The organism is Bacillota bacterium (assembly GCA_040757205.1).
Classification (GTDB): Bacteria; Bacillota; Desulfotomaculia; order Desulfotomaculales; family Desulforudaceae; genus Desulforudis.
Genome location: JBFLXL010000010.1, coordinates 1 through 57671, shown reverse-complemented (window position 1 = coordinate 57671; position 57671 = coordinate 1). Strand labels below are relative to the sequence as shown.

Genomic DNA, 57671 nt, shown 5'->3' with positions numbered 1-57671 from the left:
ATCGCCGGGTCGGCCTGCATCATCTGCAGGCCCTGGCTGTTGAGGTGGGTGGCCAGGGCGCCGCCCAGGATGGCCAAAAGCCCCGGAACGGAGGTTAAGTTGTAGATGATGTCGTGCGTACTGATTCTGCCGTTGGCCAGCGGCACCATGATGGTGAGCAGCAGGATCAGGAGGCCTAGTTCCAGCCCCTTTTGTTCCAGGAAGTTGAAAGCCGGGTCGAACCTGGCCAGCTTGATGAACAGCAGTATGCAGGCGGCGGCGGCCAGCAGGTGCGATTTGGCCAGGACACCGGCCACCAACAGCGCCGCCAGAATCAATTCGGAGGTCACGGGCATCGCCTGCCGTTTGGGTGGTCAGCGGTCAGTGGTCGGTGGTCAGTGGACCCACTAACGTGGGTACCCCGTGGTCAGTGGTCGGGCCGGCGAATGAAGACTGACGGCCGCTAACCGACGACCGACGCCTGACGACCGACACCCGACGACCGATGACCTTTTTGCCAGGCTATGCGGCCGCAAACCCCATTATTACCGCATTAGACCGTTTGCTGGTAGCAGTGGCGCAGCGTATCGCCCCTTAAGCCCACGCGCAGCGCTTCCAGCGACAGGAGTTCCTGCGGGGCGATATTGCCCAGGTTCACGTCCGGCCCAAACTTGACGACCAGTTCTTCCTGCTGATCCTTGAGGGGCGCCTCCCAGATAATCAGGTTCCGGTCCTCCACGCATTCCAGGAAAATGGCCAGCAGCTCCTCGCGCACGCGGCCGTTGCCGTCATAGACCGTCACGTCCCGCCCGAATTCCCGGCCCTCCACGATCACCCAACTCGCGCCGGCCTTGAGGTCCAGTTTGGCCTGCCGGGCGAGGTCGAGGCAGTTCGGGTGACCGTGTTTCTTGCCCACCTCGGACAGGACCTTGAAACCGTTTTCCAGCGCCAGGGTGATCGCTTCACGGCGTACGTCCGGATCCAGAAATAGGGTGCCGTCCGACACCTCGACGGCGGTGAACCCCAGCTGCTTAGCGGCGCGCAGGAAGGGGGAAAGCCTCCCCTGGGCAATGGCCACTTCCATGAAGGTGCCCCCGGGATAGATATCGATACCATACCGCCGAACCAGGTTGATCTTTTCCTGGAGAATGCCGTCGCCGTACAGGGCGGAGGTCCCAAACCCCAGTTTCAAAATATCCACGTGGTCCCCGGCGATATCCAGCAGGTCCTTGGTCTCACCGAGCCCCAGGCCCTTGTCCAGCACCATGGTCAGGCCCCTGGTCCTGGGTTTTCTACTCCGGCCCGTGAGCGGAAAAGCGACCATCTCCCGCCAGTTCTCCATTCTGCCAGCTCCTTTCGCCGAATGCGCCAAAACAGTGTATTCCGGCGGCTCTTTTCGATGGTTTGGGTGTAATGTATGCATAATACTGGGAAGTTGTGACCTCGGGAACGGCGCCTCCCTGTGATTCTATGCGCAAGCCGCGGGTAGAACTGAGGAGACAAATGCCCACGCCTTCGGCGGCGGCCCCAGCGGGAGGATGAAAATACCCCTCACCCTGACCCTCTCCCAGAGGGAGAGGGGATTTTCAGAGGAGCGTTCGTCCGGTAACGGTTTTATTCGCCCTCTCTTGTTCTGAATCAGGCGGAGTCGGGGTTCTGCCGGAGCAGCCTGGTGCGGACGAAAATCAGAAAAACGATACCGGCGGCGGCCGCGCCCCCGGCCACGATCCAGCTCATCGGGCGCGTGCCCAGGTCCATCAAGAGGGCGAAGACGGCCGGGCCGGCGGCGACGCCGAAAAACCGCACTCCGCCGTAAAGGGAGGTGATCAGGCCGCGCTTGGTCACATCCACGCTGCTGGTGATCAGGGTGGTCAGGCACGGCAGGATCAGCCCCACCCCGATCCCGATGAACGAGATGGAGGTGAAGAAGAGGTAGGTGTTCTCGGAAAGCGGCATCACCACCAGCGCCGCCGTGATCAGCCCGAGGCCGGTCACGGTCAAAAACTTCATCAGGGTCACCCGGCGTTTGATCACCGTCCCGGTGATGAAGGAGGTCACCGACATGAACAGCACCGGAATGGCCAGGAGCAGGCCCTTGATGATCAGGGACAGCTGGAAACGGTCCTCCAGGTGTTCGGAGAGGAAGAACAGGATCCCGAACAGGACGAACAGGGCCAGCGCCCCGGCGAGGAAACAGGAGAGCAAAAGGGGCGTCTTCTTCGCGAACACCTTCAGGATGTCCTGGAAATACTGACCTGGCGGCTGCGGTTGTTTCTCTTTTTTCGGTTCTTTCACGGCGAGCCAGACGGCCACCGCCGAGAGGGCCGTCAAGCCCGGAAACACGAAAAAGGGCGCGAACCAGATGATCAGCCCCACGGCCGCGCCGAGCACCGGGCTGATCACTTTCCCGAAGCCGTTGGCCGCCTCGATCACCCCCAGAGCCGGACCGCGCTCCTGTCCTTTGAAGATGTCCCCGGTCAGCGCCATGGCGATGGGCGCGGTGCCGGCGGCGCCGATGCCCTGCAGGATCCGGCCCGCGATGATGAGCGCGTACGTCGGGCCGGCGTCGATCAGGGCGGCCGCCCCGGCGACCAGGCCCCCGAGGCCGTACAAGATAAGCGCCGGGATGATGACGACCCGGCGGGTGAAGTAGTCGGAAAGAAAACCGGAAAGCGGAATCATCAGGCCGGCCGGCACCGAGAACATGGTAATCACGAGGCTCGCCTGCAACGAAGTCAGATCGAGCGCCCGCTCCATATCCGGCAGAATCGGAATCAGCATCGAGTTGCCCAGGACCATTACGAAGGGCACGGAACTGAGTCCGGCCAGCATCACTTTCTGTCTGGTGTCCATCGCCCCTCCGCCTGGTAGTTAGTCTCCCACCGACCACCGACCACCGACCACCGACCACCGACCACCGCCGGTTAGTTTATCTCGGCCCCAAAAGCCATATACCCGTCCACGGCGGCATATAAACTCCTAACACGGTAAAATGGGGGTGGGCTCCCAGTGGATAAGATTGTGCTCGGGATGGCGGCGCTCCGGTTTATGTCGGCCACCATTGAGTTCTCGGCGGCCATGCTGATGCTCCACTTCGGCCGGGTGGAGACCGCCTTCAAGATCAACGCCGGCCTCGCGCTGGTCGGCCCCGCCATCATGATCACCGTGACCGCCTTTGGCCTGGCGGGCCTGGCCGGCAAGGTCGCCCCCGGCGGCCTGGTCCTGATCGTGGCCGGGGTCGGGCTGATCTTCCTGGGTCTCAAAAATATCTGAAAAATTGGCCGAAATGGACTTGACAGCCCCCGGAAAACAGGGTACAGTGTTTTAGAACAAGCCGCCTTTAAATCGGTCCAGAGAGACTGGTAAGGTAACATAGGTTTGACCCCGGCCCGCATGATCCGGGTACGGGGGGATTAGGCCTACTTGCCGACAGGTGGCGGGTAGGTTTTTTGCGTCGGGGGAGGACGAACAGTGATGGGGCATCCGGGCTTTCGCGAAAAGGCGACCATCCTCGACCGTGACGGCATCCGCCGCGCGCTGACCAGGATTGCGCACGAGATCATCGAGAAGAACCAGGGCGTGCAAAACCTCGCCCTGATCGGCATCCGGCGCCGCGGCGTGCCGCTGGCCCTCCGGCTGGCCGAAAAGATCGGGCAGATCGAAGGCGCCCAAGTTCCGGTGGGGTTTCTGGACATCACCCTCTACCGTGACGACCTGACCAGGCTCGGTCCGCAGCCGCAGCTCTCCCGGACCGAGGTGCCCTTCCCGGTTACCGACCGCACGGTGATCCTGGTGGACGACGTGCTCTACACCGGGCGGACGGTGCGGGCGGCGCTGGACGCGATTATGGATCTGGGCCGCCCCCGGGCGATACAACTGGCCGCCCTGATCGACCGGGGACACCGGGAGTTGCCCATCAGGGCCGACTACGTGGGCAAGAACGTGCCCACCTCGTCCCGGGAGATCATCTCGGTCCAGCTTGAGGACACCGACGGCCAAGAACAAGTGGTGATCCAGGAGACAGGATGACGACAGCCCCCATAAATGGTTTCCCTTTAAGAACGGTCCGGAGAGGCCGGCAAGGGAAGGAAAGAGGTGCCAACCAAACGTGCCGGCCTCTCCACGCGGAGAGGCCTTTTTAGTTGGACGGCCCGCCGCGCTGCTGCTGCGGCGGAGGTTCAGGAAGAAAGTTTTTAGGTTACTGGTCTTGGCCCTTGACTTAATAAGGAGGGGGGATGCCGGATGCCGGTGCGACACCTGCTCGGGCTGGCGGATATGCCGGCCGCGGCGATCAACGAGTTCCTGGAAAACGCCCTCCCCATGAAGCAGATCATCAGCCGCGACATCAAGAAGGTGCCCACGCTCCGCGGCAAGACGGTGGTCACCCTGTTTTACGAACCGAGCACCCGGACCAGGATGTCGTTCGAGCTGGCCGCCAAGTACTTAAGTGCCGACACCGTCAACGTGTCCGCGTCCGCCTCGAGCATGGCCAAGGGGGAAAGCCTGGCGGACACCGCCCGGACCGTCGCCGCCCTGGGGGCCGACCTGGTGGTGCTCCGGCACCCAAGCGCGGGCGCGCCGCACCTCCTGGCGCGGATGGTCGACGTTCCGGTGGTGAATGCCGGCGACGGCATGCACGAGCACCCGACGCAGGCCCTCTTGGACCTCTTCACGCTCCGCGAGCGCCGGCCTGACCTGGAGGGCCTGAAACTGGTGATCATCGGCGACCTCCTGCACAGCCGCGTGGCGCGCTCCAACATCTGGTGCCTTCCCCGCTTCGGGGTGGACGTCCACCTGGTGGCGCCGCCCACCCTGGTCCCGGCCGGCCTCGCCGCGCTGGGGGTGACGGTGCACGACCGGCCCGAGGACGCCCTCCCGGGCGCGGGCGCGGTGATGGTCTTGCGCCTGCAGCGGGAACGCCAGCAAGAGGGCCTCATCCCGGACGTCCGGGAGTACGCGCGGCTCTACGCCCTAAACGGTGAGCGCATGGCCCTGGCCCGGCCGGACGCTTACGTGATGCACCCCGGCCCGATGAACCGGGGCATCGAAATCGCGCCCGACGTCGCCGACGGCGCGTGCGCCCTGATCACCGACCAGGTGACCAACGGGGTGGCGGTGCGGATGGCGGTGCTATACCTCCTGATGCTGGGGAGGGGTGACTGATGGAACTTCTGATCCGGAACGGCACGGTGGTCGACCCGGCCGCGGGGCGCACCTTTGAGTCCGACGTCCTGATCAAAGACGGCCGGGTGGCGGCGGTGGAGAAGAAGATCACCGCCCGGGGCGCGCGCGTTCTGGACGCCGCCGGAAAGCTGGTGACCCCCGGCCTGATCGATATGCACGTGCACCTGCGGGAGCCTGGCCAGGAGCACAAAGAGACGGTGGCGAGCGGCACGTGTGCGGCGGTGCACGGCGGCTTCACCGCCGTAGCGGCGATGCCCAACACCGACCCGGTGGCCGACCGCCCGGAGGTGATCCGGTATGTGTTGGAAAAGGCCCGGGAGGCCGGGCGGGCGCGGGTCTACCCCGTGGGGGCGCTCACCGTCGGCAGCCGGGGCAAAGAGTTGACCGAAATGGGCGCCCTGCGGGAGGCCGGGGCGGCGGCGTTCTCCGACGACGGCCGGCCGGTGGCCGACGCGCACGTGATGCGCCGGGCGCTGGAGTACGCCCGGATGTTGGGGGTGCCCGTGATCTCCCACTGCGAGGACCTTTCGCTGGCGGCCGGGGTGATGCACGAGGGCCTGGTCTCCACCATGCTCGGACTCAAAGGGACCCCCGCGGCCGCCGAGGACGTGGCGGTGGCGAGAGACCTCATCCTGGCCGAGATGACCGGCGGCCGGCTGCACGTGGCCCACGTGAGCACCGCCGGCGCTGTGCGCCTGATCCGCGAGGCCAAGGCCCGCGGCGTGCGGGTGACAGCCGAGGCCACGCCCCACCACTTCACCCTGACCGACCGGGCGGTGGCCGGGTTCGACACCAACGCCAAAGTGAACCCGCCGCTGCGCGCCGACGCCGACGTGGCCGCGGTGCGGGAAGGGCTGGCCGACGGCACCATCGACGTCATCGCCACCGACCACGCCCCCCACGCGGCACACGAAAAGGAAGTGGAGTTCGACCTGGCGCCGTTCGGGCTGGTGGGACTGGAGACGGCGGTCGGCCTGGTGTTCACCGAACTGGTCGCCGGCGGGGTCCTGGACGTCGTGACGGCGGTGGCCAAGCTCAGCATCAACCCGGCGCGCGTGCTGGGCCTCTCCCGGACGATCGCGCCGGGGGCCGTGGCCGACCTCACCGTCATCGATCCGGACGCGGCCTGGACGGTGAACCGGGCGGAGCTGGTGAGCAAGAGCAAGAACACGCCGTTTCACGGCTTCAAGCTAAAAGGGCTGCCCTGCGCCACCATCGTCGGCGGGGAGGTCCACCTGGCGGCCAGAGGTTAGGGGAGCGTGCTTCGATGGTGTACTCGGGCATTACCGGAGGTCACATTGGGAGCCTATTCAAAGAACGCAGCGAGCCGAGGAAGAGCGGCGGCCGACTGTTCGAGCCCGTGTGAACGGGCGAGTTTCGGCGCCGCCCGAGGCGAGCGAGTTCATTCCTTAGTGCGGACACAGTGACCGGAGGTAATGCCCGAGTACACCAAAACAAATGAATAAGTTTCGACGCGGGCCGCTTTCAAGGGCGGGCGCGAATACCAAGCGGAGGTGTGGCATTTGCAGGCGGTGCTGGCTTTGGAGGACGGAACCTGGTACTACGGCCGGGCGTTCGGTGCCGGCGGCGAGAACTGGGGGGAGGTGGTCTTCAACACCGGAATGACCGGCTACGAGGGAGTCCTCACCGACCCGTCCTACTGCGGGCAGATTGTGGTCATGACCTACCCTCTGGTGGGCAACTACGGCATCAACACCGAGGACTTCGAGTCCAAGGGCAGTTTTGTGCGCGGCTTCGTGGTCCGCGAGGCCTGCGACCGGCCGAGCAACTGGAAATCCGGCGGTACGCTGGCGGAGTTTTTGGCCAACGAGGGGGTCATCGGCCTGGCCGGGGTGGACACCCGCGCCCTGACCCGGCGGCTGCGCGACAAGGGAACGATGCGCGGCATCATCAGCACCGAGACCGCCGAACCGGAGGCCCTAGTCGAGAAAGCCCGTTCCTGCCCTGATTTCAGCGCACAGGACTTCATCCCCACGGTGGCGGCGAAAGAAATCGTGCGCTACGACGGCGGTGACCCGGTGCTGGCCCTCATCGACCTCGGCGCCAAGCAGAACATCGTCCGCTGCCTGCAGCGGCGCGGCTGCACGGTGGTCGTGTTCCCGCCGGATGCGCCGCCCGCGGAGATCCTGGCCCAAAACCCCGCCGGGGTGGTGATCTCCAACGGGCCGGGCGACCCGGTCCGGGCGGTGTCCGCCATCGCCGCCGTGCGCGAGCTGGCCGGCAAAAAGCCGCTTTTCGGGATCTGCCTCGGGCACCAGGTGCTGGCGCTCGCCCTGGGGGCGCGCACCTACAAGCTGAAGTTCGGGCACCGCGGTGCGAACCACCCGGTGAAAGACCTGGCTACCGGCAAGGTGTACATCAGCTCCCACAACCACGGGTTTTCTGTCGCGGAGGAAACGCTCGCGCCCGCGGGCCTGGTGATTACGCACCGCAACCTCAACGACGGCACGGTGGAGGGCTTCCGCCACCGGGAACTGCCGGTGATGTCGGTCCAGTACCACCCGGAGGCCGGGCCGGGCCCCCACGACTCCGAGTATCTTTTTGACGAGTTTCTGAAACTGATCGGCCGGGAGGGGAACTAAATGCCGAAGGACAAAGCGCTCAAGAAAGTAATGGTCATCGGTTCCGGCCCGATCATCATCGGCCAGGCGGCCGAGTTCGACTACGCCGGGACCCAGGCCTGCCGCGCCCTGCGCGAGGAAGACCTGGAAGTGGTGCTCATCAACTCCAACCCGGCCACCATCATGACCGATGCCAACATGGCCGACCGGATCTACATCGAGCCGCTTACCCCGGAATTCGTGGCCAAGGTCATCCGCCAGGAAAGGCCGGACGCGCTGCTGCCCACGCTGGGCGGGCAAACCGGCTTAAACCTGGCCAAACAGGTGGCGGATGCGGGTGTGCTGGACCAGTACGGGGTAAGGCTTTTGGGCACCCCGCTCGAGTCCATCAAGCGCGCCGAGGACCGGGAGCATTTCCGGAACATGTGCCTGGCGATCGGCGAGCCGATCCCGGAAAGCGTCATCGTCTCCGAGGTGGACACCGCCGTGGCCTTCGCCCGGGAGATCGGCTACCCGGTGGTGGTCCGCCCGGCTTACACCCTGGGCGGCACCGGGGGCGGGGTCGCCTTTTCCGAGGATGAACTGCGGGACATCGCCAACCGCGGGCTGACCATGAGCATCATCCACCAGGCCCTGGTGGAGCGGTGCGTGCTCGGCTGGAAAGAGATCGAGTACGAGGTCATGCGCGACGGCGCCGACAACTGCATCACCATCTGCAACATGGAAAACATCGACCCGATGGGCATCCACACCGGGGACAGCATCGTGGTCGCCCCCACCCAGACCTTGAGCGACCGGGAGCACCAGATGTTGCGCAGCGCCTCGCTGAAGATCATCCGCGCCCTCGGGGTGGAAGGCGGCTGCAACGTCCAGTTCGCCCTGGACCCGGAAAGCTACAACTACTACGTGATCGAGGTGAACCCGCGCCTGTCGCGCTCCTCGGCTTTGGCGTCCAAGGCCACCGGCTACCCCATCGCCAAGGTGGCCACCAAGGTGGCGGTCGGCCTGACCCTGGACGAGATCAAAAACGCGGTCACCGGCAAGACCTACGCCTGCTTCGAGCCGGCGCTGGACTACGTGGTCGTGAAGTACCCGCGCTGGCCGTTCGACAAATTTTCCTTCGCCAACCGGAACCTCGGCACCCAGATGAAGTCGACCGGCGAGGTGATGGCCATCGGCCGCACCTTCGAGGAGGCGCTCCTGAAGGCGGCGCGCTCCCTGGAGATCGGCGTTGCCGGCCTGCACATGCCCGAGCTGCAGCACCTCTCTAACGACCAGCTGCGCGCCCGGATGGCCAGGCCCGACGACATGCGCCTGTTCCTGGTGGCCGAGGCCCTGCGCCGGGGCTTCCCGGTGAGCGAGCTTTTTGAGCTTACCCGGATTGACCGGTTCTTCCTGGACAAGATTAAGAACATCACCGCCGCCGAGGACCTGGTGCGCGCCGCCCGACCCGACCCGACCCGACCCGACCCACTGGCGTGGGTGCCCCGTGCGGGTGATCCGGCGGGCGCGGGTGCCCCGGCTGACGCGGGTACCCCGGCGGGCGCGGGTGATCTGGCGGGCGCGGGTGCCCCGACCGGGCTGACGGCCGGGCTGCTGCGGCGCGCCAAGCGGGCCGGCCTCTCGGACAGCACCATCGCCGATTTGGCGGGCACCACCTCCCGGGAGGTCCACCGCCTGCGCCGGGAGCAGGGGGTGGAGCCGGTCTACAAGATGGTGGACACCTGCGCCGGGGAGTTCGAGGCCACCACGCCCTACTACTACTCCACCTACGAGGAGGAGGACGAGGCCGGGGTTCAGGACGTGCGCAAGGTGGTCGTGCTGGGTTCGGGTCCGATCCGGATCGGGCAGGGGATCGAGTTCGACTACTGCTCGGTGCACTCGGTCTGGGCCTTGAAAGAGCAGGGTATTCAGACGATCATCATCAACAATAACCCGGAGACGGTCAGCACCGACTTCGACACCGCCGACCGGCTGTACTTCGAGCCGCTGGTCCCGGAGGACGTGATGAACATCCTGCACAAGGAAAAACCCGAAGGGGTGATCGTACAGTTCGGCGGGCAGACGGCGATCAACCTGGCCCGCCCGGTGGAAAAGGCCGGTTTCAACATCCTGGGCACCGCGGTGGCCGACATCGACCGCGCCGAGGACCGGGAGCGGTTCGACCGGCTCGTGGGCGAACTCGGCATCCCGCGGCCGCCCGGGGGGACCGGCTTCTCGGTCGAGGAAGCGCAGCGGATCGCGGAGCAGGTGGGCTTTCCGGTTCTGGTCCGGCCGTCGTACGTCCTGGGCGGGCGGGCGATGGAGATCGTGTACAACTCGCAGGAGCTTTTGGAGTACATGGCGGACGCGGTGCGGGTGACCCCGAAGCACCCGGTGCTGGTCGACAAGTACCTACTGGGCAAGGAGCTGGAGGTCGACGCCGTCTGCGACGGCGAAACCGTCCTGGTGCCGGGCATCATGGAACACGTGGAGCGGGCCGGGGTGCACTCCGGGGACAGCATCGCGGTGTTCCCGCCGCAGAGCCTCACCCCGGAGATCAAGCAGCAGCTCTTCGACTACACGCAGCAGATCGCCCGGGCCTTGAGGATCCGGGGCCTGGTGAACATCCAGTTCGTCCTGCACAAGGGCCGGGTGTTCGTCCTGGAGGTGAACCCGCGCTCCAGCCGCACCGTGCCCTACCTGAGCAAGGTCACCGGCATCCCGATGGTGAACCTGGCGACCAGGATCTGCCTGGGGGCCACCCTGGCGGAGATGGGGTACCGGGGCGGCCTGTACGAGGAGACGCAGAACATCGCCGTGAAAGCGCCGGTGTTCTCCTTCGCGAAGCTCCTGGACGTGGACGTGTGTCTGGGTCCGGAAATGAAGTCCACCGGAGAAGTAATGGGCGTATCGAAAGACTACGCCCTGGCGCTCTACAAGGCCTGCCTCGCGGCCGGCTACTCGCTGCCCTCGAGCGGCAAAGCGGTGGTGACCATCGCCGACCGCGACAAGGACGAGGCGCTGCCGCTGGTCCGGAGCCTGGTCAACCTGGGGTTTGAGATCGTGGCCACCGAGGGCACGGCGGCCTTTTTGCGCAGCCGGGCGATCACCGTGGAGGTGGCCCGCAAAGTGCACGAAGGCTCCCCGAACCTCGTGGACCTGATCCGCGGGAATAAGATCCACCTGGTGGTGAACACCCTGACCAAGGGCAAGCTGACCACCCGCGACGGCTTCCGGATCCGACGGGCCGCGGTGGAGATGGGCGTCCCCTGCCTGACGTCGCTCGACACGGCCCGGGTGGTCATCGAGGTGATGCGGGCGCGCCAGCGGGGCGAGGCAATGCCCCTGATCCCGCTCCAGGAGTACGTCTCCTAAAAAACGAGATCCCAATCCGGTGCAACCGGCGGTTCGTCATTTTAGATAAGTCAGGGTGCTCCTAAGTAAATACGTATCAGTGACGGTTCAGATGACGGCCTGGGGTTCGGCCGGGGACTGGCTCCATTTTCGGAAGGCAAGCAGAAGCATCCACCGGTAGCCTGCCGTGCCGAAAATGGTGCCTGTCCCCCTCTCCCAGGCCGAGCCCCCGCTCCGCCCGCAGGAGGTGCTTGAACGCGTGACCTACATCACGGACGCCAAAGTGGTTTCCCACCGGCGGGTGGCGGCCGGCTGCCGCCGCCTGGTGCTCGCGGCGCCGGACATCGCCCAAGCTGTCAAGCCCGGCCAGTTCCTGCACGTGCGCTGCGACGGGGGCACCCGCGCGGGGCACCCGCGCGGGGCACCCACGTCAGTGGGTCGGATCGGGTTGGGTTGGGTCGGGTCGGCCGACCCCCTGCTGCGCCGCCCCTTGAGCGTGCACGACGCCGACCGGGAGCGGGGCACAGTTACCATCCTCTACCGGGTGGTCGGCCGCGGCACCGGGCTTTTGGCGGAGAAGAGGACGGGCGAGCGCGTGAACGTCCTTGGCCCGCTGGGACGCGGCTTTGAACCGCCGGGGCACCCACGTCAGTCGGGGCACCCATGTCAGCCGGGGCACCCGCGTCAGTGGGTCGGGCACCGCCGCGTCGCTATTGTCGGCGGGGGCCTCGGCGTCGTCCCACTCTTTTTCCTGGCGCGCGAGCTTTCCGTTGGGGTACCCCCGGGCATCCAACCCGCTAATGCGGGTACCCCTGGGCACTCCGGGGTACCCCGGCGGGCGGTGGCCGTCTTCCAGGGCGCCCGGACCGCCGCCGAACTGGACGTGGTGGACTTCAGCATCCTGCCGGTCGATCTTTTCACGGCCACCGACGACGGCTCCCGCGGGCATGCCGGTTCGGTGGTCGAGCTGTTTCTGGACACGGTTTGCCACGAGCCCGTGGACTGGGTGTCGGCCGCCGGGCCCCCGGGGATGCTCCGCGCCCTGGCGGGCGCGCTGGAGACGCTCGGGCTTTCCGGCGAGTTCTCCCTGGAGGAGCGGATGGGCTGCGGCATCGGGGCCTGCGTGTGCTGCAGCTGCCGGATCGGTACTCCGGAACGGTGGGAGTACCGGCGGGTCTGCGCCGACGGCCCGGTATTCCCCGCCCGGGAGGTGGTCTGGGAATGAAAACGAAAACGGCGGTCGACATCGCCGGGCTCAAGCTCAAAAACCCGGTGCTCACCGCCTCGGGAACGGTGGGCTTCGGCGAGGAGTACGCGCCCTACCTGGACCTCTCCGGGCTCGGCGCGCTGGTGGTTAAAACGATCACGTTAAAACCCCGGGCCGGCAACCCGCCACCCCGGATTACCGAGACCCCGGCCGGGGTGATCAATGCCGTGGGCTTGCAAAACCCCGGCGTGGAAGCCCTGGTGGCGGACATCCTGCCGCGCCTGGCGCGCTTTGGGGTCCCGGTCATCGTCAGCATCGCCGGCGAAACGGCCGGCGAGTACGCCCGCCTGGCCGGGCGGCTGGACGGGGTGCCCGGGATCGCCGCCCTGGAAGTGAACATCTCCTGCCCGAACGTGAAGGCCGGAGGGATCGCGTTCGGCACCGAGCCCGCAATGACGGCCGAGGTGGTCCGGCGGGTCCGGGAGAACACCGCCCTGCCGGTGATCGCCAAGCTCTCGCCCAACGTGACCGACATCAGGACCATCGCCCTGGCCGCCGCCGGGGCGGGGGCCGACGCTCTGTCGCTCATCAACACGCTCTCCGCGATGGTCATCGACGTGGAGCGGCGCCGGCCGCTCCTGGGCAACGTGTTCGGCGGCCTTTCCGGGCCGGCTGTCCGCCCGGTGGCGGTGCGCGCCGTGTGGCAGGTCTACCGGGCGGTGGCGCTGCCGCTGATCGGCATGGGCGGCATCATGACCGCGCGCGACGCCCTGGAGTTCATCCTGGCCGGAGCGCGGGCCGTGGCCGTCGGCACGGCGAACCTGGTCAACCCGGGCGCGGCCGCAGCGGTGGCGGCGGGCCTGGAACAGTACCTGGCCGAGCAGGGGATCGGGGACATAAACGAACTGGTGGGCGCCGCCCACCGGACGGGAGGTTAAATCGCGATGTCGGAGTCGAGGGTACCCGGGGATACCCGGGGGCACCCGGGGGCACCTGCGTCAGCGGGTCGGCGGGTCGGCGGGTTGGCGGGCCGGCGGATTCTGGTGGCGCTGGACGTGGACGAGCGCGAGCGGGCGCTCACTCTGGCCCGGGAACTCCGGGACGAGGTGGGCGGCTTTAAGATCGGCATGCGGCTCTTTTTCCGCCACGGCCCGCGGATCGTGGAGGAGCTGGCCGCCGCCGACGCCCGGCTCTTTCTGGACTTAAAACTGCACGACATTCCAGAAACGGTGGCCCAGGGGGTGCGGGCGCTGGCGGGCCTGGGTGCGCACATCATCAACGTGCACGCCGCCGGGGGCCTCGCCATGATGCGGGCGGCGGCCGAGGCGGCGCATGCGGAGGCGGCGCAGGCCGGGGTCCCGGTTCCGAAGCTCGTGGCCGTCACCGTGCTGACCAGCCTGGAGCAAGAGAACTTAAGCCGGGAACTGGGCTTCGGGAAGAACCTGGAACAAGTGGTTCTGGCCTGGGCCGGGCTGGCCAAGGCCGCCGGCCTGGACGGCGTGGTGTCCTCGCCGCTGGAACTGACCACGCTCCGCACCGCCCTGGGGCCGGACTTCCTGCTGATCACGCCGGGCATCCGCCCGGCAGGCGCCGAATTGCAAGACCAGAAACGGGTGCTGACCCCGGCGCAAGCCGTGCAGGCCGGCGCCGACTACCTGGTGATCGGCCGCCCCATCACCGCGGCCCCCGACCCCGTGGCCGCCGTGCAAGCCATCGCCCGGGAACTGGCGGCGGTATAAGGAGACATTTATGTTCTGGCCGGTTAGGAAGAGCAAGAACGCCCGTTGGGTCGCCGCCGACGCCCTGCGGGAACTGACCGGAGATGCGGTCCAAGAACGGTTCCGGGCCAAAGCAGCCCGCAAGTGCAGATCGGATTAGCGCCGCTGTGTGCTGCTGAATAATTAACAGGGCTTTTCCGACTTCCGGAGACGGTTAACCGGCAACCCGTCGCTGCCAGTCTACAACTGGCGGCGTTTTTATTGCCCCTCCCCCTCCTCCCCCGCAAAAATTATTGACATAGACCTTTAATTCTGTTGCGGATGATTCTCACCCGCAAATCACATTGCTCCAGCCACTTTTTTATTTTAAGGAGGTGCTGTCGGGATGGAACCACGGATCCTTGACGGCAAGGCGGTTGCGGGCCGGGTGAAGGCCGAGGCCGCCCGTGAGGCGGAGGCCTTCAGGGAAAGGTACGGACACCCTCCCGGCCTGGCGGTGGTCCTGGTCGGGGACAACCCGGCGTCGCAGACGTACGTGCGGAACAAGGAAGCCGCCTGCCGGGAGGTGGGTATCGACTCCGAGGTATACCGTCTGGAAGCCTCGGTGCCGGAGGCGGCGGTGCGCCGCCTGCTTGAGCAGCTGAACGAGAGAATCGACATTCACGGCATTCTGGTACAGCTTCCCCTGCCGCCGCACCTCGACGCCCGCATGCTTATGGAAGCCATCCGGCCCGAGAAGGACGCCGACGGGTTTCACCCCCTGAATGTCGGCCGCCTGGTCACCGGCGAGGCCGGCATGATTCCATGCACACCGCGGGGGATCATCACGCTCCTGGAGCGGTCGGGCGTTTCCATTGCCGGAAAGCACGCCGTGGTCGTCGGCCGCAGCAACATCGTCGGCAAACCGGTGGCGCTGTTGCTCCTGGAGCGCCACGCCACGGTGACGGTGTGCCATTCGCGGACGCCGGACCTGGCCGCCGTGACCTTGGGCGGCGACATTCTCGTGGTGGCCGTGGGCCGGCCCCAGATGATCACGGGGAACATGGTCAAGGAGGGGGCGGTGGTGGTCGATGTGGGGATCAATCGGCTGGACGGCCGTTTGGTGGGCGACGTGGACTTTGCCTCGGTGCAGCCCAAGGCCGGATTCATCACCCCGGTGCCCGGGGGTGTCGGACCCATGACGGTGGCCATGCTCCTCGCCAACACCGTCGAAGCGGCCTGGCGTCTCGCCGGTTTGCCGGAGGGGAGTGGAGATGCCACTGGCACCGGCATATGACCTAATTTCGGAAACAAGGAATGCAGACGATTTGTCTTTCGGTGGACGGGAAAAAAATGGCCATACCTGCTGGGGCGACATTCCTGGAAGCGTATCGCGGCTAAGGCGTGGATGTACCAACCTTGTGCCACCATTTGATGGGCCAAGCGGTCGAAAAAACCTCCTGAATTGTTCCTGATCACGCACGGAGGCAGTACCTAATCCGGTTTAACTGCCGTACACCCGGCTTAATAGGCAATTCACAGTCCAACCGGTGTATGGAAACCGGTTCTCCTTTATACTGGGTGACATCCCCCGGTGAAAGAGGTGGTTGGCGAACCGGTACCTTCTGAATACAAACAGGGCGGCGAAAGAAATAAACACAAACAATTATCGGTCGAAAGTAACGGCAAGAAGGGCAATTTTCCTTGCTCCATGCCGTTGGAGACAGTTTTGTGCTTGACCGGAACAACTATTTTCAGGGCAGGAGTAAGCAATGAGCAAAACAGAAAAATTTAGAGAAAAAATCAACGGAATCATCAGGGCCGAAGAACCCTGGGAAGCCGTAGGCCATACACCGCTGCCCCTGGTGACTGACTTGCGCAACTGGGACTTTCGCTTGATGAAAACTTACCGGCCCTTTTATGCACCGTTTTGCGATCTCTGCTGTTTATGCAATTTCGGCAAGTGCGACTTGACGCTGGACCGCAAAGGTGCCTGCGGCATCGACATGGCCACCCAGCAGGCCAGGATGATCTTGATCTCCTGCTTGATGGGCGCCGCCGCCCATGGGGCGCACGGGCGCCACCTGATCGAGCACCTTATTGAAAAGCACGGCGAAAATCATCCGCTTGATTTGGGGGACCAAGTCAATGTGGAAGCGCCGATCATCAGGACCGTGCTCGGTTTAAAGCCGAAAACCCTCGGCGACCTGCGCCGGGCCGTTGAATATGTGGAAAGGGAACTTATCCATCTGGTTGCCGCCACCCATACCGGACAGGAAGGAAGCAATCTGGACTACGAGTCTAAGGCCTTCCACTGCGGAATGCTGGACCACGTCGCCTTGGAGGCCTGCGACATCGCCCAAATCACCGGGTTTAACTACCCGACGTCGGTGGTTGAAACACCGCTGGTCGAGCTGGGGTGGGGCACCATTGACCGCACGAAGCCGGTGATCCTTCTGGTGGGCCACAACGCCGCGGCCGCCAACAGTATGACCGATTACCTGCGGCGAAAAAACCTTTTGGACAAGGTGGAACTGGCCGGAATCTGTTGTACGGCGCTGGACACCACCCGGTACAACGAGGGCGCGAAGGTGGTCGGCCCGCTGGCGCAGCAGCGCTTTTTTCTAAAAACCGGCATCGCCGACGTGATTGTGGCCGATGAGCAATGCGTGCTGACCGATATTCCGGCCCTCGCCAAAGAAACAGGCGCGGCGCTCATCGCCTGGTCGGACAAAATCTGCTACGGTCTGGACAACGTCACCGAAAAAGAGACCGGCGAGATTGTAAAAATGATTGCCGGGGAAAAGAAACAGGTCCTGGTTTTAGACCCCGACAAGGCGGCGCAAGCGGCGGTAGAGGCGGCACTGGCCTTGGCGCCGACGCGCAAAAAAACCATTCTTACCCCCGAGCAGGCCGTCGAGATCGCCGGCAGGTGCCGAAAAAAGTGCGAGAAGTGCAATCAAAACTGCGCCAACCTGCTACCGGTCGGCACGGCGGTCAGCCAGGCCGGCGAAGGGAATCTGGAACCGCTTGCCGATCTGTTCAGGAAGTGCACCGGTTGCGGGAAATGTGAAGCCGCCTGCGATTTTAATCTTCCCATCCTAAAGTTAATGGCGGCGGCGGCTGGAGCGGAGAAATACAAAGTGCGGGTCGGTCGGGGGCCGATCCACGACGTGGAAATAAGAAAAGTGGGTTCCCCCATCGTTTTGGGTACCATCCCGGGGGTGGTGCTGTTTGCCGGGTGTTCCAATTATCCGGACGTTGGCGACGTGGCCTGGATGGCGGAGGAGCTGGCGCGCCGCAAGTACATCGTCTGCCTTTCCGGATGCGCGGCAATGGCGGCGGGAATGTACAAAGACGCCGATGGAAAGACCATTTACGAAAAGTACCCGCCTTCATTCGACGCCGGCGGCGTCCTCAACGTGGGTTCCTGCGTCTCCAACGCGCACGTGGTCGGTGCCGCCATCAAGATCGCCAACATCTTCGCCGCTTTGCCCGGCCGGGCCAATTTTGAATTGATTGCCGACTACATCCTCAACCGGGTGGGTGCCTGTGCCGTGGTTTGGGGTCCCTATTCCCAGAAGGCCCTGGCCATCGGCACGGGCGCCATACGGTGGGGGATTCCCCTTTTGCTTGGTCCCCACGGGGCCAAATACAGAAGGCTCTTTATGAGCAAGAAGGAATACGACGACTGGACGGTTATCGACGGCCGGACCGAGCAGTTGGTCGATACCCGGGAGCCCACCCCGGAGCACATGGCCATCGTCGTGGAAACCAGGGAAAGGGCTCTGCCCACTATGATCAAGCTTTGCATGCGGCGAAACGACACTTCTCCCGGCCGGGCGATCAAACTGCATCAGTATATCTCCGTTTATAAAGAACATTTGGGTACGCTTCCTGACGACCTGCAAAACTTCGTCCGCACCGAACGGGATGTGCCCCTGGTTTACAAAAAAGAGGTGCTGGCTTACTTAAAAGCAGTCGGCTGGCAGCCGAAGCCGGCTTTGTCCCTGCCGACCATCATCGGCACTTACGAAACGAAGGTGCCCGTTTCGGCCACGCTAAGGTAGGCAGCTCCTACTATTTTCCAGCACAAAAAAATTATTTTGTAAAGAGCATCACCTGTGAGGGGAGGGCGCCAAGAATGCCTGAGGGAGAATTTCTATTTGTTCCGTACTACACGGTGAACACGTTAACCGGAACAAAGGCCGCCCGGGTTGTTTCGGACCCGGTTGAGGCGGCCGAGATTATCGACCGGGCCAGGAACCCGTTATACATTCTGGGGCCGGAGACCATCACCTCCGAAGTCGGGGAAAAGCTTTTGCTCGAATACGTGTTAGAAATCGTCAGGGCAAACAACATTCTCACCTGCGCCACGGCACACGTGAAGAAAAAGATGCTGGAGTTCGGGAAAAGACCGGACTGTGTTTACGACATCATCGAAATCATCCACTTTCTGAAAATGCCGGACTGGCAGGGGGTTAGGGGACGCGGTTCGCACGACTTGGTTCTTTTCACCGGCGTCAGATGTGATCTGGCCGAACGCGGCCTGGCCACCTTAAAGCACTTTGCGCCCCATCTGAAAACCTTCGCTGTTTGCCGGCGCGGCCACCCCAATGCGGATTACACCGCGCCGGTAATCCCGAGAATGGAAAAGTGGCGGGAGTACCTTGAGGGGATCATAAGAGGCCTTTATTAAATGAGCCGGGGATTCCCGGCCGACAAGCAGTCAAGAGGTGCGCAAATGAAACTGGCGGTTTCCGGGAAGGGCGGGGTAGGAAAAACGACCATCGCCGCCGCGTTGATAAAATCCTTTGCCCGCACCCACCGGCTGGTCTGGGCGATAGACGGGGACCCGGACGCCTGCCTGGCTGCAGCCATCGGCGTTCCCGGAGAGGTTGCCGCCCGGCTTAAGCCCGTGGCGGAAATGAAGGAATTGATCAGGGCGAGGAGTGGCGGCGGACACGTTTATCGCTTAAACCCCCGGGTGGACGACGTGGTCGAAAACCATGCCATTCGCCTTGGAAACATCCGGTTTCTGCGCATGGGGGAGGTAAAAAAGGGCAACTCTGAATGTTACTGCCGGGAAAATACCTTCTTGCGCGCGCTGGTTTCCTCCCTGCTTTTAGATCAGGGCGAAGTGGTCATTATGGACATGGGAGCGGGCATCGAGCATCTTACCCGCGGCACCGCCGGAGGCGTGGACTTAATGCTGGTGGTGGTGGAACCGAGCCTAAACAGCATCAACACCGCCCGTCACATCCGGAAAATGGCCGAGGATCTAGGGATAAAAAAAATAAGAAGCATCGGCAATAAGATCCGCTCCGAAAGGGAACGCAAATTCATTGACGAGAGCTTCCAAAACGGGGAGTTGTTGGGCTTTGTCGGCTACGACGAAAGCATTTGGGAAAACGCCATGCGAGAAAAGGACATCAAAGCCGGGGAGAAGTTGCAGTCCGAGGTGGAGGCGCTCAAGAAGAAAATTTTAGAAGGCGGGTGCGGAGAAATATGCGAATCTTACTGATCATTCAGGGCGATTACGGCCGCCGGTACGTCGAGGCCATGACCCGATACGCCCCGCGCGGTTGGGAGATAAACCACCACGTCTTCCCGGAAAAGCTCGCCATCGGGATCGACGATGCGCCGGAGGACTTTCTACCTCCCAACCTGCCGGGATGCGATCTCCTGCTGATGCTTCAGGAAGATCCGGTGGTGGCCGAGATGGCTCCCCATTTGGCCGAAATGACGGGGGCCGGGGCGGTGATCGCCCCCATCGACAACAAGGCCTACCTTCCTTCCGGACTGGCCAGGCAGATCAAGAAGAAATTGGCGCAAAAAGAAATTGCCATGGTGCATCCGCTGGTTTTCTGCGCTCTTACCGAGGAGGACAGCACCAGTCCCCAAATCCAGGCCTTCGCCCGCCACTTCGGCCGGCCGAAAGTGGAGATCATCCTGGATAAAGACAAGGTCGCCGCGGTGAAGGTCCTGCGGGATGCTCCCTGCGGCAACACCAGATACGTGGCCGAAAACCTGGTGGGGGCGCACGTCAAGGACGCTTGTGAGCAGGCCGGACTTCTTCACCATGCCCACCCTTGCGTGGCGACCATGGCCCATGATCAGGAGATTGGGGATACCCTGATGCACCAAGCGGGGTTGATGACCAAAACGGCGGTGGAAGAAGCCCTAAAGGAAGATCTCGACGCGGGGCTGAAAAACGCCCTCCTCCGTTACAGAGGGCATGGCTGCGAGCTGGTCCCGATTCTCCAAGATACCCAGGAGGTGTTCGGCTACCTGCCCGAGGCGGCCATGCGGGAGATCGCCCGTTTTGTCCAGTTGCCCGAAAGCCACGTTTACGGGGTGGCGACCTTTTACGACCAGTTTTATTTCCTCCGGCGGGGCAGGAACCAGATCAAGGTGTGCTGCGGTACCGCCTGCCACGTAAAGGGGGCCACCCGGGTGCTGGAAGAGTTTGAACGGCAACTGGGCGTCGGCCACGGGGAAACCACTCCGGATTACGAGTACAGCCTGGAACGAGTGGCTTGTGTCGGCGCGTGCGCCCTGGCGCCCGTGGTTGTTGTGGGTAAGGAAGTATACGGGGAAATGACGCCTGGGAAAGCAAGAAGCACAGTGGGGTAAAAGAGAGAGGGACCGGCTCCATTCCAATTCAACACGGGGGCAGAGGGGACTATAGAGAAATCCTGGTATCCTCCCTGCTCAATCGCATCTTTTGTGTTCTCCGTGTCTCTGTGGTGCATTTTCAGTGTTGTCCGGTGACTTCAAGGAGGCAGAGGATAATGCTACAGGTCCACTCCCCAGCTCAGCTGGCGGAGGTCCGAAAAGTATGTGAAAGCGCTTTTGCGCGACAAAAATACCGGTTTTTGGTGTGTGCCGGCACCGGTTGCGTTCTTGGCGGCGCCCTGGAAGTTTACCGGGAGTTTGGGCGCTTGCTTAGAGAAAGAGGCTCGCCGTCCGACGTGGAGCTGCTTTTTGAAGGCCGGGAAACCGAGGTCGGCACCGCCTACAGCGGCTGCCACGGTTTTTGCCAGTTAGGCCCCCTGGTGCGGTTTGAACCGGAGGGTGTTTTTTACACGAAGGTAACGGCGGCCGACGTCTCGGAAATCATCAGCGCCGCGCTGGATAAGAATACGGTGGTGGAGCGCCTGCTTTACCAGAACCCGGACGGAAGCAAAAGCCTGCGGGAAGAGGACGTGCCTTTTTACCGCCACCAAAAAAGGGTGGTCCTCGCCTACTGCGGCCTGATTAACCCGGAAGACATCCGCGAGTACTTTGCCGTCGGCGGATACCAGGCGCTGGCCGACGTGCTCACCCGGTACACCCCGGAAGAAGTAATTGACGCCGTCACCCGTTCGGGCCTGCGCGGCCGGGGCGGGGCCGGTTTCCCCACCGGAAGAAAGTGGGCGAGCGCCCGCCGGGCCGGCGGGGAACCGAAGTACATAGTCTGCAACGGCGATGAAGGCGACCCGGGGGCCTTTATGGATCGCTCCGTCCTGGAAGGAGATCCCCACTCCGTTCTGGAAGGGATGGCCATTGCCGCCTACGCCGTCGGTGCCAGCCACGGGTATATCTATGTCCGGGCAGAATACCCGCTGGCGGTGGAACGCTTAATTATTGCCATTGCGCAGGCCAAGCAACACCGGGTGCTGGGACCGGACCTCATGGGCACCGGATTCAACTTTGACCTCGAGATCTTCCGGGGTGCCGGCGCCTTTGTCTGCGGCGAATCGACGGCCCTGGTCCGCTCCATCGAAGGCTTCCGGGGAATGCCCAAAGTGATGCCCCGGCCCCGCACAACCGAAGAAGGCATCGGCGGCAGACCCACCCTGTTGAATAACGTCAAATCATTCGCCTATGTGCCCCAGATTATCACCAGGGGTCCGGAGTGGTTTGCTTCCATGGGGACCGAAACCAGCAAGGGAACAGCCGTTTTCGCCCTAACCGGAAAGGCCAAAAACACCGGCCTGATCGAAGTTCCCATGGGAATAACACTGCGGGAGATCATTTTCAACATCGGCGGCGGGACGTCCACCGGCCGGGAGTTCAAGGCCGTGCAAACGGGCGGTCCTTCCGGCGGCTGCCTGCCCAAAGAACTGCTGGATATGCCGGTGGACTTCGACTCCCTGAAGAGCGCGGGATCCATGATGGGTTCCGGCGGCATGGTGGTCTTGGACCAGGATACCTGCATGGTGGATGTGGCCAGGTATTTTCTGGAGTTCACCGTCAACGAATCCTGCGGCCAGTGTGCGCCCTGCCGGGCAGGCACTTATCAGATGCTAAAAATTCTGGAAGATATCACCCGGGGACGCGGCAAACCAACTGACCTGTCTTTGCTGGAAGGCATCGCCAAAGCAATTATGACCGGTTCCATCTGCGGCCTGGGCCAAACCGCTCCCAACCCGGTGCTGAGCACGCTGCGCTACTTCCATTCGGAATACGAAGCACACCTCGCTGAAAAAAGTTGCCCTGCTCTGCAGTGTAAAGAATTAATTGCCTACTGGATTGATCCTGATAAATGCGCCGAACCCTGCCGGCTCTGCCTGGAAAACTGCCCGGTGGAAGCAATCGCCGGCAAATGGCGGGCGGCGCCGGTGATTATCCAGGAAAAGTGCCTCAAGTGCGGCGGGTGTTTTGACATGTGCCCGGATAAATACCGCGCCGTAACAAAGGTCACCGGACCGGAAAAGTTAAACCTCCTGGAGAGGGGCCGGCCGGCAAGGGGGAGGGATTAAAATGGAGGCCGTTAAACTCACCATTAACGGCTTGCCCGTCAGGGTCCCCGGAAAAGGGGTGACCATACTGGAGGCCGCTTTAAGAAACGGCATCTATATTCCGTATCTCTGCCACCACCCCGATCTAAAACCGGCCGGCTTGTGCCGGGTGTGCATGGTCGAGGCCGACGGGAAAATGGTGGCCGCCTGCCGCACGCCGGTTGCCGATGGGATGCGGGTCGCCACCAAAAGCCCGAACCTGGACCAGTACCGCCGGCACATAGTAGGGGTCATCCTGGCCGAACACGAGTCGGACTGCCTTACCTGCGGGAAAAACCTAAACTGCAAGCTTCAGGAGGTAGCCCGCTACTTAGGCCTTGAAGCCACCGAATTCAAGGAGTTAAGGCGCGTCGAGCTTAAAAAGCCCCTGGACGACACGCACCCGTGGATCGTCAGAAACTACAACAAGTGCCTTTTATGCGGGATCTGCGTACGGACGTGCCGCGAGATCGTCCAGGTGAACGCCATCGACTTTGCTTTCCGGGGCCGCGCTACCACCATCGGCACCTTCGGAAACAAGCCTTTGCACGAGTCAAACTGCGTCTCCTGCGGCGAGTGCGTGGCCCGCTGTCCCGTGGGCGCCCTTTTGCCCAAAGTGCCGGCCGAGCCGGTCCGGGAGGGCGTCCTCATTCCACCCCGGGTTGTCGCAAGAGTTGAGCGCCGCCCGGAAACACCCCCTTTTCCGAAAGAAAGGGGACCGGTGGCAGAGGCCGTCAGCCTTACCATTGACGGCCTGGAAGTGAGCGTGGGGAGAGGAGTCACCGTTTTAGAGGCGGCGCAAAAGGTGGGCCTCTACATTCCTTTCCTGTGTTTCCACCCCGAACTCACGGGCTCCGGCGGATGCCGGGTCTGCGCAGTGGAAATCGACGGCAAGGTGGTGCCTTCGTGCACGGCCCGGGCTGGGGAAGGGATGGTCGTGCGGACCAGCTCGCCGCAGGCCCGGGAAGCGCAGGCGGCGGCGGTGAAAGGAATCCTGGCCGGTCACAACGGGGACTGCCTGAACTGCGCGAAAAACGGCCGGTGCAGACTACAAGAAGTGGTCGGCTACACCGGGGTCCGCCAGGAAATGGTGGGTACCCCAACCCCCTTTGCGGAAGTGGACGAGAGCCATCCGTACTTTGTTCTCGACCGCTCCCGCTGCGTCGCCTGCGGCATCTGCCTCCGCACTTGCCGGCAGATCAACGGCGCGGACGCGCTGGAATTTAAACGTGTGGACAACCGGAGGGTGGTGGTCCCCCGGCAGGGAACAAGTCTGGCCGAGTCAACCTGCGAGTCCTGCGGCGAATGCGTGGCTCGCTGCCCGGTGGGGGCCCTTTTGCCCAAGGGGCTGGTGCAGCCCGCCCGGGAAGTGGAAACGGTGTGTGCGGCGTGCGGGATTGGCTGCGGCTTATATTTCGGCACCCGGGGCGGCAGGCCGGTCAGTGTGCGCCGCAACCTCAACCACCAAACGAGCCGAGGGCGCCTCTGCGGGAGGGGCCGGTTCGGCTGGGCGCTACTCAATCACCCCGACCGCCTGAAAACCCCCTTAATCAAAAAAGACGGCCGGTTCGTGGAAGCCGGCTGGGAAGAAGCGCTGGACCTGGTGGCCGGCGAATTTTCCCGGTACAAAGGGAAAGAGGCGGTTGTTTGGTACGGCCCCCGGGTCACCAACGAAGAAATCTACCTGGCCTTGAAGTTCGCCTGGGCGGTGCTGGGAACGAGCAACATCGCCGACATTGAGTCGCTCACCAGCCGGGCCGGATTGTTGGACGGCCTGGGCCAAACCGTGGGCAACACGGCCATGACCGTTCCCGTCGGGCAAATTGAAAGGGCGGCCGCTCATTTGGTGATTGGCGCCAGCCCTACTGAGTCCCACCCGCTCATCGGTTACGAAATCGGCAAATCGGTTAAAAGGGGGACGAAACTGATCATTGCCGACTCCCGGGAAATACCCCTCGGCCGGTTGCCCCACATTCGCCTTGCGTTTCGCCCGGGTACGGAGCTTTTTTTGCTGCTGGGAATGGTCAGGGCTATTTTGGACGAAAAGCTCCACGACGAAGAGTTTATCCGGGATAGGACCACTAATTTTGACGCTTTTCAAAAATCCCTCGCCGATTTCACCATCGAGAAAGCAGTGGAAATCACCGGCGTTCCCGGCGCACAGCTTCGGGAAGCGGCCCGGGTGTACGCCACCAGCAAGCCGGGCCTCCTCTTCTGGTCCGAAGAAATCGCGGAACGCTTAGGCGGTCGGGACAGCATCCGGGCGCTGGCCCAGTTGGCCTTGGTGACCGGCAACTACGGCAAGCCGGGTGCGGGTTTCGTGCCTCTGGTCGGCCGGAGCAACTTCCGGGGCCTCCTTGACCTGGACGTTACCCACCCTTGGTCTTTGGTGAGCAAGGAAAAAGTGGCCGCCGCGTGGGGGTGCACCGTCCCCGAACCCGCTGGGTCGGTGGAAAACGAAAGGAAGGCCTGGTACATTATCGGCGCCGACCCGGTGAATCCAGGAGCGGCGGAGGCGGATAACGTGCGCCAGGTCCTTTCAAAAGCCCCCTTCGTGGTGGTCCAGGACATGTTTTTGACCGAAACGGCAAAGCTGGCGCAGGTCGTGCTTCCCACGGCCGGTTTTGCGGAAAAGGAGGGGACCTTTACGGCGGTGGACCGCCTTGTCCAGCGCGTCCGCCAAGCAGCCGAACCGCCCGGGGCCGCTAAGCCGGACTGGTGGATTATCTGCGAAATCGCCCGCCGCATGAAAGCCGGGGGATTTACCTGCAACCATCCCTCCCAGATCATGGCGGAAATATCGTCCCTCTACCCCACCCATGCGGGGATCAGCTACGACCGGCTCGACCCGGAGGTGGGGGGCTTGCGCTGGCCTTGCCCCGATAAAGAACACCCGGGGACGGACGTGCTGCACGAAAGCGAATTTTTCGGCCTGGGCCGGGCGCAATTTTGGCCGCTGCCATACACGCCGTAAAAAGCGCCGGCGGCCATGTCCACCCCCGTCCACCCCCGCGTGGCGACCATGGCCTTGGAACACTTTGATGCATCAGGTCGGATTGATAACCAAAGAAACCGTTTTCCTTGAAGGAGGAGGAGAAAAATGTTCCCGGTAGACGTGGGACCCCAGTACGAAGGCGAAAGCGTAAGAAAACACGACTTCTACGTTGAATTCGGCGGACCCCGGTGCGAATACAAAGGAGAATTGGTCACCTTAAGATCCACAAATGAAGTCGAGCACGAAAGAGTGGCCGTCATCGGCCCGGACATTAAAGACATGGCGGAGGGCACCACCTCCCCTCTCTTCATCAGCGTGGAAGTGGTCGGAGAACAACTGGAAAGAGATATGGAGCCCGTTTTCGAACGCCGTATCCACCAGTACTGCAATTACATCGAGGGTTTCTGGCACATGGCGCAAAGGGACCATGTTTGGCTGCGGCTGCACAAGGAAAGCCACAAAAAAGGACTGCAGTCTTTACAAGAGATCGGTCAAATAATGATCATGCTTTTTACCAACGAGCTGCCCATCATCGAAAAAATGCAGGTCACCTTTATCACCGACCCTGAAAAGGTAAAAGAGCATGTTTTAAAAGCGCGGCCGGTTTACGACGCCCGGGACGCACGCCTGAAGGGCATGACCGAGGAAGAGGTGGAGGAATTCTACGGCTGTGTTCTCTGCCAGAGCTTCGCGCCCACCCACGTGTGCATCATCACGCCGGAGCGGATGTCCCTGTGCGGCGCCATCAGCTGGTTGGACGGGAGAGCCTCCTCCAAGATCGACCCGGAGGGAGCCATTTTTGCCGTACCGAAAGGCGAACTCTTGGATCCCGAAAAACACATTTACAGCGGGGTCAACGAGGTCGTGACGCAAAGATCCTTGGGCCGGATTTCTGTTTGCTGCCTGCACAGCGCCCTGGAAAACCCCCACACCGCCTGCGGCTGCTTCCAGTCGATCTGCTTCTATATTCCGGAGGTGGACGGCTTCGGCATCATCCACCGCGACTTTGTCGGAGAAGCGGTCATCGGTGCTCCCTTCTCCACCCTGGCCGCTCAGGCCAGCGGCGGCCAACAGCGGGAAGGGTACGTGGGAATGGCCATTTCCTATCTGAAATCCCCCAAGTTCCTGATCACCGACGGCGGATTGCGAAGGGTGGTCTGGATGCCCGGCACGATTAAAGAAATGGTAAAAGAGGCCATCCCCCCCGACCTTTTCGATAAAATCGCTTCTGAAAAGGAGGTCAAAAACGTCGACGACCTGATCGAGTTTCTCCAAAAAGTGGAGCATCCCGTTATGGGTGGTTAGCGGGCAAAAAGGGGCCTGGCCCCTTTTGAGGTAAGAGTCAATTTTCGAAGGAGGGGGAGTACATGCCTCTAAAACCGTCCGACATCCAGAAAAAGCTCCCCGACGGGGGGAAGAAGAACTGCAAGGAATGCGGATTTCCCACCTGTCTGGCCTTTGCCATGAAATTGATCTCCGGCGGGGTGTCGCTGGAAAAGTGTCCCTATCTTGATCCGGAAGTGAAGGAGTGGATCATTGACGCCATCACCCCACCCATCAGGCTGGTCAGCGTGGGCACCGGTGAAAGGATGCTGACGGTGGGGGAAGAAGAGGTCGTCCATCGCCACGAGAAGACCTTTTTGCGCCCACCCGGCCTGGCCGTGTTGATTTCCGACATCGAGACCGATCAGGCCATAAACGCCAAGTTGAAAAGGCTTGATGAATACGAATTCACTTGGGTAACCTTCAACCTGCGGGCCGACCTTGTGGTCCTTAAATTTGAAAGCGGCAGTAAAGAAAGGTACCTGTCCGTGGTTGCCGGGGTGGCCCGGGAAAAGCGGCCCATGGTGTTGATGTGCGAGGACCTGGAGGTGCTTTTTGCCGCCCGCGACCTGGTTGCCGAGCAAAAGCCGCTTTTGTACCCGCTTACCAGCGCCAATTTGGAGGAGGCTCTCCCCGGCTTAAAGAAAAAGGTCGTTCCCGTAGCGGTGAGGGGTCAAAACTTGGAAGAGGTTGTGGCCGTAACCACGAAGCTAAGAGCCGCCGGTGTTTCGGAGATCATGATCGACACCTCCCCGCAGAATCTGAAGGAGTCCCTCCGGGATTACACCCTGATCAGGCGGGCTGCTTTAAGGCACACCTTCCGGCCGCTGGGGTACCCGATCATTTCCTTCCTACCGCTGAAGGCCGAAGACGCGGCCCAAGAAGCGCTCTTGGCCGCGGCCCTGGTGATCAAGTATGCTTCGGTAATTGTGCTCAGCGACCTGGACAAAGAAACGCTTTTTCCCCTGCTGGTTCACCGGCTCAATATTTACACCGACCCGCGTGTGCCGCTGGCGGTGGAAGAGAAAGTCTACGAAATTGGTGCGCCAAACGAAGTATCGCCTGTTGTGCTCACCACCAACTTCGCCCTGACCTATTTCGCGGTGGCGAGCGGCGTGGAAGCAAGCAAAATCCCCGGTTATCTGGGTGTGAAGGGAACCGACGGGTTGTGCGTCCTGGCCGCGTGGTCAACGGGCAAATTCGCCGGGGAGACCATCGGCCCATTTATCAAAAACAGTGGTTTGGAAGGAAAACTGAAGAAAAAGAGGCTCATTATCCCCGGCTTGGCCGCCCGGATCAAAGGTGAGATCGAAGACGAACTGCCCGGCTGGGAGATCATTGTGGGGCCCAAAGAGGCCGAAGAACTACCCGCGTTTATGCCCAAACTGTTCGCCAAATGGAAGGAAGCAGAAGGAGGAACATAAGGATGATTTTAATCGGGGAAAACATCCATATACTGGCCAAAGTAGTGTCGGAGGCCGTCAGGGAGCGGAACGCCCTTCTCTTGCAGGAATTGGCCGTAAAACAGGCCGCTGCGGGGGTGGATTACCTCGACCTGAACATCGGACCGGCCAGAAAAGACCCGGAGGTGATGCGTTGGCTGGTGGAGGTCGTCCAGGAGGTGGTGGATCTCCCGTTTTCGCTGGACACCTTAAACCCCGGGGCAATGGAGGCCGGCCTCGCCGTTTGCCGGAAAAGACCGCTTTTAAATTCCGCCTCCGGCCGGGAAGACAGCAAAAGGGAAATGCTCCCGCTGGCCCAAAAATATAATTGTGATGTGATCTTATCGGTCCTCACCGACAAGGGGATTCCTTCCGACACGGCCGCCCGGGCCGAAGCGATTATGGAGACCATCGCCCATGCCAACGAGATCGGCATCCCCAACGAAAACATCTGGGTCGACCCCATCATGATGCCGATCGGGGTGGACCAGCCCCAGGTGGTGCAGTTGCTGGAGTTTATGAGCATGTTGCCGGACATTGCGCCGGGAGCCAAATCGACCCTGGGCTTATCCAATATGATCAACGGTGTGCCCCGCCACCTGAGAAGCATTCTAAGCCGGGTGGAGTTGGCAATGTTGCAGCGGCACGGCCTTTATTCGGCCATCGTGGACAGCTTCGACCGCGAACTGATCGCCCTGGTTCGGGGGGAAAGACCGGCGCAGACAGAACTGATCCACCGGGCGATGGACGAAGAAATCAACCCGGCCGACCTTCCGCCGCCGGAAGCGGAACTCGTCAAGACGGTGAACGTATTGGCGGGAAAAGTACTGTATTCCCACTCCTGGCTGGAAGTCTAGGCTTTCTCGTGGAAAGGAGCGGAAGGCTTTGATGAAAGAGTATCTGGAGACCTATAAAGGGAATGTCCTCGAGGTGACTTTCGGGAAAGAGGATAAAACAATTACCCTCGGCGGGGAAAACACCCTTCCTTTTCATTCATTTGAAGGAAAACTGCCTCATCCCCCGCTGATTGCGCTGGAGGTCTGGGATAGCCCGCCCCAAACGTGGCCGGAACACCTGCGCGCCCGCTTCGGCGACGTCGTTGCCTCGCCGGTGGCGTGGGCAAAAAAATGTCTGGAGGTGTACCGGGCGGACCTCATTTGTCTCTACCTGGCTTCCGCCGGGACCGAAGATGTTGACGTGCCGGCTTTAGCCTCCAGGGTGAAGGAACTCTCGGACGCCCTGCCGGTGCCTTTGATCGTTTACGGGGTCGGCGAGAAGGACGCCGACGCCCGGGCGCTGAAAGAGATTGCCGGAGCCTTGGCGGGCGACGCCGTACTCTTGGGGCCGGTGATGAAGGAGAACTACGAGGAGATCGGGAGGGCGGCCCTGGAGAATGGACATCGGGTGATCGCCCAGTCCCCGCTGGACATCAACCTGGCCAAAGAACTAAACATCAAGCTGTCCAAGTTCTTCCCCAAGGAGCGGATCGTCATCGACCCCTTATCCTCCGCGCTGGGATACGGCATGGAGTACAGCTTTTCGGTCATAGAGCGGATTAAACAGGTGGCGGTGATCTACACCGACGACATGATGAAAATGCCTATGATTGCGAACGTCGGCCGGGACTGCTGGAAAACAAAAGAAGCCCGGGAAAACACCCAGCAGGGGATTCTCTGGGAAGCCATAACCACCCTGACCCTGTTCCTGGCCGGAGCCAACCTCGCTGTAATGAGTTCACCGGACAGCATGCAACTGGTGCGGAAAATGATCACCGAGCTGTCTTAACAATGCCGCCCGCCCCCTCGGTACCGGGTACCCCGACTCTGCTCGGTTCGGCGCAAGTAAACAACGCGTGCTTGCCGCGCGTGCTTGCCGCCTGCCCCCGGGTACCCCGACTCTTTCCCGGCAAAGCCGTAGTTGGCCGAGATCGGCGAAACGATCTGTGACTTTCAGGTTCCAATCCACTTTTCATACACTCACTTCACCGTGCTTAGTAAGCATTTCACAGCCCAATCGTTGCCGGGGGGAAAGCGTATCTCCTATACTGGCTCCATAAAAGACAACTAATGGAGTATCAACTAACTACACATCTGCATCTTCAAGGAGGAGAAAGGACAGTGGATCTGACAAAAGCCCCGGCGGGCAAGGGCGGCCCCGGTAAAACAACGATGGCGGCACTTATTGTCTGCCACCTGTCAGCAAGATGACGGTCGAGAAAAAATGGCAGCCCAAAATCATCGCCTTCTGCTGCCACCACTGCGCCTACGGCGCGGCGGACACGGCCGGGATAATGCGCCTGCAGTACCCCTCGGAAGTGCGGATCATCCGGGTGCCCTGCTCGGGCCGGGTTGACGAGGAGTCCATCCTGCGCGCCTTTGCGGGCGGCGCCGACGGTGTGGTGGTGGCCGGGTGTCTGGAGGGCAGCTGTCACTACCTGGTGGGAAACACCCGGGCCGGCAGGCGGGTGGAGCGGATGCGGACGTTTCTCTCCGAGGTCGGGCTGGAGGCCGAACGGCTGGAAATGCACCATCTGGCGGCGTCAATGGGCCCGTCTTTTGCGCGGATGGCGGCCGAGTTCACGGGGCGGGTGCGGCTTCTGGGGCCTGTATTCCCGCTGGTGCACGCCGCGGCCGCCGAAGGGAGGTGCGGTCCGTGATCGTGGCGCGGAGAAAGCCGGCGCCCCCGTTGCTGGCGGCGGCCACGGGAAAAAGCACCATCCTGGTGGCCGGATGCAAGGGCTGCGTGGCGGTCTGCGGGGCGGGTGGCGAGCGCGAGGTGGGACTGCTCGCGACCCAGCTTGAACTTGCGGCCAAGCGGCTCGGGCAAAAACGCACCGTGATCCGGGCGACCGTCGCCCGCCAGTGCGATCCTGGATTCCTGCCGCCGTTCGATAATCTCATGGAACAGGCCCAAGCCTGCTTTTCCCTGGGGTGCGGCGTGGGGGTGCAGTACATGGCGGAGCGCTATCCGGGCAAACCGGTATTCCCCGCCGTGGACACCGTGTTCGCCGGCGGCTCCCCGGCCGCCGGGCATTGGGAAGAACGCTGCCGCATGTGCGGGGAGTGTGTCTTGGGAGAAACGGGCGGCATTTGCCCGGTGAGCCGGTGCGCCAAGGAACTGCTCAACGGTCCGTGCGGCGGGTCGGTGAACGGGCGCTGCGAGATCGGACGCGACCAACCTTGCGCCTGGAATCTCATCTACGAGCGGCTGTCCGGCCAAGGCCGATTGAAGAATTTGAACGTCATCACGCCACCCAAGGACTGGTCCCGTGCGGGAGCGGGGGTGCGGTCCGTGGCGCGGGAGGACCTGATGCCGTGAGCACACCGGGCAATTTGCAGAGGGTTCTGGAACAGGGCCACTTTGCGGTGACGGCCGAAATCGGCCCGCCGAAGGGGGCGTCCGGGGAGAGCGTACGCCGGCACGCGGCCTTGCTCCGGGACTGCACGGATGCCCAGAACGTCACCGACAACCAGGGCGCGGTGGTGCACTTGTGCTCTTTGGCCGCCGCGGGGCACGTACTGCAGGCCGGGGGCGAGCCGGTGTTCCAGCTCACCACCCGCGACCGCAACCGCCTCGCCCTGCAAAGCGACCTGCTGGGCGCCGCCAGCCTGGGGATCAGGAACGTGCTCTGCCTCACCGGTGACCACCAGCAATTCGGCAACCACCCCCAGGCACGGGGCGTCTTCGACCTGGACTCGGTGCAACTGGTGGGCCTGGCGCGCCGGCTGTGCGAGGGCCGGTTTCTGAACGGGGACCAGGTAAAGCCGCCGCCGGAGTTGTTCGTCGGTGCCGTGGAGAACCCCTTCGCCGGCCCGCTGCCGTTGCGGGTGTTGCGGTTGGGAAAGAAAATCGCCGCCGGGGCCCGCTTTATTCAAACGCAGGCGGTATACGACCTCGAGTTGTTTCGGGATTTCATGGCCGCCGTCCGGGAGCAGGGGTGGGATAAGGAAGTCTTTATCCTGGCCGGCGTGGTGCCGCCGAAGTCTGCGGGTACCCTGAGGTACATCAGCAAGATTCCCGGCATGGTGGTGCCCGCTGAGCTCATTCGTCGCGTGGAGGGGGCCGCGGACCAAGTGCTGGAGGGGAAACGGTTCGCCGTCGAGCTGATCCGGCAGCTGCGCACGATCGAAGGCGTTCGGGGCGTCCACGTCATGGCCATCAGGTGGGAGGAAGCGGTACCGGAGATCGTCAGCGAAGCGGGACTGCTCCCCAGGCCGCAGGCCGATAACCATTAACCCACGAAACAGGGAGGTAAAGAGACAGACGATGCTTTCCGACATCGAAATCGCCCAGAGTGCCGCACTCAAACCGATAATCGAGGTGGCGCGCCATCTGGGTCTGGCCGAAGAGGATCTGGAACTCTACGGGAAGTACAAGGCCAAGGTTACAAACGGCCTGTGGGAACGCGTGCGGGAGCGCCCGCCGGGCAAGCTGATTTTCACGACCGCCATCACTCCTACCCCGGCCGGAGAGGGCAAAACCTGCACGGCGATCGGGCTGACGCAGGCCCTGGGCCGACTGGGCCTGAAGGTGGCGGTGTGCCTGCGCGAGCCGTCAATGGGCCCCACTTTCGGGGTCAAGGGGGGCGCGGCCGGCGGGGGTTACTCTCAAGTTTTGCCGATGGAAGACATCAACCTGCACTTCACCGGCGACATTCACGCGGTCACCGCCGCGCACAACGTGCTGGCGGCCGTGGTGGACAACCACATCTTCCAGGGCAATACCCTGAACATCGATCCCAAACGGGTGCTCTGGCGCCGGGTGGTCGACGTCAACGACCGGCAACTGCGCAATGTGGTGTGCGGTCTCGGCAACAAGGTCGACGGCGTACCACGCGAAAGCGGGTTTGACATTACCGTGGCCTCCGAGATTATGGCGCTCCTGTGCCTGGCCGAAGGGTTGCAGGATTTCAAGGAGCGGGCCGGGAACGTCCTGGTGGCCTACACTCGCGACGGCCGGCCGGTCTTTGCGCGCGACCTGAAAGTGGCCGGGGCGCTGGCCGTGATAATGAAAGACGCCCTGAAACCCAACCTGGTGCAAACGGCGGAAGGACAGGCGGCTTTTGTGCACGGCGGCCCCTTTGCCAACATCGCCCACGGCAACAACTCCATCCTCGCCACGCGGCTGGCTCTGCGACTGGCGGACTACGTGGTGACCGAGGGCGGGTTCGGCTCCGACCTGGGCGCCGAGAAGTTTTTCGACATCGTGTGCGGTTACGGCGGATTCCAGCCGGACGCGGTGGTCCTGGTCGCCACCGTGCGGGCCCTCAAAATGCACGGGGGGCTCCCCCTCGGCGAGGTCACCCGGCCGAACGTCGAGGCTCTCGGGGCCGGCCTGGCCAACCTCGACGCACACATCGACAACATTACGGGCAACTTCAACCTGCCGGTGGTGGTGGCGGTCAATCGCTTTCCCACGGACGCGGATGCCGAGCTGAACCTGATCCGGGAGCACTGCCTGGCCCGCGGCATCCCGGTCGCGGTCTCCGAAGTGGTCGCCCGCGGCGGCGAGGGCGGCCTGGAACTGGCGGAAAAGGTGCTGGCCATCCTGGCGCGCGCCCCCGGGGGCTTTCGCCCGCTGTACGACTGGAACCTGCCGATCAGAGAAAAGATCGAGATCATCGCCCGCCGAGTCTACGGGGCGGAGGGAGTGGTGTTCACGGACCAGGCGGAAGCGGACATCCAGACCCTCACCCGGTTGGGTTTCGACAGGCTTCCGATCTGCATGGCCAAGACCCAGAGTTCACTTTCCGATAATCCCCGGCTTTTGGGCCGGCCGAAGGGATGGCTGCTTACCGTGCGCGAGGTGCGCGCCGCGGTGGGTTCCGGCTTCCTGGTCGTCCTGGCGGGAAAAATCATGACCATGCCCGGGCTGCCCCTGGTGCCGGCGGCGGAAAAGGTCGACATCGACTCCGCCGGCAATGCGGTTGGACTGTTCTAGGAGACCGCTGCAAAAAACTCGCGCCTGGTTTTGTCAGGCTCGCCGTCCGGTGCTCACGTACCACCCAGTACGCTCCGCGCCGTCCGGCTTCGCCGCATCAAGCCATGCTTGTTTTTCGCGGCCTCCAGTCTTTTGGAATAGTTATCCATAAAGGTGTTTAGATCCAATTCTTTGTCCAATTTCTGGTTTTGCAACACTCTCCTAGGAGGAGAAGATTCCAGATGAGGTAGAGAAGAAGGGGGGAAGGAAAGATGCTCCTTCGAGCCTTGATTGTGGACGATGAATATCCCGCTAGAGATGAGTTGCGTCATCTTCTTGGCCGCTGCGGCTCAGTGCAGGTGGTCGGCGAGGCGGCCGACGCGCAGGAAGCACTGAAACTCATTAAGGCGGTCGCCTATGACGTCGTTTTCCTGGACATCTGCATGCCTGGCATCAGCGGCATTGAGCTGGCCCGCGAGCTGTGCGCCCAGAAAAACGGGCCGGTCATCGTGTTCGTCACCGCCCACGAGGAATACGCCCTGGATGCATTCGGTGTCGGCGCCGTCGATTACCTGGTCAAACCGATGACCGAAAAAAGGCTTTTAGAAGTCATCACCCGGTTGAAAGAACGCCTTGCCCCGGAAAAGGAGAAACCCCTTGCCACCGTGGCCATAATCAGACGCGGGAACATCATCCCGGTGCCGACGCAGGAGATCACCCACATCTACGCGGAGAGCGACCGCGTGATCGTCTGCACGTACGGTGAGCGGGCGAGCGCTCCCCAAATCTATACCCTGGAACAGCTGGCCGGCCGGTTGCCCCAAGACATGTTTTTCCGTTCGCACCGGAGCTATGTCGTCAATTTGAAGTTCGTCAAGGAGATCAAGCCGGATCTGAACGGTACTTATGTCCTGTATATTAACGACCGGCAAAACAGCGCGGTGCCGGTAAGCCGGAGCCGCGTTGCCGCCCTGAAGGAAAGGCTCGGCCTCCCCAAGCGCTTGCGTTATGAGAGCCGAAGCACATGATCGGCGCGAGAGCCGCCCGCAAAGGCAAACTGAAATCTGATCGAAACCGGTTCTAGTCCCACAACGTAACGCTTACTGGTTACGCTTGCCGATCCGAAAATGGTGCCTGTACTCCTCCAGGCTCTCTCCAGGCTCTCTCCCAGGCTGAGCCCTTCTCCCAGGCCGATGCCTGTCCCTCTCGAAATTTTTGTAAGGAGGCAAAGAGGCGCATGGCAGAGGTTAAACTTTTTGTCGACGGCCGGGAGATCACCGTCGAAGAAGGCAGGACCGTCCTCGAGGCGGCCCTGGAAAACGGAATCTACATCCCCCACCTCTGCCATCACCCCGACCTGAAGCCCACGGGCAGATGTCGGGTTTGTGTTGTCGAGGCTAACGGGGTGCTCGTGCTCTCGTGCCGAGCTCCGGTCGTCGGGGGGATGGTGGTGAGGTCAGGCAGCGCCCGGGTGGATGAGGTGCGCCGCCGGGCGGTGGAGCGCATGGTGGTAAACCACCATGACGACTGCCTGGCCTGCGCCAAGAACAATCACTGCAAGCTGCAAGAGGTGGTCCGCTATATAGGGGTTGACCGGGAGCGGCTGAAGGGATTGAAGGCCAGGGAGCGGCAGCCGGTGGACGAGGCCCATCCCTTCGTGATCAGGGACTATAACAAGTGCGTTCGCTGCAGTATCTGCGTGCGCACCTGCAACGAGCTAACCTGCATGGAAGCGATCGATTTCTCTTTCCGCGGGTTTGCCACCAGGACCAGCACTCTTGAGGACGAACCGCTGCCGGAATCGAAATGCACGTCGTGCGGGGAGTGCGTGGTGCGCTGCCCGGTGGGCGCCCTGCTGCCCCGCAACGGGGCGCAACTGGCTTATGAAGTGAAGACCGTCTGCGGCTACTGCGGCTGCGGCTGCGGGATATATCTCGGCGTGCGCGACGGCAGGGTTGCCGGGGTGCGCGGCGACCGGCAGAGCCCCGTCAACCGGGGCGAGCTCTGCGTTAAAGGGCGCTTCGGCTATGCCTTCATTAACCATCCCGACCGCCTGGTGGCGCCGCTGATCAAGCGCAACGGCCGGTTTGAAGAGGCTTCCTGGGACGAGGCGCTTGAGCTGGTAGCCGGCGGCTTCCGTGAGGTGCGGGAAAAATACGGGCCTGAGTCGCTGGGGGGGTTAAGCTCGGCGCGGGTTACCAATGAGGACAATTACCTTTTCCAGAAGCTGCTGCGCTCCTTGGGGAGCAACAGCGTTGACCATTGCGCGCGCCTCTGACATGCCCCGACGGTGGTCGGTCTGGCCACTACCACAGGCAGCGGGGCGATGACCAACCCGATCGGCGATATCGAGGGCTGCCACGCTATTCTGGTGGCCGGCGCCAACCCGACCGCCAATCACCCGATCGTCGACTACCGCATACGGCGGGCCGTAAAGAGGGGCGCCCGGCTGATCGTCATTGATCCCCGCCGCACCCCGCTGGCTGAAATAGCCGATGTCCACCTGCAGCTCAAACCGGGGACAGACGTGGCCCTGCTTAACGGGATGATCGCGGTCATTTTGGGCGAAGGGCTGGAGGACAGGGATTTTATCGCCCGGCGGACAAACGGCTTTGAGCAGTTGAAGGAGTTCATCATGGAGCGGTACAGCCTTGACTCCGCGGCCGCGATCGCGGGGGTGCCGGCGGCCGACATAGCGCGGGCGGCCCGCCTCTATGCCACCGCCCCTGCCGCCGCCATTTTTTACTGCATGGGCGTAACGCAGCACACCTGCGGCACGGAAAACGTGCTGGCTTTGACCAACCTGGCGATGGCTACCGGCAATTTCGGCAAGCCCAACGCCGGTGTCAACCCGCTGCGCGGCCAGAATAATGTCCAGGGGGCCTGTGATATGGGCTGCCTGCCCAATGTCCTGCCCGGCTACCAGCCACTGCACAGCGATGGGACCACTTACTGGCAGCGGCTGGCGGGTGAAGAGGCGGCGGGAGCAAAAGCGGAGCTGGTCACCGCTCTGGAGTTTGATTTTTGCGGCGCTCACCCCCAGGCTGTGCCGGCCGCTATGGTCAGCGACCATATCCGGGCCAAGTTTTCGCAGGCCTGGGGGGTGGAACTCTCCGATATCCCGGGGAGGACGATCAACGACATGTTTCATCCTAACCCCGGCCGGCGGTGCAAGGCCTTGTACATTATGGGAGAGAACCCGCTGCTCACTTCTCCGGACCTGCGGCATGTGCGGGAAGCGCTTGAAGCGCTGGATTTTTTGGTTGTGCAGGATATCTTTCTCACCGAGACGGCCCGGCTCGCCGATGTCGTCCTGCCGGCGGCCTCTTTCGCCGAGAAAGAAGGCACCTTTATCAACACGGAGCGGCGAGTGCAGCGGGTGCGCCGTGCTGTTCAGCCCGTGGGGCAAAGCAAGCCGGACTGGGAGATCATCCAGGCGCTGGCGGAAAAGCTGGGTCTTCCCTGGAGGCATTCTTCTCCGAAAGAGATATGGGAGGAGGTGCGCCGGCTCTCACCCCACTATTTTGGCGGGATGAGCTACGAGCGCCTCGAGGAGCGGGGGCTGCAGTGGCCCTGCCCCACGGAGGATCATCCCGGCACGGCCATCATGCACCGCCGGTCATGGCGAGGCGAAGAAGACAAATTTGCCCGCGGCGCCGGCTTGTTTTCGACCGTCGATTACCGCCCCCTGGCCACGGAGAAGCCCGATCGCGATTATCCTTTTGTTTTAGTCACGGCCCGCAAGCTGTATCACTATCACACCAGGAGCATGACGGCCAGGGTCGGGGGCCTGAACGAGCTGCTCAGTGAGGAGCGGGTGCAGATCAACCCCCAGGACGCCGGCAAGTTGGGGGTAGGCGCCGGGGACACGGTCAGGGTCAGCTCGGCGCGCGGCTCAATTGAGACGCGCGTGGAGATTACCGCGCAGGTGCCTGAGGGCGTGGTATCGTTGAGCTTCCACTTCGCCGATGCGCCGGCCAATGTGCTGACCAACCCGGCGGTATGCAGCATGTCCGTGGCCTCCGCGCTGAAAGCGTGCGCCGTTAACATTGAGAAGAAAGTGGGTGGTCCAAAATGAGCGAGGCCCGGGGAGATGACTACCGTTGGCTGGTCGGCCCGGAACCGGTTTCACGGGCGGCCCATCCGGAGAAGGGGAAGGCCCTGGTTGAAGGCGAGCCGGTCCCGGTGGCGGATGCTTTAAACAAGATTGTGGAGAAGGTCAGCCGGGCCAAAAAGCCGGTGATGGTCGTCCCCGCCCGCCTGGTTCTCTGGTCCTGGGAAGACGGCCTCCCGGGGAGGGCTAAAGCGATCAGGGAGTTGGCCGCGGCCATGGGGGCGGAAATCCGCCCGATCTATGATCTGCGTCCCCCCTATCCGATGGCCAGGACGGCGTGCGAGATCAATCCCTACCACGGCGACCTGGTTATCGCTCACGAAAAATATGACGTCGCTGTTTTTTACGGGGTGGAGTGCCTGTATGCTGACGTGGCCTTAAAGATTATTGATCAGGGCACCAAGTGCTATACGATCGCCCTCTGCGGAAAGATGGGCCATGTTGACGCTTCCATTACCCTGCGCGATACCGGGATAGACCGGCTCCATCAACTGGCGGAGATGTTCCGCACCGCCACCTACCGCTGCCCGGCACCACCGCCCGGCCCAGGCAACCCCGGCCCCACCGGCTGCGGGTCCACCAGCACCGTCTTCTCATGCGCATAAACCACAAACCCTGGCCGCGCGCCCTTGGGTTTTTGCACGTGTTTGCGCAGGGTGTAGTCCACCGGCACCTTTTTCCCCTGGCGGGACTTGCTGAAGTAGGCCGCCCACCCGGCCGCCTCCAGAAGGGCCGCGTCGTTCACCGCCCGCCCGCCGGTGCGGATGATCACGTGCGCCCCGGGGATGCTCTTGGCGTGCAGCCAGAGGTCGTCGGGACGCCCGAGCTTGAAGGTGACCAACTCGTTCTGGCGGTTGTTCCGGCCCACGTACACCACCGTCCCGTCCGACGTCACCAGCTCCAGCGGCCGCGGTTCGGCCGCCTTCTTGGGCCGCCGCGCCGCCGCCTTCTCCCGCAAATACCCCGCGCCCGCCAGCTCCTCGCGCACCTCGTCCAGGTCCGCGGGGGTCTCGGCCAGGGCAACCGCCGTCTCCAGGGCGTCCAGGTAGGCGGCTTCGGCCTCCAGCTCGGCCAGCTCCGCCCGGGCCCGCTCGGCGCCCTTCCTTAGCTTGTTATAGCGCTTGAAGTAAACTTGCGCGTTCTGGGCCGGGGAGAGCCGCGGGTCCAGGGCGATCTCCACCGGCTGCCCGGTGTGGAAGTCCTCCAGCACCACCCGCTCCGCCCGCTCCGGGTTCCTGTCCATCCGGTAGAGGTTCGCGGTCAGCACCTCGCCCAGCCGGCGCAGTCCCTCGGCCTTCGCCCCGTCGGCGGCCGTCCCGTGGCAGCCCTCCAGGCGCTTTTCCAGGCGCTTTCTCGCCCGGGACACCGCCCCCAAAAGGCCCTCGCGCAGGCCCTTCACCCGCTCGCCGCCCGCCCGCGCCCGGGACACCCGGTCCACCAGGGCGTTCATTGACTCGCCCTCGGTCCGGCTCTCCCGGTGCCCGACCCGAAAGGCGGCGAAGTCGGCCGCTGCGCCCCCGGGGCCCAAAAGTACCGTCGGCTCGAAAAGCCCCTCCTCGGTCTGCGCGAAAAGGCGGGCGTACGCCTCCCAAAGGGCGAAGAGCTCATGTTCCCCGCAGTAGTTCAGGGTCAGCGCGGCATCCAGCCCGCTCCGGTGCACCACCTCGCGGGCCGTCAGGGGGCTCAAACCCTCAAACCGCCGCTGCAGCGCCTCCCAGACCGGCAGGTGTACCGGCAGCTCCAAAAGCAACTCTCCGAACGTCTCGGGCGAAAGCCCCAGGGGGGAGGCCTTCTCCCGGGGCGGGGCCAGGTACGGCGTGCCCGGCAGCACCTCCCGGTAGCGGCTCACCGCGTGGGTGTAGCGTTTGGCGGCGTCCAAGATCAGGCCGGTCTCGGCGTCCACCAGCACCAGGTTGCTGTGCCGGCCCATGATCTCGGCGATCAAAAGCTTCTTGCTGTCCCGCCCCAGCTCGTCCCGCGACAGGACGGCGAGCATCAGCACCCGCTCGAAGCCGGGCTGGACGAACGCCTCCACCCGCCCGCCCTCCAGGTGTTTGCGGCACACGCTGCAGAAAAGCGGGGGCGAGAGGGGGTTTTCCAGCCGCTCCCCGGTCAGGTGCACCCGCGCCTGCTGCGGGTGGGCGGACAGAAGCAGGTGGTAAGTCGTGCCCGGGGTGCGGAACTGCAGCACCAGGGTCAGCTTCTCCGGCTGCTGCACCCGCTGGATCCGGCTGCCGGCCAGTTTCTCCTCCAGCTCGCGGCGCACCGCCGCGAGCACCAGCCCGTCGTAAGGCATCCTAGCAAAGGCCCCCTGCATTTCCGAATTCGTTCCACCCAGTATACCACAATCCCGCCGTTTATCCGGTCGCTCGCACTTCCGCTTATCGCGAGGCAACCCTAAAACGGAAAGAGAACACAAAGGGTAAACGGGCACACTTGTAGAAAATACCCATAAAGAGGTCGCACAGAACAAAACTTTCCAAGGGCGGGGAGCGCACGTGGGCAAAGTGGACGAGTACCGGAACCGCCTGAAGTCCCTCGCGGACTGGAAGCCGTTTTTGCTGGCGGAGTCCGGCCTGCCGGGGAAACGGGCGAGCCTGGAGCTCCTTGAGGCGGTGGCCGCCGAGGGCACCAAAGCGCTCTTTCTGGAATTGGCCGCGTACACCCCCGAAAAGGCGCCCGCCGACTCGCCCCACGAGTTCCTCGCCGCGTGCGGGGTGGCCGGACTCGGGAAGCTGATTGGTTGGGGCGACACCGACCTTCTGCCCGAATTGCGCCGCCACGCCCCCGACCCCCGCTGGCGGGTCCGGGGGGCCGTGGCAAAAGCCCTCCAGTACATCGGCGACGCCGACATGGACTTATTGCTCCGGGAGATGGACGCCTGGAGCCGGGGCAGCCTCTACGAACAGAGGGCCGCCGCCGCGGGCCTCTGCGAACCGCGCCTGCTGGCCGAGAAAAAACACGCCCTGGCCGTGCTCGCCCTCCTCGACCGCATCACCGCCGGGCTCCTCACGGTGGACGATCGCACCAGCCCTGAGTTCAAGGCCTTGCTAAAAGCCCTCGGTTATTGCTGGAGCGTGGCCGTCACCGCTCTGCCCGCCCCCGGCAAAGAGATGATGGCCAAGTGGTTTTCATCCCCGGACAAGGACATACTCTGTGTAATGCGCGAGAACCTGAAAAAGCAACGGCTCACCCGCTTGGACGCCGAATGGGTCCGGGAAGCGCAGCAGCGCTTGGCTGGAGAGCAAGTATGATTTCCCGGCCAGGGTTGGCGACCTATATAAAAAAATCAAGCCGCTTATCGCCGTCGATTTACTGGTATACACTCCCGGTGAATTTGCGGAGATGAAAGAAAACAAGTCCCTTTATGAAAGTCGTTTTGCGGGAGGGGAAAGTGCTTTATGAAGCGGAGTGCTAAAGAGGAGGGCCTGCGCTGGTTGGAGCAGGCGGAGCCCACCTCACATCTTTCCGCCGTGCTTGATCGCCTCGTAGATGAACTTCCAGCCGTCGGCCGTCCGCGGGCGGTTGCCACGAAACTCGATGCTGGCCAGCATCTGAATGTCCCCCGGCGGGACGTCGTACCGCTCCTGGAACTCCCTGAGCTCGTCCGCAACGGCGCTCGCCTTCCCGGCCTCCGGAACGACCCTCCGGCCCAGGAGGTACCCGATGTCTGTGCCCAGCACCTGGGCGATGTCGAACAGGTGGTTGGCCGCAACCTTCTTAATTGAACCGGATTCGATCTGTGAGATGTAACCCTTGGTGACGCCGACCCGCTCGGCCAGTTCGGTCAGGGTGATACCTGCCTCTTCCCGGAGCCTCTTGATGCGCTGTCCAAAGTCGGTGTCCTTCGCTTCGGGCATTTCGGCTTTCCCCCCTGACACTATTATGCCCATCCGGTTTACTCTTGTAAATCATGTTCTTGGCCCTTGACAGAACGGCCAACGCAGTTTAGGATAGTAAACACAGTTAAGTTCAATTATTCAGAGCAATAGTGGAATTGACAACCAACAAGTTCCAGCAAAGAGAAAGGGTGAAAGAATGGAGGTCGCGATCGGTGAGTGCCTTGACCGCTTACACTACGGTGACCCGGTGCAGAGGGAGAACCTTACCCTGGTTCCCCTGTTCTTCAGCGTGGAAGTGCCCGTGTCGTACCTGCTCCTGGAGGAGGCTCTCGAACAGCGGGTACTGCAAATCGGGGAGGTCAGCGAGGGGGGCTCGGTCAACGAAGTCTTGGTGAGGAACAGGGCCGAGCAACCGGTTCTCATCCTCGACGGCGAGGAGCTGGTCGGGGCGAAGCAAAACCGGATGGTCAACGCCACGGTCCTGATCCCGGCCAAGAGCGAGGTCAAAGTGCCGGTGAGCTGCGTCGAGCGCGGGCGGTGGCGCTACAACGCCCCGGAGTTCCAAAAGGCGGGGGTGTTCGGGTATGCATCGCTTAGGATGCAGAAAGCGGCGCGCGTGGGCCGAAACCTGGAGGCCGGGGAGCCGTTCCTGGCCGACCAGGGTGAGATCTGGGCCGAGATCGACCGCAAGCAGCGCGCGATGGACTCGCGTTCGGACACCGACGCCATTCACGACGTGTACGCCCACTACGAAGCCAAGCTGCACGGCCTGGTGGGCGGCCTGGAACCGGGCGCCGACCAGGACGGCGTGGCCGCCTTCATCGACGGGCGGTTTGCCTGCCTGGACCTCTTCGCCTCTGCGGCAACGCTCAAGGCGGTGTGGGGCAAGCTCGTCAAAAGTTACGCCATGGACGCGCTCGAGACCGCGGGCCGGAAAGAGGCGAACGGTCAGGCGGACTTCGGCGGTGTACTGGAGCTGATCCGGGGCTGCGAGTACCGGGTCTACCCATCGGTGGGCCAGGGGACCGACATCCGCCTGCGGGGCAGGGGCGTGGTGGGGGCGTGCCTCCTGGACGAGGGCGGCCTTTTGCACCTGACGGTGTTCGGAATCAAGGGTTCGGAGAGCGAAGCGCGGATGGCCCGGCCGAGCAGGAGAAGGTTCACGCTCTAGACCAGGCAAAAACCGCCTAACACCAAAAACCGCCTAACACCTATTGATCACCGCCGATAAAGTACGATATAATGTGAGCAGTCATGCTGCAATACAGAAACGCAGCAATGTTGTCAAACGGCCGGAGGGATAAGTATGGGCGAAGTTGTAGGTAACGTATCCGTGCAGAAACGGGGTGTGGTCAGCCTGGGATTGGTCAAGGGCCGGATTCCTCTTGAGGACGGGGACGTGCTTCAGGTAATGATTGAAGACGGCAAAATCGTGCTGATACCGATGAAAATGATTCCTGCGGAACAGGCATGGTTTTGGACTGCAAAATGGCAGGAAGCGGAGAAACAAGCGCAGGCGGACCTCAAAGCCGGTAGAACAAAGGCTTTTCCCAACGTGGATGAACTGCTGGAGGATCTGGACTCGTGAGGTTCGAACGGACCGAGCGATTCAAGAGGGCTTACCTCAAACTGGACGAGCAGAAGCGCCAAGCAGTAAAAAAGGCCCTGCGGCTGATGTCCACCGACATTAACCATCCCTCACTCCGGGTCAAGAAAGTCCAGGGCACAATAGACGTTTGGGAAGCCAGAGCCTCAGCAGGCCTGCGCCTCACGTTCAGCTGGGCGGGAGACCTGATCATCCTTCGCAACTGCGGCGAACACGACAAAACCTTAAAGCACTCCTAAGCCACGCCGGCCTTCTGCTGGAATGCGGTCGAGTCGAGGCCGGCGGTTCGTGATGGACAATACTCCGGCCGCAACAAGGCTCTTAACCTTAGTGGAGGGGGTCCAAGGCAAGGCCGACCCCGTTCCCCTTGGAAGCTGCCGGACGACTTTCACGGGATATCGCGCGATGAGCGGATCGGCTGTGATCACGGGCAGGCAACTCCTCCAACTGCGATTGCGCCACAAGCATGCGGTCGAACAGGAAGGAACGGCAATGAAGCAGAAGCCTGATGAACTCTCCGGTTCCGGTCTTTCCAACCTCCGCATCGCCCGCTACCGGGTTGAACTGGAAGCGGGCGCGGATGGGTTGCTTTTGCCCCGCTACAAAGGTTCCACCTTGCGGGGCGGGTTCGGAAGCGTCTTTCGCCGGATATGCTGCGCCCAAAGGCAGGACGAATGCCACGGCTGCCTGCTTCAGGAATCCTGCCCCTTTGCCTACGTGTTCGAGACCGCTCCGCCCGCCGGCGCGCAGGCCCTGCGGAACCTGGAGAGCGTCCCGCGCCCCTTTGTCTTCGAGCCGCCCCTCGAAACCAAGCAGGAATACAAACCCGGAGAGCGGCTGTCCTTTCACCTGGTGCTTGTAGGGAAGGGCATCAAGTTCCTTCCTTATTTTATCCTCAGCCTCGATGAGCTGGGCCGCGTGGGCATCGGCAAGGGCCGGCGCCCCTATTCTCTCCGCGGGATAAACTTCGTGGGTCTGGACGGGGCGGAGAAACCCATCTTCAGCGCCTCCGACCGCACCGTGCGCGATCCGGGGACATCGTTCACCGGCGCCGAAATCATGAGCCAAACCACGGCCAACGCGGCTAATGACCGTCTGCAGATAAACTTGCTGACCATGACCCGGCTCAAACACCACGACCGGTTCGTGACCGCGCTTCCGTTTCACGTCCTGCTCCGCGGACTGCTGCGCCGGATTTCATCGCTGATGTACTTCCACCAGGAAGAGGAACTGGACGTTGACTTTGCGGGCCTTATCGGGCGCGCCGAGCGAGTCCGCACCCTGTCTGAGGACACGCGCTGGGTTGACTGGGACCGGTATTCCGGCCGCCATGACGCCCGCATCACCCTGGGCGGCCTGGTCGGCAAGGTGACCTACACCGGAGATGCGGCCGAATTCCGGCCCCTGCTCAAAATCGGCGAATACGTGCACGTCGGCAAGGGCGCCGTTTTCGGCATGGGCAAATTTCGGATCGAGGGCGCGGAATGACAATGTTTACCGCATGCTGCAGGGCACCCGTCCCCAAGGCGGCAGCCCACGCCCGCCAACCAATGCAGATCACTTGCCGAAATCCAGGCGTCTTTTAAGGCGAAAGTGAGACCCCGCCAGTATTTGGCGGGGCCGGCGCTTATTATGAGAGTATGGACTTGACGACCATTAGCGGCCGGGGCGCTGGTCGCGACGGGAGTTTTGTGTAATAATCAGGATTCGGAAGGGATAATTGGTGATCGCGTCGAAACTGGATACAAAGGTTATTAATGGTACCAAGGTACCAGGTGATGACAAGATGGGCAAAGACCCGGAAAGGGCCTTCGGGAACCGTAATCGCGCGGCTCTGGGGCGTATTTACCGTATCGACGCCCTGGTGCGCGCCCGCACGTTTCCCAGCGTGGCCCGGTTGGTCAAGGAATTGGAGACCAGCCGGCGCACCGTCGAGCGCGAACTGGAGTACCTGCGCGACCACCTGAACGCCCCCCTGGAGTACGACCGGACGCGGGGCGGCTACCATTACGCGCGCGACTTTCAACTGCCGCCTTTCACCCTGTCCGAAGGCGAAGTACTCGCCCTGTTTCTAGGGACCAAACTCCTTTCGCAGTACCGGGGAACGCCGTACGAAAAACTGATCGCGGACGCCTTCGAGAAAATTTGCCTGGCGCTGCCCGAAACGGTCTCCCTGGATTTCTCCCTGGTGAACCAGACCATCTCCTTCGCCGTGGAGCGGCCCCGGGGCGACGAGCAGCACTTGCTGCACCTGCAGGAACTGCTGGGCCGGGCCCTGCGCGAGCGGTGCACCGTGGAACTGGACTACTACTCCGCCAGCCGCGACGCCGACACCTCCCGCCGGGTCGACCCCTACCACCTGCGCCACCACCAGGGAGCCTGGTATCTTATCGCCCACTGCCACCTGCGGCGCGAGGTGCGCATGTTCGCTCTCGACCGGATAACGAACCTCCGGCTGACCGCTGTGCGCTTCACTCCCGATCCGGATTTCGACATCAGCGCCTACCTGGGGGACAGCCTCGCCCTCGAACGCGGCGGGGAACTGGAAGAGGTCCGCATCCGCTTCGACTCCCTCCAGGCCCGGTACATCCGCGAGCGCCAATGGCATCCCAGCCAGGAAATCGAAGAACACGCAGACGGCGCGCTCATCCTCACCCTGCGGGTGCGCGGTCTGGGCGAGGTCAAACGGTGGGTGATGAGCTTTGGCTCCCGGGCCGAGGTTTTGGCCCCTCGTTGGTTGCGGGAAGCAATAATTGGCGACATTAAGAAAACGAACAACATATACGGTTAGATGGTGATAGTCCCCTATTAAGCGGGTGATTGAAAATCATCTCTACACTGAAGTTGTTTCAGTTCCCTTATGATAGGGACAACTCGCCCCTGTGTTGGTTATATTTGGAGTAAACATAAAACTTATATTTCGTTGTCATTCTATGATGAGCAGTAGCATATCTAGTAAATGATCTAAAAACTCCAGTTAGGAAAAGGAGTGACAGCGATGACCTTTACGGTTTTGCTATTACTCAGCACGGCTTTGGTGTTGCTTACGGTGGCATTACTTCGTGCTCAGTAGTTTTGTACAAATAAGTCGTATGCGGACTGCAGTGGAAGTATGCCTGGGGGACAGGGGTGGAATGGCTATGAATAATCAGAAACTGAATCAACTGTTCCAGACACTTATGGACAGGCCGGACGTATGTCTGTATCCCTATCAGGAGAAGGCCAGTATGGCCCTGCTTTCGGCTCACAATGTGATTCTTCGAGCACCTACAGGAGCTGGGAAGACATGGGCGGCACTTCTGCCTTTCCTGTACGCGAAAAGAACTGGCATTCAATTTGTAGACCGTGTTCTGTACGCTCTACCCCTGCGCAGCTTGGCATCCCAGCTTCACGCATCAACAATGGACGCTTGTCATAAGGCTGGATGGGCAGTGGAAAGGGCTTATGACGTTACCAACACGGGAGGGGCTGGGACTAAGAAACTCTTTGTCACTATCCAAACGGGCGAACGGCAGGAAGATTCCTTCTTCCGAGGCGATATTATCTTTACAACAATAGACCAGCTATTGTCTTCATACATACTCGATCCCGTTTCGCTACCGGGCCGGCTGGCCAACATAAATACCGGGGCGCTATTGGGCAGCCTGTTGGTTTTCGATGAGTTCCACCTCCTGGAACCGGACAAGTCGATGGGTACGGCTATTGAAATGCTTGATCGGCTCCGTCCGTATTGCCGTTTCGTGCTTATGACGGCGACGTTATCGGACATAGCAGTACAGTGGCTGAGGGAACGGTTTGGTGCTCAGGTTATCGAGCTTACGATAGATGAAATCCAGTTCATTGAAGGTTTTAAGCGAACCCCTACCAGGCGCAAGTGGATTTGGTCTGAAGATCCCTTGTTGGCAAAGACGATCATTTCAGAGCACCGTCAACGTAGTCTGGTTATTCTTAACTCTGTCGGCCGCGCTCAAGAAATCTACAGGGAACTGGTCAGGCTTAAACCGAAAGGGACCGATGTGTGTCTACTGCATTCAAGGTTTTTCTCGGATGATCGTTTGCCTAAGGAACGCCAAGTCATTTTACGATTGGGGAAAGACAACCAGTTTAGTAGTGAGGACTTCATTCTGGTGAGCACGCAGGTAGTGGAAGCCGGAATGGACTTTTCGGTTGACGTGTTACACACCGAATTGGCGCCCATGAACAGTCTAGTACAACGAGCTGGGCGTTGTGTGCGCTACGGCGGGGAAGGTCTGGTAAAAGTCTATCCGGTCGTGAGCGTAGCCCCTTACGGTAGCAAGGTTGTAGACAAAACCGCAGATGTCCTCTGCAGGATTTCTGAGAAAGTGCTCCTGGCTCAAGATGAAGAGGAAGCAGTCAACGCCGTTCACGGTTCTTTCGAGCGTGATGAACTACGCGAGTATGATAATCTGTATCACCGTAGAATCTTGGTAGCCGAGGCAATGGACGGTCTCCGTCCGGGGGCAAGACAGGAATTGATCAGGGACGTTAATACCATAAACGTTCTACTGGTAAGTGAACCTGAGAATGTTCGGTTTGACATTCCTAGCCAATGGCCGGAAATGCTGTCGGTGCCTTATGGTACATTGCGTGGATTTGCAAGCAAGACAGAGGCTGGGCCGGACGATTGGGTGGTCGCGGTGCCAGTAGAGTCCGACGAAAAGGCGGAGAGTGAGCACGGCCTTCGATTCCGTTGGGAGAGACTTGCATCCGCCCAGGCCGGACTGCCCTGGATGGTCGTGATTAACCCCCGGTATGCTCGTTATTCACCGGAAGAAGGCTTGGTGCTTGGTGATAGCGGTCAGGAAGTACCGGTTAGTTACCGATCAAGGCAGGTTCAGGCAAAGTACCATTATCGTTGTGAGACCTACCTGGACCATGCAAGGCTGGTTTTGAACCAGCTTGAGGGAATCTTGGGCCGGGATGTATGCACTCATCGCTTTCTAGCTGAAGGCCTTGGGGTGCCAACGAAGACAATTGTGCAGGCACTGCGCCTTGGCACAGTCCTTCACGATGTAGGCAAACTCAGCGTCGGTTGGCAGAATACCGCCCGGAAGTGGCAGGAGCACAAGACACCAGGACGGGCACCAAAGGAACCTCTTGCTCACACGGACTTTGATCCGAAAACTGACTGGGATGTACGGCGGAATTTCCCGGATCATCCTGCCCACGCGGTGGAGGGAGCGTATGCGGTCACCGAGTGTCTATCAACATTGTTTGAAGACGCTCCAGGAGTGGCTTTATGTATCGCAACGGCCATTGCTCGGCACCACAGCGGCCATGCCCGAACGCTCAAGGACTATTCTCTAGTTTCAGGAGCGGCAGACATTGTTGGTAGATTTATTGAAGAGCTTGGATTGCCACCTCTCAAGCAGCTTCTGGACAAACCTGACAACCTGACTTGTGGTCGAGACGGTGATTTTGCCCGTAGCCTTCTGGCAGCAGCACGGGAGGATGATGCCAAATGGTTGCCCCTATACTGGTATTTGGTACGTTGTCTGCGTCTGGCTGACCAGGCAGGGACGGCGGAAGGAGGGAAAAGATGAGGTATGTGGTGCCCAAGCGGACACTGACCTATGCCGACACGCTTGAAGCGGTGGGACTCGGCAGTCTGCTTGAGGAGATTACAGGCTCGGAAGTACGTCTGATGGACCGGGGAGACCGCTATGTGCTAGAGGGGAAACAGCCTGATCCGTCGCCTGACTGGCCGTCCATCACCCCAGGCTACCCATTCATTTACTTGAAGGCAGATGGGGAGATGCCCGCTGGTCAGGTAATGGATTACGAACGTGAGCGGGAAAAGGCTAACCAGCTCAAGGAATTTCGTCAGGCCACAGGCAAGAAGCAGTTGAAACTGGTGCAGGCATTGGCGGAGCAAGGGCTATCTGAACCACCGTCACCGCTACCGGAGTACAGAATGGCATCATTTCTAGCTTCCATGCGCAAGGGATGGTCATCTGACAAGCAACTGTTCCGGTGGATTAAGGCAAATCCCGAGCCGGTTAATACGTGGGCGGCAAACAGATTGGGTGGAGATGAGGCTATAGAAACCCCCCAGAGCCTGCCGGATATTAGCAATAGTCAGGTGTTTAATCCTATTTCCGGAAAAGGCGTACATCGCCCCAAGCCGGACTCCACGACTGCGGGCAGCATTTCCTCAGAGGCAATCGATCCGTTTGCCGAATGGATGAAATTCCGCGGAGCCTATAAGTCGATGTTGCCTTACCGTAGCGGTGGGAATTTCAAGGTGTTTGTCCTCGAACCGTCCGACATTGTGGTAAGTCATCTGGTTGGCGTGTTCAAAGCATTACGTGAACTGAACTTGTGGGGGGGTATCCAGCTGGACATAGAGGCAGCACTCCGACTAACAGAAATCCTAATCCACCATTCGGACGTAATGGGTAACCAAATCCCTTTACGGAATAGACGGCCGCGAGATGTAGTGCGCGGCCTGCACCAAGCATACTTTCAAAGCCTGGGAACGGCGGCGGCGTTGATGAATTATTCCTTCGCTGCCTTACCTTCTTGGTTCGAGATCCGCAACCGGGACGACGCAAACGCTTTCATCGGCATCATCCACGAACACATTGGTGACAAGCGGCGCGACGGTGTAACCGGTTGCTTGCGGTCTTTGAACGAGGACCATTCTGGAGACGTGCCGGTGTTGCAGCAATATCGCAAGTGGTTAACAACTGGTGAGGCTGTTGATTTCCTTGACTTCTGTTACGGTTTTGCACTGCACCAGATGGAACGGCTGGGCAGGGATGAATGGGTGAAGGCAATGTCAACGGATAACCTGAACATTATTTTCGGGAGGGGGTACCAAATGCAGGACATTATCGAAAACCAGGGTTTTCAGAGTGTGGCTAGGGCTGTCAGAAACGCAACCGTGTATGCACTGTCCTTCCAGAAGCAAAGTAGGCGATCGCGAGAAGTACAGTTTGGCTTGGCCCAAAAGTGGAAGCAGAAGATTAGGGGTGGCAAAGAGGAACTTGTGGCGGCAATCTGTGACTTTGTCCATCAGTACAATTGGGAAAGCGAGAAGCTGGATGCGAGTGCCGATGGAAGCAACTCCGGTAGTAGACGGATACATCATAAGGTGAAGACCCAAGAACTTGATGAAGTAATCCGACTGGTTAACGACAAAGGTGCTGAACTGGTAGGGATGCTTCTCTTGGCCTACGGCTATGCCAGGGCTCCTAGGACGGAACAGGCTGAAACGGAATCAGAGACTAGCTAAAGGAGGACGTGCCGAAATGAAACTTCACTCTCTGGCCATATCGGGTCTGGTTACAATGAACCTTCATGCCTTGAATAACGAGGGTGCAGAAGGCAATACACTGATGACGCGTATGGTGGAAATTGTTGACGGTGAGGGTCAGTTGCACACGGTGAACGCCATTTCCGGTGACATGTTCAAACACATACAAGCTCAACACCTCTTTCACGAGGCGAAACTGTCGGGCTTGCCTCTGTGTGCCGGCTGCATGCAGTTTGATGCCAACCGCATTGCCCGGGACTCCGAGTTGGCGGAGCAAGTAGAGAAGAGCCCCGAATATGTGGAGGCAAAAGGGAACGGAAAGACTGATTCCTACAACCTTAGCCGGGTGCTGCAGGCTTGTGCGGTGGACGATTGTGAAGGAATCCTGCTTACCGGCTGGGCTGGGTCCAAGGCCTTAGCGAGAAAGTCCTGCATTGAATTCGGATGGGTGGTTGGTCGTCCGGCAAACACGCGTACGGAAATGTACATGCACGCTAAGTATGTTCCTGAGGGTCGCGGAACAGGATCGGGATCAGAACAGAATCTCGGTCAGAATATTTTTCACAGACCGGCCTCAAGTGGCCAGTATGCGGTAGTATTAAACGTCGATCTATATCGTGTTGGGCGGAACGACATCACCTTGTACTACGACCTGGAGAATGAAGAACGACTTAAGCGCATCCAGGCTTTGCTCAAGAGTGTGCTCTACACCTTCATTAAGCCCACAGGTGCTCATAGAAACACCCAGCATCCACATATTCTAGATTTCACCGGTGTTGTCTCCACGTCAACCAGTTCAGTGCCGGCACCGACCGTAAGCGCATTGAAGGACGACTACGAAAAAGAACTAAAGCTTATTTCCCAACACCTTAATTCTCTTTATTCAGAAAAGTACGTCGACGTTTATGGATTCATAGGTTTGGCCGATTTCAGTAAGATAATGGGCAATGTGGTGAAGACGGTAGAGCTGTGGGGGGATTAGGATGAGTGAGGCGAATCCAGGAAAAGAAGAACGGTGGCTGATCGGCAGTTATCGACCGACCAGCCTGTTTTCCTTGCGTATGACGCATGCCACGAATAAGGGCGGCAAGACACTCTTGGTTCCCACGCCTTATTCCGTGAAGCTCGCTCTCATCGATGCTTGTTTCAGAAAATACGGTGCAGTGGATGCACTATCAAAGGCCACCGCAGTCTATGAGATTGTGAAGGCCAGGCCTGTTCGGTTTCGCCCGCCGGCACACTGTATCGTACAGAATACCTTCATCAAGATCAAGCAAGAGGAGCGTGGTGCCCCAAAGGGCATTTACGGTCCCACGATAGCGTACCGAGAGTTCTGTTATTACCAAGGGGAACTGGAAGTAGCTCTGGGTATTTCGAGGTTGCCGGATGAATCCATAAAGGAACTGGCTGATCTCCTAGCACAAATAAACTATTTGGGCAAACGCGGCTCCTTCATACAGTTTTGGGGAACGCAGATCCAAGATGGTGCTCTCCCGAAAGGTTATACGTGTCCGGAGGCTCAGGCCGACATTGTTAACGGCGGCTATGGTACGACCCATTACCTGGATGACTTTGGCGATGTGCTAATCCACGAAAAGGACGGATTTGAGCGAATCAATTCATACGGCACGAAGCCATCAGCGCTAGGAAAATACCGTGTTTGTATCCCGACCTTGTTACCTTACAGATACGAATCGAGTAGTAAGCATTATACCTATTTCAGGAGAATTGAGTAATGAAAAGGGATGCTGAGAACCACCCATGAAAAACTACAATGTTGACATGCTTCGCCAAAAGGCCACCGATATTCGCCGGGCACAAAGAGTGCTTGCCGGCTACGCCGTGCTGGACAAGGAAGGATTCCTGGCTGACGACACCGTCGTCTCGTCGGCGAAGTATCAACTTATTGTGTTGGCTGAAGCAGCCCAGGCCATCTGTAACCATATTGTAGCCCGGGTAGCGGAGCGAACACCCATCGGATACGGCGACTGTTACTTGATCCTTGGAGAGCAGGGGGTAGTTTCTCCCGTTTTGGCTGAGCGGCTCGCGGATATGGCCAAGTTCCGCAACTTGGTGGTTCATCAATACGGAACAGTTGATGATGGCAGGGTGTTTGAAATAATCAGGCGCGATGTTCAAGACTTGGATCTGTTTCTTGCCGCGGTGTCTATTTTTCTTGGGGATGAACTAAAGTGATCGATGATTTAAAAAAAGCACTTAAAGCACTTACCGAGCACTTTTCCCAGCGTGAGGAAGTTCTTTTCGCTTACGTGCACGGTTCTGTCCTGGAAAGGCCGAACCCAAACGATGTCGATGTCGCCGTATACGTAAAAGAATCGCTTGTGCCCAGGGAGAGAGCATTGGACTACGAGTTGAGGCAATCGGTATTGCTGAACAGGGTGGTGGGCGGGGAGGCGGACCTCAAAGTGTTGAATTATGCTCCCGCGGCGTTTGCTTATCACGCTACGGCTGGTGTTTTGGTGTTCTGTCGTGATGAGGAAGCGCGGTACGCCTTTTTGGAGAATACCTGGCGGGAGTATTTCGACTACCTCCCGTACATCCGGCAGTACTTGCGTGATATCTTGACCCGCTGATTTACAAGGGAAGGTGGTCAAGTAGTGATCGGTGCTTCTGTTATCAGCGCGAAATATGGAATTATTTCGCACAATTTGGCTTATTTCGTCTATTTGATTGTTCCGTGATGCCAAACATGGTAGAATTCATCTCCCTACTACAATATGTGCGGGGAGGTGCGTTTTGCCTATGCATCTTGTCGTTTCGGACTACGGATGTGCGCTGGGGAAGAAGAGCGAGCGGCTGTTGGTGCGGCAAAAGGGAGAGGTGTTGAGTGAGACCCCGTTTTACGACATAAAACAGATCACCATTTCCGGGCGCGGGGTTTCCCTCTCCACGGATGTCATCCAGGAATGCCTGGAGCACGGCATTCAGATCAACTTCATCTCCTTCTCCGGCAAACCGTACGCCAAACTGGCGGCGCCGAACCTGACCGGCACGGTGCTCACGCGGCGGGAACAGTTGAAGGCCTACGACGACCGGCGGGGCGTAATTCTGGCGAAGGCTTTCGTCGAGGGGAAGCTGAAGAACCAGGTCAACGTGCTCAAGTATTTCGCCAAGTACCGGCGCGGCGCCGACACGGAAAAGTATGCCGAGATCTACCGGAAAATCGAGGGGATCGAAGAAGTCCGCAGCCGGCTGTCAACTTTGGATGCGGCACACATTGATGATCTGCGGGGACAGTTGTTCGCCATCGAAGGTCGGGGGGCGCATCATTACTGGGACGCTCTGGGGTTGCTCATCGGGGACCGGATCGAATTCCAGGGCCGGGAACGCCGCGGGGCGACCGACCCTTTCAATTCGGCGCTCAACTACGGCTACGGCATTCTGTACTCCCAGGTGGAAGGGGCGATCCTGCTGGCCGGCCTTGACTCCTTCGCCGGCTTCCTGCACACCGACCGCCCCGGCAAACCGTCCATGGTGCTGGATCTGGTGGAGGAGTTCCGGGCGGTGACCGTGGACCGGGTGGTCGTGGCGATGGTGACCAAAGGGCCTGGCATCGAAATGGAAGCGGACAAGTTGGGCGACGAAACCAGAAAGGAGCTGGGCCGGCGGGTCCTGGACCGCCTGGAGGGCGAAGAGGGCTTCGAGGGCAAGAAACACAAGCTGAGGAACATCATTCAGATGCAGGCGCGGCGGGTGGCCGGCTTTGTCCGGGGCGAGGGGAAGTACAAGCCCTTCACGGGGAGCTGGTAGCCGTGAAGACGCTCGTGTCCTACGACATCGTGGAAGACAAGATCCGGCGCAAGGTGTTCGAGGCGTGCAAGGATTACGGCCTGATAAACGTGCAGTACTCGCTTTTCTTCGGCGACATGACTCATAACCGCCGCGAAGAACTGTTCCAGCGGCTCCGGAGGATTATCGGGCGCGAGGAGGGGAAGGTGCTGATCTGCCCGGTGTGTGACAAGGACCTGCGCCTTTCGAAGGCCATAGAGGTGTCCGCGGGGATGCCTGCAGAGGCCGCGGAGGCTGTGGAGGCCGCCGCATCGTCCACCGGACGCGGCCGAAAGAAGGCGAAGGCCGGATGATGCTCAAAGTCAGTGACGTAAAGCAGTTTCTCTACTGCCCGCGGGTGGTCTACTTCACTTACGTGATGCCGGTGCACCGGAAAGTGACACGCAAGATGGAATACGGCAAGGAGGAGCATCTGGAGCTGGAAAGGCTAGAAAAGCGGCGCGGATTCCGTAGTTACGATCTGTCCTCAGGGGAGCGGCGTTATCGCACCAAGCTTTACTCCGAGCGCCTGGGCATGGAGGGTGTGCTGGACATGCACATTATGTGCGGCTCCGGCTGTTTTCCGGTGGAGTTCAAGCACACGTCCCGCCACCCGGGGCTGAATCACAAGTACCAGCTGGTCTGCTACGCGATGCTGCTCGAGGACCGGTACGGAAAACCGGTGCGGCACGGCTACCTGTACCTGATCCCGGGAAAGCGCGTCCACGTGGTGGAGATGACGCCGAACGCCCGGACGTTCGTGCGAAAAACACTAAGCCGGATCAGGCTGATGATCGCCCGCGAGAGCTTTCCCGCGGCCCCCGGGAGACCGGCGCGCTGCTTCGAGTGCGAATACCGCAACTACTGTGCGGACGTGGGCTAGTCAGTCCCTAGTCTCTAGCTTGGCTTTACAAGACTGGCTTCCGGTTGATATGGCGGCCGAAATGCTCTCGATCCGGTGCGACACCTATGATGCGGCACCTATCCAGGGTGGATTGGTTTGCCCCGTTACCAGGCGATGATGATCGCACGGGGTGCAGTGGGGTTCCCGGTGGAGGCGGTAGGGGCTGGCTTCCGTCCGTCACCAAGCGCTAGTGATCGCACGGGGTGCAATACTTATGCGGTACCTCTGGTGGATTGGATTGGAGTGGTGGTGGGGTGTACTTCCTTACCGAGGAAGAAAAGAAGCGTCTGCTCAAAGGATTGCTGCCCCGATCCCGGGAACTGGGGATCGCCGAAGAGCTGAGGGGCTGGAATTGGCCCGCGCCGCCGTTGCAGCCAGTGTACGATACAGTCCTGGCGCTGTACGAGGTGGCCAATTCCTATTGCCCGACCAACCGGGATGTGTATCTGCGGCGGGTGCGGCGGGTGTTCCCAGCTCCGAGTGCAGCCATGATCAAAGGGAGGGTACTGCACGCCGCCTTGGTCCACGTGCTGGTATCCGCCAAGAGGCTCATATACTCGGTTGGGGTTGCGCAGTACCAGACAATATTTCGTGAGTTGCAGGAATTGGGGCCGGTCGATGTCGAATCCGATCTGCAGGCGCTGACACCTGAAGACGCCGCCGACCTGAAACACAAAATGACCATCGTGACCGAGTTTGAGAAAGCGCGGATCATATCGCGCATTCAGGAGATTTTGTTCAAGCAGCCTTATATAGGCGAGGATTCACTGGCCAGCCTGGCGATTCCGGTGATTGTGGAGCAAAAGTTGGACGGTTCCTTCCTGGGCCTTAGCCCGAACCTCAGCACGGATGCGTTTACGGTTTGTGAGCCGATGATTGTGGATCTCAAGTTCGGAGAGCGGCGGGACTTTCACCGGCTGACCACCACGGGTTATGCCCTCGTCATGGAATCCCTTTATGAGTTTCCCGTCAACATCGGCTGTTTGGTTTACGCCGGTTTCCGGGGTGACCGGCTCATCATCAGCAAGGACTTGCACATCATAGATGACGAACTCCGCCAGTGGTTCATCGAGTCGAGGGACGAAAAAGCCCGGATGGTCTACGAAGAGATAGACCCCGGTCTTCCGGCGGAATGTCCTCAAGGGTGCCACTGCTACGCGGCCTGCAATGGGTAGTCTTTCGAAAATGCACTCTTAGGCATAGGCTGAGATGGTCTTCAATGATACGGTTAAGGAAACGCTCCTACGGCATTAACGCTTCGGCAACCGACTTGACGAAGAGGGGACTGAAAAAAGCTTTTCGCAAAAAAGGGGTGATTTCGTGCAGGCAAATCAGTTTCGAAAAGACAGTGCTTTTTTCTCCTTGCGCGCAGGCTGGAACCCTTGGGGTGGCTGCTTTTTTTGTTGACGCCGGGGTCTGTTTCAATGACCGACCCGACGAAAAGGGGACTGAAAGTACCGCTACTGGTTTCGGAGCAGGTTTTGGCGTCGGTTGTTTCAATGACCGACCCGACGAAAAGGGGACTGAAAGGCGAACGGTATCTGGTGTTCTGCCGCACTAGTTGGCGTTTCAATGACCGACCTGCGGATTCCGGTGAAATCGGCCGCCTGTTCCGATTTTTTCCGGCCACCCGTTCCGGAGTTTCCGGACAGGGGTCGGAGCGTAGCGACGCTGGTTGTGGATAATATATCCTGGTGTCCGGAATCAG

At 61.0% G+C, this 57671-nt stretch carries 50 protein-coding genes (1 of these 50 running past the window's edge); 45 read left to right on the top strand and 5 right to left on the bottom strand.

The window, feature by feature from the left end; all coding sequences use genetic code 11:
- From AB1402_08225 to AB1402_08215, 3 genes are all read right to left on the bottom strand, one after another.
- Window positions 1-335: the 5' portion of a DUF441 domain-containing protein gene (locus AB1402_08225; protein MEW6541583.1), read on the bottom strand. It extends 124 nt beyond the left edge of the window; 335 of the gene's 459 nt are visible here — the first part of the coding sequence; its start codon is at window positions 333-335; its stop codon lies off the left edge, out of view.
- 197 nt (window positions 336-532) lie between these two features.
- A complete protein-coding gene (locus tag AB1402_08220) occupies window positions 533-1321 on the bottom strand; it encodes a phosphosulfolactate synthase (GenBank protein MEW6541582.1) in 789 nt (262 codons plus the stop codon).
- A 296-nt stretch (window positions 1322-1617) separates the two neighbouring features.
- Window positions 1618-2832, bottom strand: coding sequence for an MFS transporter (locus tag AB1402_08215; protein ID MEW6541581.1), 1215 nt, complete (start codon window positions 2830-2832; stop codon window positions 1618-1620).
- A 177-nt stretch (window positions 2833-3009) separates the two neighbouring features.
- Between AB1402_08215 and AB1402_08210 the strand changes: the two genes are divergently transcribed.
- From AB1402_08210 to AB1402_08070, 29 genes are all read left to right on the top strand, one after another.
- Entirely contained in the window at window positions 3010-3252 is a 243-nt protein-coding gene (locus AB1402_08210) for a YqhV family protein (GenBank protein ID MEW6541580.1), read from the top strand.
- A 201-nt stretch (window positions 3253-3453) separates the two neighbouring features.
- The gene (gene pyrR / locus AB1402_08205; protein ID MEW6541579.1) at window positions 3454-4008 is read left to right on the top strand and encodes a bifunctional pyr operon transcriptional regulator/uracil phosphoribosyltransferase PyrR; all 555 of its coding nucleotides are present in this window, start codon (window positions 3454-3456) and stop codon (window positions 4006-4008) included.
- A gap of 213 nt (window positions 4009-4221) precedes the next feature.
- Window positions 4222-5142: an aspartate carbamoyltransferase catalytic subunit gene (locus tag AB1402_08200; GenBank protein MEW6541578.1), complete on the top strand. Its 921-nt coding sequence runs from the start codon at window positions 4222-4224 to the stop codon at window positions 5140-5142.
- Window positions 5142-6416, top strand: coding sequence for a dihydroorotase (locus AB1402_08195; protein ID MEW6541577.1), 1275 nt, complete (start codon window positions 5142-5144; stop codon window positions 6414-6416). Before AB1402_08200 ends, AB1402_08195 begins: the two co-directional genes overlap by 1 nt.
- A gap of 270 nt (window positions 6417-6686) precedes the next feature.
- A complete protein-coding gene (carA, locus tag AB1402_08190) occupies window positions 6687-7766 on the top strand; it encodes a glutamine-hydrolyzing carbamoyl-phosphate synthase small subunit (GenBank protein MEW6541576.1) in 1080 nt (359 codons plus the stop codon).
- Window positions 7767-11102 (top strand): carbamoyl-phosphate synthase large subunit, encoded by a 3336-nt coding sequence (gene carB, locus AB1402_08185; protein MEW6541575.1) that lies wholly within the window; start codon window positions 7767-7769, stop codon window positions 11100-11102.
- A gap of 238 nt (window positions 11103-11340) precedes the next feature.
- A complete protein-coding gene (locus tag AB1402_08180; GenBank protein MEW6541574.1) occupies window positions 11341-12306 on the top strand; it encodes a dihydroorotate dehydrogenase electron transfer subunit in 966 nt (321 codons plus the stop codon).
- Window positions 12303-13226 (top strand): dihydroorotate dehydrogenase, encoded by a 924-nt coding sequence (locus AB1402_08175; protein ID MEW6541573.1) that lies wholly within the window; start codon window positions 12303-12305, stop codon window positions 13224-13226. The genes AB1402_08180 and AB1402_08175 overlap by 4 nt, the downstream gene beginning before the upstream one ends.
- Window positions 13227-13232: 6 nt before the next feature.
- Entirely contained in the window at window positions 13233-14027 is a 795-nt protein-coding gene (gene pyrF / locus AB1402_08170; protein ID MEW6541572.1) for an orotidine-5'-phosphate decarboxylase, read from the top strand.
- Between the two features lie 10 nt (window positions 14028-14037).
- Window positions 14038-14166, top strand: a complete 129-nt coding sequence (locus AB1402_08165; GenBank protein MEW6541571.1) for a hypothetical protein — start codon at window positions 14038-14040, stop codon at window positions 14164-14166.
- Window positions 14167-14391: 225 nt separating this feature from the next.
- Window positions 14392-15282, top strand: coding sequence for a bifunctional methylenetetrahydrofolate dehydrogenase/methenyltetrahydrofolate cyclohydrolase FolD (gene folD, locus AB1402_08160; GenBank protein MEW6541570.1), 891 nt, complete (start codon window positions 14392-14394; stop codon window positions 15280-15282).
- A 297-nt stretch (window positions 15283-15579) separates the two neighbouring features.
- Window positions 15580-15780 carry a hypothetical protein gene (locus AB1402_08155; GenBank protein MEW6541569.1) on the top strand — a complete coding sequence of 67 codons (201 nt, stop codon included), beginning with the start codon at window positions 15580-15582 and terminating at the stop codon, window positions 15778-15780.
- Window positions 15758-18055, top strand: a complete 2298-nt coding sequence (cdhA, locus tag AB1402_08150) for a CO dehydrogenase/acetyl-CoA synthase complex subunit alpha (protein ID MEW6541568.1) — start codon at window positions 15758-15760, stop codon at window positions 18053-18055. The genes AB1402_08155 and cdhA overlap by 23 nt, the downstream gene beginning before the upstream one ends.
- Before the next feature lie 74 nt (window positions 18056-18129).
- On the top strand, window positions 18130-18684 hold the full coding sequence (gene cdhB / locus AB1402_08145) for a CO dehydrogenase/acetyl-CoA synthase complex subunit epsilon (GenBank protein ID MEW6541567.1): 555 nt from the start codon (window positions 18130-18132) through the stop codon (window positions 18682-18684).
- A 45-nt stretch (window positions 18685-18729) separates the two neighbouring features.
- Complete coding sequence (locus tag AB1402_08140) at window positions 18730-19509, top strand: ArsA-related P-loop ATPase (GenBank protein MEW6541566.1); 780 nt, start codon at window positions 18730-18732, stop codon at window positions 19507-19509.
- Window positions 19494-20621, top strand: coding sequence for a DUF166 family protein (locus tag AB1402_08135; protein ID MEW6541565.1), 1128 nt, complete (start codon window positions 19494-19496; stop codon window positions 20619-20621). The genes AB1402_08140 and AB1402_08135 overlap by 16 nt, the downstream gene beginning before the upstream one ends.
- Before the next feature lie 158 nt (window positions 20622-20779).
- Complete coding sequence (locus AB1402_08130; GenBank protein ID MEW6541564.1) at window positions 20780-22732, top strand: NADH-quinone oxidoreductase subunit NuoF; 1953 nt, start codon at window positions 20780-20782, stop codon at window positions 22730-22732.
- A 1-nt stretch (window position 22733) separates the two neighbouring features.
- Window positions 22734-25724 (top strand): molybdopterin-dependent oxidoreductase, encoded by a 2991-nt coding sequence (locus tag AB1402_08125; protein MEW6541563.1) that lies wholly within the window; start codon window positions 22734-22736, stop codon window positions 25722-25724.
- Window positions 25725-25850: 126 nt separating this feature from the next.
- Window positions 25851-27050, top strand: coding sequence for a CO dehydrogenase/CO-methylating acetyl-CoA synthase complex subunit beta (gene cdhC / locus AB1402_08120; protein MEW6541562.1), 1200 nt, complete (start codon window positions 25851-25853; stop codon window positions 27048-27050).
- A gap of 62 nt (window positions 27051-27112) precedes the next feature.
- Window positions 27113-28492 (top strand): acetyl-CoA decarbonylase/synthase complex subunit gamma, encoded by a 1380-nt coding sequence (gene acsC / locus AB1402_08115; GenBank protein MEW6541561.1) that lies wholly within the window; start codon window positions 27113-27115, stop codon window positions 28490-28492.
- Between the two features lie 2 nt (window positions 28493-28494).
- Window positions 28495-29367: a dihydropteroate synthase gene (locus tag AB1402_08110; GenBank protein ID MEW6541560.1), complete on the top strand. Its 873-nt coding sequence runs from the start codon at window positions 28495-28497 to the stop codon at window positions 29365-29367.
- A 31-nt stretch (window positions 29368-29398) separates the two neighbouring features.
- Complete coding sequence (locus tag AB1402_08105; GenBank protein ID MEW6541559.1) at window positions 29399-30295, top strand: acetyl-CoA decarbonylase/synthase complex subunit delta; 897 nt, start codon at window positions 29399-29401, stop codon at window positions 30293-30295.
- Between the two features lie 418 nt (window positions 30296-30713).
- On the top strand, window positions 30714-31166 hold the full coding sequence (locus AB1402_08100; protein MEW6541558.1) for a hydrogenase iron-sulfur subunit: 453 nt from the start codon (window positions 30714-30716) through the stop codon (window positions 31164-31166).
- The gene (locus tag AB1402_08095; protein ID MEW6541557.1) at window positions 31163-31828 is read left to right on the top strand and encodes a methylenetetrahydrofolate reductase C-terminal domain-containing protein; all 666 of its coding nucleotides are present in this window, start codon (window positions 31163-31165) and stop codon (window positions 31826-31828) included. The genes AB1402_08100 and AB1402_08095 overlap by 4 nt, the downstream gene beginning before the upstream one ends.
- Window positions 31825-32745: a methylenetetrahydrofolate reductase gene (locus AB1402_08090; protein ID MEW6541556.1), complete on the top strand. Its 921-nt coding sequence runs from the start codon at window positions 31825-31827 to the stop codon at window positions 32743-32745. The genes AB1402_08095 and AB1402_08090 overlap by 4 nt, the downstream gene beginning before the upstream one ends.
- 31 nt (window positions 32746-32776) lie before the next feature.
- Window positions 32777-34450, top strand: a complete 1674-nt coding sequence (locus AB1402_08085; protein ID MEW6541555.1) for a formate--tetrahydrofolate ligase — start codon at window positions 32777-32779, stop codon at window positions 34448-34450.
- A gap of 251 nt (window positions 34451-34701) precedes the next feature.
- Window positions 34702-35457, top strand: coding sequence for a LytTR family DNA-binding domain-containing protein (locus tag AB1402_08080; protein MEW6541554.1), 756 nt, complete (start codon window positions 34702-34704; stop codon window positions 35455-35457).
- A 209-nt stretch (window positions 35458-35666) separates the two neighbouring features.
- Entirely contained in the window at window positions 35667-38507 is a 2841-nt protein-coding gene (locus tag AB1402_08075; GenBank protein ID MEW6541553.1) for a molybdopterin-dependent oxidoreductase, read from the top strand.
- A complete protein-coding gene (locus tag AB1402_08070) occupies window positions 38504-39148 on the top strand; it encodes a carbon monoxide dehydrogenase beta subunit family protein (protein ID MEW6541552.1) in 645 nt (214 codons plus the stop codon). The genes AB1402_08075 and AB1402_08070 overlap by 4 nt, the downstream gene beginning before the upstream one ends.
- On the opposite strand, the gene AB1402_08065 is transcribed toward AB1402_08070, so the two are convergent.
- A complete protein-coding gene (locus AB1402_08065) occupies window positions 39061-40839 on the bottom strand; it encodes an NFACT RNA binding domain-containing protein (GenBank protein MEW6541551.1) in 1779 nt (592 codons plus the stop codon). The two genes, AB1402_08070 and AB1402_08065, sit on opposite strands and share 88 nt — an antisense overlap.
- Window positions 40840-41041: 202 nt before the next feature.
- Between AB1402_08065 and AB1402_08060 the strand changes: the two genes are divergently transcribed.
- Entirely contained in the window at window positions 41042-41797 is a 756-nt protein-coding gene (locus tag AB1402_08060; GenBank protein ID MEW6541550.1) for a hypothetical protein, read from the top strand.
- A gap of 204 nt (window positions 41798-42001) precedes the next feature.
- Here the strand turns inward: AB1402_08060 and AB1402_08055 are convergent, their stop codons facing one another.
- Window positions 42002-42403 (bottom strand): helix-turn-helix transcriptional regulator, encoded by a 402-nt coding sequence (locus AB1402_08055; protein ID MEW6541549.1) that lies wholly within the window; start codon window positions 42401-42403, stop codon window positions 42002-42004.
- Window positions 42404-42581: 178 nt separating this feature from the next.
- Between AB1402_08055 and AB1402_08050 the strand changes: the two genes are divergently transcribed.
- The 15 genes from AB1402_08050 (at window position 42582) to cas4a (ending at window position 57138) form a co-directional block, all read left to right on the top strand.
- Window positions 42582-43556: a DUF6569 family protein gene (locus tag AB1402_08050; GenBank protein ID MEW6541548.1), complete on the top strand. Its 975-nt coding sequence runs from the start codon at window positions 42582-42584 to the stop codon at window positions 43554-43556.
- Window positions 43557-43691: 135 nt separating this feature from the next.
- Window positions 43692-43973, top strand: a complete 282-nt coding sequence (locus AB1402_08045; protein ID MEW6541547.1) for an AbrB/MazE/SpoVT family DNA-binding domain-containing protein — start codon at window positions 43692-43694, stop codon at window positions 43971-43973.
- Window positions 43970-44230: a hypothetical protein gene (locus AB1402_08040; protein MEW6541546.1), complete on the top strand. Its 261-nt coding sequence runs from the start codon at window positions 43970-43972 to the stop codon at window positions 44228-44230. Before AB1402_08045 ends, AB1402_08040 begins: the two co-directional genes overlap by 4 nt.
- A 166-nt stretch (window positions 44231-44396) precedes the next feature.
- A complete protein-coding gene (gene cas6 / locus AB1402_08035; protein MEW6541545.1) occupies window positions 44397-45479 on the top strand; it encodes a CRISPR system precrRNA processing endoribonuclease RAMP protein Cas6 in 1083 nt (360 codons plus the stop codon).
- 298 nt (window positions 45480-45777) lie between these two features.
- Window positions 45778-46782 (top strand): WYL domain-containing protein, encoded by a 1005-nt coding sequence (locus AB1402_08030; GenBank protein MEW6541544.1) that lies wholly within the window; start codon window positions 45778-45780, stop codon window positions 46780-46782.
- Window positions 46783-47131: 349 nt separating this feature from the next.
- Complete coding sequence (gene cas3, locus AB1402_08025) at window positions 47132-49555, top strand: CRISPR-associated helicase Cas3' (protein MEW6541543.1); 2424 nt, start codon at window positions 47132-47134, stop codon at window positions 49553-49555.
- Window positions 49552-51249 (top strand): hypothetical protein, encoded by a 1698-nt coding sequence (locus AB1402_08020; protein ID MEW6541542.1) that lies wholly within the window; start codon window positions 49552-49554, stop codon window positions 51247-51249. Before cas3 ends, AB1402_08020 begins: the two co-directional genes overlap by 4 nt.
- A gap of 16 nt (window positions 51250-51265) precedes the next feature.
- A complete protein-coding gene (locus tag AB1402_08015; GenBank protein MEW6541541.1) occupies window positions 51266-52252 on the top strand; it encodes a DevR family CRISPR-associated autoregulator in 987 nt (328 codons plus the stop codon).
- A 1-nt stretch (window position 52253) separates the two neighbouring features.
- Window positions 52254-53006, top strand: a complete 753-nt coding sequence (locus tag AB1402_08010; GenBank protein ID MEW6541540.1) for a hypothetical protein — start codon at window positions 52254-52256, stop codon at window positions 53004-53006.
- A gap of 25 nt (window positions 53007-53031) precedes the next feature.
- A complete protein-coding gene (locus AB1402_08005) occupies window positions 53032-53466 on the top strand; it encodes a DUF86 domain-containing protein (protein MEW6541539.1) in 435 nt (144 codons plus the stop codon).
- Window positions 53463-53864 carry a nucleotidyltransferase domain-containing protein gene (locus tag AB1402_08000; protein MEW6541538.1) on the top strand — a complete coding sequence of 134 codons (402 nt, stop codon included), beginning with the start codon at window positions 53463-53465 and terminating at the stop codon, window positions 53862-53864. Before AB1402_08005 ends, AB1402_08000 begins: the two co-directional genes overlap by 4 nt.
- Window positions 53865-54033: 169 nt before the next feature.
- Window positions 54034-55041, top strand: coding sequence for a CRISPR-associated endonuclease Cas1 (gene cas1, locus AB1402_07995; GenBank protein ID MEW6541537.1), 1008 nt, complete (start codon window positions 54034-54036; stop codon window positions 55039-55041).
- A 2-nt stretch (window positions 55042-55043) separates the two neighbouring features.
- Window positions 55044-55373 carry a CRISPR-associated endonuclease Cas2 gene (cas2, locus tag AB1402_07990; protein ID MEW6541536.1) on the top strand — a complete coding sequence of 110 codons (330 nt, stop codon included), beginning with the start codon at window positions 55044-55046 and terminating at the stop codon, window positions 55371-55373.
- Entirely contained in the window at window positions 55370-55942 is a 573-nt protein-coding gene (cas4, locus tag AB1402_07985; protein MEW6541535.1) for a CRISPR-associated protein Cas4, read from the top strand. The genes cas2 and cas4 overlap by 4 nt, the downstream gene beginning before the upstream one ends.
- Window positions 55943-56217: 275 nt before the next feature.
- Window positions 56218-57138 carry a type I-A CRISPR-associated protein Cas4/Csa1 gene (gene cas4a / locus AB1402_07980; protein MEW6541534.1) on the top strand — a complete coding sequence of 307 codons (921 nt, stop codon included), beginning with the start codon at window positions 56218-56220 and terminating at the stop codon, window positions 57136-57138.
- Window positions 57139-57671 lie beyond the last annotated feature (533 nt).

Bases quoted from the DNA above. Each gene is read 5' to 3' on its own strand.
- acsC (MEW6541561.1), top strand. From the start codon at position 27,113: ATGCCTCTAAAACCGTCCGACATCCAGAAAAAGCTCCCCGACGGGGGG.
- AB1402_08015 (MEW6541541.1), top strand. From the start codon at position 51,266: ATGAAACTTCACTCTCTGGCCATATCGGGTCTGGTTACAATGAACCTT.
- AB1402_08065 (MEW6541551.1), bottom strand. From the start codon at position 40,839: ATGCCTTACGACGGGCTGGTGCTCGCGGCGGTGCGCCGCGAGCTGGAG.
- AB1402_08215 (MEW6541581.1), bottom strand. From the start codon at position 2,832: ATGGACACCAGACAGAAAGTGATGCTGGCCGGACTCAGTTCCGTGCCC.
- pyrR (MEW6541579.1), top strand. From the start codon at position 3,454: ATGGGGCATCCGGGCTTTCGCGAAAAGGCGACCATCCTCGACCGTGAC.
- folD (MEW6541570.1), top strand. From the start codon at position 14,392: ATGGAACCACGGATCCTTGACGGCAAGGCGGTTGCGGGCCGGGTGAAG.
- AB1402_08020 (MEW6541542.1), top strand. From the start codon at position 49,552: ATGAGGTATGTGGTGCCCAAGCGGACACTGACCTATGCCGACACGCTT.
- AB1402_08080 (MEW6541554.1), top strand. From the start codon at position 34,702: ATGCTCCTTCGAGCCTTGATTGTGGACGATGAATATCCCGCTAGAGAT.
- AB1402_08135 (MEW6541565.1), top strand. From the start codon at position 19,494: ATGCGAATCTTACTGATCATTCAGGGCGATTACGGCCGCCGGTACGTC.
- AB1402_08050 (MEW6541548.1), top strand. From the start codon at position 42,582: ATGGAGGTCGCGATCGGTGAGTGCCTTGACCGCTTACACTACGGTGAC.
- cdhC (MEW6541562.1), top strand. From the start codon at position 25,851: ATGTTCCCGGTAGACGTGGGACCCCAGTACGAAGGCGAAAGCGTAAGA.
- AB1402_08140 (MEW6541566.1), top strand. From the start codon at position 18,730: ATGAAACTGGCGGTTTCCGGGAAGGGCGGGGTAGGAAAAACGACCATC.
- AB1402_08210 (MEW6541580.1), top strand. From the start codon at position 3,010: ATGGCGGCGCTCCGGTTTATGTCGGCCACCATTGAGTTCTCGGCGGCC.
- AB1402_08045 (MEW6541547.1), top strand. From the start codon at position 43,692: ATGGGCGAAGTTGTAGGTAACGTATCCGTGCAGAAACGGGGTGTGGTC.
- cas1 (MEW6541537.1), top strand. From the start codon at position 54,034: ATGCATCTTGTCGTTTCGGACTACGGATGTGCGCTGGGGAAGAAGAGC.
- AB1402_08070 (MEW6541552.1), top strand. From the start codon at position 38,504: ATGAGCGAGGCCCGGGGAGATGACTACCGTTGGCTGGTCGGCCCGGAA.
- carB (MEW6541575.1), top strand. From the start codon at position 7,767: ATGCCGAAGGACAAAGCGCTCAAGAAAGTAATGGTCATCGGTTCCGGC.
- AB1402_08030 (MEW6541544.1), top strand. From the start codon at position 45,778: ATGGGCAAAGACCCGGAAAGGGCCTTCGGGAACCGTAATCGCGCGGCT.
- AB1402_08165 (MEW6541571.1), top strand. From the start codon at position 14,038: ATGTTCTGGCCGGTTAGGAAGAGCAAGAACGCCCGTTGGGTCGCCGCC.
- AB1402_08105 (MEW6541559.1), top strand. From the start codon at position 29,399: ATGAAAGAGTATCTGGAGACCTATAAAGGGAATGTCCTCGAGGTGACT.
- AB1402_08175 (MEW6541573.1), top strand. From the start codon at position 12,303: ATGAAAACGAAAACGGCGGTCGACATCGCCGGGCTCAAGCTCAAAAAC.
- cas3 (MEW6541543.1), top strand. From the start codon at position 47,132: ATGAATAATCAGAAACTGAATCAACTGTTCCAGACACTTATGGACAGG.
- AB1402_08010 (MEW6541540.1), top strand. From the start codon at position 52,254: ATGAGTGAGGCGAATCCAGGAAAAGAAGAACGGTGGCTGATCGGCAGT.
- cas4 (MEW6541535.1), top strand. From the start codon at position 55,370: ATGATGCTCAAAGTCAGTGACGTAAAGCAGTTTCTCTACTGCCCGCGG.
- pyrF (MEW6541572.1), top strand. From the start codon at position 13,233: ATGTCGGAGTCGAGGGTACCCGGGGATACCCGGGGGCACCCGGGGGCA.
- AB1402_08195 (MEW6541577.1), top strand. From the start codon at position 5,142: ATGGAACTTCTGATCCGGAACGGCACGGTGGTCGACCCGGCCGCGGGG.
- cas6 (MEW6541545.1), top strand. From the start codon at position 44,397: ATGAGCGGATCGGCTGTGATCACGGGCAGGCAACTCCTCCAACTGCGA.
- AB1402_08055 (MEW6541549.1), bottom strand. From the start codon at position 42,403: ATGCCCGAAGCGAAGGACACCGACTTTGGACAGCGCATCAAGAGGCTC.
- cdhA (MEW6541568.1), top strand. From the start codon at position 15,758: ATGAGCAAAACAGAAAAATTTAGAGAAAAAATCAACGGAATCATCAGG.
- AB1402_08220 (MEW6541582.1), bottom strand. From the start codon at position 1,321: ATGGAGAACTGGCGGGAGATGGTCGCTTTTCCGCTCACGGGCCGGAGT.
- cdhB (MEW6541567.1), top strand. From the start codon at position 18,130: ATGCCTGAGGGAGAATTTCTATTTGTTCCGTACTACACGGTGAACACG.
- AB1402_08200 (MEW6541578.1), top strand. From the start codon at position 4,222: ATGCCGGTGCGACACCTGCTCGGGCTGGCGGATATGCCGGCCGCGGCG.
- AB1402_08100 (MEW6541558.1), top strand. From the start codon at position 30,714: ATGACGGTCGAGAAAAAATGGCAGCCCAAAATCATCGCCTTCTGCTGC.
- AB1402_08130 (MEW6541564.1), top strand. From the start codon at position 20,780: ATGCTACAGGTCCACTCCCCAGCTCAGCTGGCGGAGGTCCGAAAAGTA.
- AB1402_08085 (MEW6541555.1), top strand. From the start codon at position 32,777: ATGCTTTCCGACATCGAAATCGCCCAGAGTGCCGCACTCAAACCGATA.
- AB1402_08005 (MEW6541539.1), top strand. From the start codon at position 53,032: ATGAAAAACTACAATGTTGACATGCTTCGCCAAAAGGCCACCGATATT.
- AB1402_08110 (MEW6541560.1), top strand. From the start codon at position 28,495: ATGATTTTAATCGGGGAAAACATCCATATACTGGCCAAAGTAGTGTCG.
- AB1402_08125 (MEW6541563.1), top strand. From the start codon at position 22,734: ATGGAGGCCGTTAAACTCACCATTAACGGCTTGCCCGTCAGGGTCCCC.